Here is a 57,671-nt window from a genome sequence, read left to right as displayed (position 1 = left end):
GAAGACCCGAGGACCCGTGCCAGTACCTGTTCTCCTGACCGGGCGCTCCGTGCGCCTGGAGCCGCTGGCGATGCGGCACGCCGAAGCCCTCGCGCGGGCCGGCGGGGCGGACCGATCGGCCTACGCCTTCACCCCCGTACCCGACGGCCTCGAACCGGCCCTCGACTACATCGCCCGCGCCCTCAACGATCAGGCGGCAGGACGCTGCCTGCCCTTCGCCCTGATCAGTACCGCCGACGAACAAGTCATCGGTTCGACCCGCTTCCTCGAACTCGACTACTGGCGCGGACCGCTGGTCTGGCCGCCGGTCTCCGGAATGCCCCACGGCGATCCCCTGACCGCCGTCCCGGACGCCGCCGAGATCGGCAACACCTGGATCTCGGGAGCCGCCCGGGGCACCGGCATCAACACCGAGGCCAAGTACCTCATGTTCCGGCACGCCTTCGAAGCCTGGGGGGTCCGCCGCGTCACCCTCCGCGCCGACGCCCGCAACACCCGCTCCAGAATCGCGATCGAACGCCTCGGGGCCAGCTGCGAAGGCGTCCGCCGCGCCCACTCACGGGGGCTCGACGGAGCGGTCCGCGACACGGCCTTCTACTCGGTCCTCGACGAGGAATGGCCCACCGTCCGGGACATCATCGAACTCCGCATGTCCACCCCCCGCCAGGTGCGCGTCCCGCAGGACCTGCTCCCGGCCTGACCCTCCCCGCCACCGCTCCGACGGGCGCTCGCGCCCTCCGACGGGCGCTCGCGCCCCCACCGGAGCGGTGGTTCCATGGAAGGGACGGGAAGGACCCGACAGCGAGGACACGGAGTAGCGGCCCTCACCGGCCGCGCACCGTGCAATCAGGATCCGCGAGAAGCGGATGGGTCCTTCCCGTCCCTCCGCACGCCCCCCGTTCACCTCCGCGCACTCCGGGAGGCCCGCCGGAACCCGACCGGTACCGTGGCCGATACACCGAACAGCGCCACGCGAAGGGACCGAGCCATCGTGCCGAGCGGAACCGCCGACATAGCCCTCCGTACGGAGGGACGGGCCGGAATCATCACCCTGAACCGCCCCCGCGCCATCAACGCGCTCACCCACGCCATGGTCCTCGCCGTCGACACCGCCCTGACGGCATGGGAACACGACCCCGCCGTCCACACCGTCGTGATCGAGGGCGCCGGGGAACGCGGACTGTGCGCGGGCGGAGACATCCGCGCCATCCACGACGCCGCCCGCGCCGGAGGCTCCGCCGCCCAGGCGTTCTGGCGCGACGAGTACCGGCTCAACGCCCGTATCGCCCGCTACCCCAAGCCCTACGTCGCCCTCATGGACGGCATCGTCATGGGCGGCGGCGTCGGCGTCTCCGCCCACGGCTCCGTCCGTGTCGTCACCGAACGCTCCCGCGTCGCCATGCCCGAGACCGGCATCGGCTTCGTCCCCGACGTCGGCGGCACCCGCCTCCTCGGCCGCGCCCCCGGCGAACTCGGCACCCACCTCGCCCTCACCGGCACCCCCGTCGGCGCCGCCGACGCCCTCCTCACCGGTCTCGCCGACCACTTCGTCCCCGCCGCCGGACTCCCCGCCCTCGTCCGGGACCTGGCCGTGCTGCCCGCCGCCGAGGCCGTCGCCCGCCACACCGGCACCGCGCCGCCCGGCGTCCTCGCCGAGCAGCGCGCGTGGATCGACGCCTGCTATCCGGCCGACACCGTCGAGACCGTCGTCGAACGGCTCCTCGACAGCGGGGTGCCCGCGGCCAAGGAAGCGGCCACCACGCTCCTCGCCAAGTCGCCGACCGCCCTCAAGGCGACCCTGGCCACCCTGCGCCGCTCCCGCGCCCTCGCCACCCTCGAAGAAGTCCTCGACCTGGAGTTCCGGGTCTCCAGCGCCGCCCTCGCCACCCCCGACCTCGTCGAGGGCATCCGCGCCCAGGTCGTCGACAAGGACCGCGACCCCCGCTGGACCCCGGCCACCCTGCCCGAGGTCACGGACGCGGACGTCGCCCGCTTCTTCGCCCCGCCGCCCGGCGGCGACCTCGGCCTCGCCGTGCCCCTCCGCACCGGGACGGCTCCCGGCTCCGGGGACGCGGCCTCAGGACCCCCGCCCGGCGCCCCGGCCCGAGCCCCCCGGCCCGGCGGCGAGGTCTCCGGCCTCCGGGGCGGCGCGTGAGCACCAACACCTCCTTCGAGCCCGTCCTCGACCGCATCGCCGAGGAGATCGCCGCCCTGGCCGACCGGGGCACCCCCGCCGACTACATCCCGGCCCTCGCCGCCGCCGACCCCAACGACTTCGGCATGGCCGTCGCGGAACTCGACGGAACCGTCTACGGGGTGGGCGACTGGCGGCGCCCCTTCTCCACCCAGTCCGTCACCAAGGTCTTCACCCTCGCGCTCGCCCTCGCCGGAGAGGGCGAGTCGCTCTGGGCCCACGTCGGCAGGGAGCCCTCGGGCGACCCGTTCAACTCCCTGGTCCAGCTGGAGTACGAACAGGGCATCCCCCGCAACCCCTTCATCAACGCCGGGGCCCTCGTCGTCACCGACCACCTGCACCTGCTCACCGGTGACGCCTCCGGCACCCTGCTGGACTTCCTCCGTACCGAGAGCGGCAACCCGGACCTGGCCTTCGACACCGCCGTGGCCGCCTCGGAAGCCGCCAACGGCGACCGCAACGCGGCCCTCGCCCACTTCATGGCCTCCTACGGCAACATCCTGGGATCCGTCCCCGTGCTGCTCCGCGAGTACTTCCGGCAGTGCTCCCTCGAAGCGTCCTGCGCCGACCTCGCCCTCGCCACCGGCTTCCTCGCCCGGCACGGCCTGCGCGCCGACGGGAGCCGCCTGCTCACCCGCAGCGAGGCCAAACAGGTCAACGCCGTCATGCTCACCTGCGGCACCTACGACGCGGCGGGCGACTTCGCCTACCGGGTCGGACTCCCCGGCAAGAGCGGGGTCGGCGGAGCCGTCGTCGCCGTCGTCCCCGGCCGCTGCACCCTCTGCGTCTGGAGTCCCGGACTCGACCACCGGGGCAACTCCGTCGCGGGCGTGACCGCCCTGGACCGCTTCACCACCATCACGGGCCTCTCGGTCTTCTGACTCCGACCGGCCCGCGGCCCCCCGCCCCGGCGTCCGTCCGTACGGGATTCACCCGCCGTACGGCCCGGGGCGGACGGCCGCCGGTTCACCGAGGGCCCCGGCGGCCGTCCGCCACGCCTCGGTGACCGCCCCGTGGGCCAGCTCGGTCGCGGCGGCCACGTCGTCCGGCAGCCGGATCGCGCTCCCGATGTGCACATGCAGCCCCGGTCTGCGGACCGGCGCCGTGAGCAGCCCAGCGAGCTGCTTCGTCCGGCCGCCCGAGACGATCCGCCGGGCCCCGGCCTGACCGATCGGCACGACCGGCGCCCCGGTGGCCCCGGCGAGCCGCGCCAGCCCGGTGCGGAACGACTCCGGACCCCGCTCGGCGGAGTCCGGGCGCGGCGGGATGCGCCCCTCCGCGTACATCATCACGTGCCGTCCCGAGGCCAGCGCGACCGCGGCCCGGTCGAGCGCGACGGCCGCCCGCGCCGTGTTCCGGTGCACCGGCACGTGCCCCTCCCGGGTCAGCGCCCGGCCCAGCAGCGGAATCCGCCAGAGCCCGGCGGTGGCGAGCACCACCGGTTCCACGGCCAGCCGGACGCGGAGCGCGGCGAGCACGAGCGCCGGGTCGGCCGTCGACGTGTGGTTCACGACCAGGATGCTGCCCGGTTCGACCCGGGCGCCGGGGTCGGCGGTGACGGTCAGCCGGCCGAAGAACGGGACGACACGGGCGGCGATGCGACTGAGCACGTACGGGCTCCCTGATGGCGACGGGTGTGCTGACCCGCCCATCGTGCGGGGCGGTGCGGGAACCCGGCATGAGCACGCGTACTCACTCCGCCGCGCCCGGCGACTCAGCCCGGGAGGGGACTCGGTGGCGGGACGCCCCACCACCCCGTCTACGCTGATCCCGACCGACGGGCACGACAGGGGGAGGACGAGGTGACGGGACGCTCCGCGCGACGGTTCGCGGCCCTCCTTCCGGCGCTGCTCTGTCTGCTCTGGGCGGTCCTGCCGCTCCCCACCGCACAGGCGCGGTGCGCCACGACGACGGCCACGGCGGTCACCGCCGCCGAGAGCCCGCACCCGACCGGCTCGACAGCCGTGTCTCCGCACGCCCCCGCCGCGCCCCCGCCCACCGGGCCGGGCCGGTCCCTTCCGCCCGCCACCGGCGGCCCCTCGGGCCCCGGTGCGGTCTCCACCCCGGCTGCCCAGCACCTGGTACTCCCGGAACCGCACCTCGCGCCCACCGCCGTCGTACGCCTTCCGGCGGCCGTCGAGAACCCCGTACGGCTGCCGGGAACGCCGGTGGCCACGGCCGACGTTCCCGCCGACCACACCCTTCCCGCGCGGGGGCTCCTGGCCGGTGACCCGCGCCGCGAGCGCGCTCCGCCCGGCGGAACCCCCACCCCGCGCGCCCCGCGCGGCCCTCCCGCCACCCGGCACAGCTGACGTTCCCCCGCGTCACCGTCCGGGCCCTCGGTATGCCATCGGCAGCCCCGGGCCGGAACGGTCCACGACGCGTGTCCGCCCGTACGTCCGGCACGGCGGCCGAGCGCCCCCACGCTCCGCGTGGGCGCCGCGCCGCCGCCGTGCGCTGCCCGTGGAGTAGTCCGTGTCCTCACGTTCCCCGCGCCCGCCCACCCCGCGCCCGTCCACCGAGCGCCCGTCCCTCCCGCATCCGGCCAAGCCGCGCCCCTCCGCCCCCCGGCCGCGCCCCTCCCGTGCCGTTCTCTGGCGCGCGCTGCTCGCCCTCGGGGTCGTCGCCCTCTCCCTCTGGATCACCCTGACCACCCCGCCGCGCCTCGGCCTCGACCTGCGCGGCGGCACCCGCATCGTCCTCCAGACCGAGGACGGACCCACCACCCGCGCCGACGCGGCGGCCACCGACCGCGCCCTTGAGGTGCTCCGCAAGCGGGTCGACGGCCTCGGTGTCGCCGAACCGTCCCTCGCCCGCTCCGGCGAGCGGCGCATCGTCGTCGAACTCCCCGGACTGAGCGACCCGCGCGAGGCCGCCGAGGTCATCGGCCGTACCGCGCAGCTCACCTTCCACGCCGTCACCGGAGCCCCCGAGGGCCCGGCGGAACCGGCGGCGAAGGACGGCTCGCGCGTCCTCCCCGACCCCGACGCGCCCGGCGCCCTCCTCGCCCTGGCACCGCCCGCCCTGACCGGCGACGGCGTCGAGAACGCGGAGGCCGCCCTCGACACGACGGGCGCCCGGGGCTGGACGGTGGACCTCTCCTTCAGGGACCGCGCCGCGAACACCTGGGCGCGGCTCACCGGCGACGCGGCCTGCGCGGCCCCCGGCGACCCGGCCCGCCGGGTCGCGATCGTCCTCGACGACCGCGTCGTCTCCGCCCCCGGCATGGAGACCGGCGTGGCGTGCGGCTCGGGCATCGGCGGCGGGTCCGCGCAGATCACCGGCGGCTTCTCCGGCCAGGAGGCCCGCGACCTCGCGGCGCTCGTACGGGGCGGCGCGCTGCCCGTGCCGGTGACGACGGTCGAGCAGAGCACCGTCGGCCCCACGCTCGGCGCCGAGGCGATCAGGGCCAGCGCCCTGGCCGCCGTCATCGGCCTCGCCTGCACCGGGCTCTTCGTCATGGTCGTCTACCGCCTCCTCGGCGTGCTCGCGACCGTCGCGCTGCTGCTGTACGGACTGATCTCGTACGCCGCCGTGGTCGCCCTGGGCGCCACGCTCACGCTGCCCGGCCTCGCCGGGTTCGTCCTCGCCATCGGCATCGCCGTCGACGCCAACGTCCTCGTCTTCGAACGGGCCAGGGAGGAGTACGCCGCTCTGGGCCGGGTCGCGGCACACGATCCGCGAAGGCCCCTCGGAACGGCCTTCGGCAAGGTGTGGAGCGCGGTCGCGGACTCCCACGTCACCACCCTCCTCGCGGCCGGGCTGCTGTTCGTCTTCGCCACCGGCCCGGTCAAGGGCTTCGGCGTGACCCTCGCGATCGGCGTGCTGACCTCGCTGCTCACCGCGATGGTGATCACCCGGCTCCTCGCGGACCTGACGCTCCGGCTGCCCGCCGTGCGCCGCCGCCCCTCGGTCACCGGCATCGCCGGGCTCGGCAGGCTCCGCACCCGGCTGACCCGCCGCGTCCCGCGCCTGATGGTCCACCGGCGCCGCTGGCTGCTCTCCTGCGCGGGTCTCCTGATGGTGGCGCTCGCCGGAGTCGGGGTGAGGGGCCTGGAGTTCGGCGTCGAGTTCACCGGTGGCCGGGTGGTCCAGTACACCGCCGAGCGACCGGTGGACGCCGACGCGGCGCGCGCCGCGGTCGCCGACGCGGGCTTCCCCGACGCGGTCGTGCAGACCACGGACGGCGGAACCGTCGGGGACGGCTCCGCGCGGGGCGACGTGTCCGTACGGGTACGGGAGACCGCCGACGACGCGCAGCGGGAGATCGAGGCCGCCCTCACCCGGGTCGCCGGGCCCGTTGAGGTCGAGCGCGACGACCTGATCGGCCCCAGTCTGGGCGGTGAGCTGCGCACCCACGCGGTGATCGCCCTCGGCCTCGCGGTGGCGGCGCAACTCCTCTATCTGACGCTGCGGTTCCGGTGGACGTACGCGACGGCGGCGGTGGCGGCGATGACCCAGGACGTGCTGCTCGTGGTGGGCCTGTTCGCCTGGCTCGGCAAGCCCGTGGACAGCGTCTTCCTCGCCGCGCTCCTGACGGTCGTCGGCTACTCGGTCAACGACTCGGTCGTCGTCCTGGACCGGCTGCGGGAGCTGCGCCGCCGGGGCGGGGGAGTGCCGCTGGCGGACCTCGCCGACCGGGCGGTGGCGCAGACGCTGCCCCGGACGGTCAACACGGGCATGGGCGCGCTCTTCGTCCTGGTCGCGCTGGCCTTCCTGGGCGGTGACTCGCTCACGGACTTCTCCGTCGCGCTGCTCGCGGGTGTGGTCCTGGGCATGGCGTCGACCGTGTTCACGGCGATGCCGCTGGCCGTCTCCCTGGACACCCGTCACCCGGCGCCGCCCCCGCGCCCGGCCCGGGCAGGCGCGTCCCGCGCGAGGGCGGGAGCGGTGGTCTGACCGGACGCCCACCGCTGACGGCGCTCGCCACGCGGCCTGCGGGCAGGAGCCCCCCGCACACAGGCAGCGGGCAGGGCCTCCGCGCGTCGAGGGGCCCTGCCCATCGGAGGCGGACCGGGGCCGGGGCCGGGGCGTCCACGAGGCGGGGCGGGCCGGGTCCCGGCCCGCCCGGCTCTTTTGTTCCGGCTCTTTCGTCCCTGGTCCCTGGTCCCTCGGGCAGGGTTCCCCGGGCCGGTCCCGCCGCCCGAGCCCGGGGGCGTGGGCGAACACGGGGGCGGATCAGCTCAGTTCCGCCTCGATCAGGTCGGCCGCGCGGAGCGTCCCGCCCTCGCGGCGCATCGACTCCTGGACCTCCCGCGCGCGGCGCGCCACCCCGGGGTCGGCGACGAGGCCGAGCACCGCCTCGCGCAGCCGCTCCGGGGTGACCTCCTCCAGCGGCAGACGGCGGGCCACGCCGAGGGACCGCAGCATGTCGGCGTTGCCGAACTGGTCGGTGGCCAGCGGGACGGCGACCATGGGCGTGGCCGTCGCCAGGCCCTCCTGGCTGCCGCCCGCGCCCGCGTGGGTGATGAAGGCGTCGGCCTTCCGGAGGACTGCCAACTGCGGCACCCAGGAGTGCACTTCGACGTTGGAGGGCAGCGGGCCCAGCTCGGCCGGTTCGACGTGCTTCCCGATCTGGAGGACGACGTGCCAGTCGGGCAGTTCCGCGAACGCCGCGACGCAGTCCCGGTAGAAGCCGGGCATCTTGGTGAAGGCGGAGCCCAGCGAGACGAGGACGACCTTCCCCGCCCCCTCGGGCCGCTGCCAGTCGCCCTGCTCGGCGCGGTCGCCCTGGCAGGCGCCGACGAAGGTGTAGACGGACTCGTCGACCCGGTCGGCGTGCGGCTGGAGCGCCCGGGGGATCAGGACGAGGGCCCGGCGGGGGCGGGCGACGAACCGGTCAGGGTCGGTCTCGACGCCGTGCCCCGCGAGCCAGTTCCCGAAGCGCTCGTAGTAGGCCCGGCCGCGCGGCGAGGCCTTCAGCCCGGCGTACATCGGGGCGGCGACCTCCTCCTCGTACCCCTCCCACGGCACGAGGTTGGGCCAGAGGGAGACCGCGGGGACGCCCCAGAGGCGGGCGAGGACGGGGGCGGGGTAGGAGGTGATGTCGTGGAGGACGAGGTCGGGCCGGTCGCCCTCGAAGGCCTCGGCGAGCTGCGGCAGTGCCTGGATCGCGTCGGCGAGGAACGGCTCGACGTGGTCGATGAGTTCCGTTCCCCAGGCGTCGGGGTCCTCGTCGGTCGGGAGGGTGGAGCGGTAGACGACGGGGGTGGCGCCGGTCTCCGCGACCTTCGCGGCGAAGGAGGCGGGAACGGCGTAGCTGACGCGGTGGCCCCGGGCGACGAGCTCGCGGACGACCTCCAGGCTGGGGTTCACATGGCCGTGGGCGGCGATGGAGAACATGGCGATGTGGGCGGGGGACGGGGTGGCGGTCATGACGACACCCTAAGCGAGACGATACGTATCGTCTAATCAATTCCGTCGAGCGCTTCCGGCGGTCCGCTCTCAAGGGGGGCGATGTCATGGAGGCCGAAGTGACTCCCGCGGGGTCGATCTCGGAGGTGCGGCCCTGTGTGCGGCGCTCCGTCGGTACCGTGCGGGGAATCCCTCGGGAATCGTTCCGGCACCGCTGGCCGGGCGTCGAGGTCCCTCGTATGCGCTCCCGCAAACGCGACCGGGGGCCGGGGTCGCCTTCGGATGCCCTTGTTTCCGGCCGTGTTCGATGCGTGGCCCCGAGCCCCGGCTCTCCCCGTCGCCCTGAAAAGATCTTCACGAATGCGGCACATGTGCCATGGAATCTTCGGTTCATGATCGGCGAACCCTGACGCGCAGTGAGATCGGGGTCGGGCGCGCCCGGTGTGGCCTGCGTAAACGTGTCCGTATGACAGCCAACCGAACGCACGATGCTTCTGTGGCGGCCCCCGTCCGGGTTTAGATGATCACGGCGGCCCGTTGACCAGCCTGGGGGGCCGCCTCAGTCATGTTCAGGGGGGTTCATTCGCCATGTCCGGATTCACCCGTCGGCAGGCCATCGGAGCCGTGACCGGCGTAGCCGTGGGCACCGCACTCGTCGGTGTCGCTACCGCAACCGCTGACAACGCACGGCCCGGGGCCGGCGCGCAGGGAGCCGAGCCCGCAGGGCCCGCGTCCTTCGACGAGGTCTACAAGGGGCGCCGCATCCAGGGCCTGCCCGTCGAAGGCGGTCACCACGCCCATGCCCGCGCCGGGCACGGGACCACCTACCGCGTCCTGATCGACGGCCGCGAGCTTCATGTCATGCACCACGGAAAGACCGGTTGGAGCAGCGCGATCAACCACTACGAGAGGTTCGAGACCCCTCTCGACGCCGCGCGCACCGCGGTCATCGCGCTCAAGGGCGCCCACGTCGTCCCCTTCACCCCCACCGCCTGAGCCGGGAGCAGTCAGTCATGACCGTACGGAAGAACCAGGCGAATCTCACCGCCGCGGAGAAGAAGGCGTTCGTCGACGCCGTACTGGAGGTCAAGCGCAGGGGCATCTACGACGAGTTCGTCGCCGCCCACCGCCTCCGGTTCGCGCTGGACATGAACACCGGGATATACGTGGGCCACTTCGGCCCGTCGTTCCTCCCCTGGCACCGCAAGTACCTCATCGAATTCGAGCGGGAACTCAAGAAGATCGACCCGAACGTGTCGATCCCCTACTGGGACTGGACCGCCGACAACACCGTCGGCTCCTCCCTCTGGGCCCCGGACTTCCTCGGGGGCACCGGACGCCCCCTGGACGACCAGGTCATGGACGGGCCCTTCGCCTACTCCGCAGGCAACTGGAACATCAACATCCAGGTCGACAGCCGCCCCTTCCTCGCCCGTAACCTCGGCTACCGCGTCCCCAACCTGCCGCCCCGCTCCGAGGTCGACGCCGCCCTCGCCATCCCCACCTACGACTCCGCCCCCTTCAGCAGCGGCTCACCCGGCTTCCGTTCCCGGCTGGAGGGCTCGGACGGCTATATGAGTATGCACAACCGGGTGCACACCTGGATCTGGGGCCAGATGGAGACCAGCGTCTCCCCGAACGACCCCGTGTTCTGGCTCCATCACGCCTTCGTCGACAAGCTCTGGGCGGACTGGCACGCCCTCCACCCCACCAGCGCCGAGTACCTCCCGGCCGCCGCCACCCCCGATGTGATCGACCTGAACGAGACCATGCCGCCCTGGACCGACACCTCCCCCCAGAGCGTGCTGTACCACACCCAGTGGTACATCTACGTCTGACCAGCACCGGGCCACCGCCTCAGCCAGAGGCGGTGGCCGTCCAGGGAAGCCCGGGGAGGTTCAGTCCCGCACGGGGGTCGTCCGCCGGGGAAGCACCAGCGTCGCGACCGCCCCGCGGACCGTTCCGGCCGGGCCCGGGGCGGTCGCGTTCGTGAGGGTGAGGCGCGCTCCGATCACCTCGGACTGGCCCGTCGCGATGGTGAGGCCGAGGCCGTGGCCGCGTCCCCGTTCGGCCGCTCCGGTACGGAAGCGCTGCGGGCCGTGCGCGAGCAGATCGGCGGGGAAACCGGGACCGTGGTCCCGTACGACCAGTGTCGTCGTTCCGCCGCCGGTCGCCGTGACGGTCACCTCGACCGTGCCGGTGCCGTGCCGGGAGGCGTTGACCAGCAGGTTCGTCACCACCCGGTCCAGGCGCCGGGGATCGGTCACCGCGATCGGGTCGCCCGCCACCGTCACCCGGGCGTCGAGCCCGGCCCGTTCCACGGACTCCGCCACCAGTTCCCCGACCGGCACCGGACGCAGATCGGCCTCCTCGGTGCCCGCGTCGAGCCGGGAGATCTCCAGGAGGTCGTCGACCAGGCCCTGCAGCACGTGCACCCGGTCCCGGACCAGACCGGTCGCCTCGCACTCCGGCAGCAGCGACGCCGACGCGACCAGCCCGGCGAGCGGGGTCCGCAGCTCATGGGCGACGTCGGCGGTGAACCGCTGCTCCCCGAGCAGCCGGTCCCGCAGCGCGTCGGCCATCAGGTCCACCGCCGAGGAGATCTCGGCGATCTCGTCGCCGCCCCGGCCGTACGTCCTGGCGTCCAGGTCACCGCCCTTGATCCGGCGGGCCGTCCCGGCCACCCGCCGCAGCCTGCGCAGCACCAGCTCGGCCGCGAGGAGCGTCAGCGGCACGACCACGGCGAGCGTGGCGAAGGCCGCGTACCGCACGTGCCGGTCGAGGGCCTCGATGCTCCGCAGCTGACTGCCCATGTGCACGTTGGTCGAGAGCACCTGCCCGTCGACCCGCTGCGCCGCCCACATCCAGGGCCCCTGCCGCGTCCCCGTCTCGTACCAGGTCACGGGCGTGTCCTCGGGGACCTCGTCGAGCTGCTCCAGGAGCCCCTCGGGCAGGCTCTCGCCGCTGTCGAAGCCGGGCAGCGCTGCCGGGTCCGGGTCCGGGTCCGCCGGTGGCTGGGGACGCCGGTCGGTCGCCACGAGGGCCATCTCCAGCTCCCGCAGGACGTACCCCTTGCTGACGTGCATCGACCGGTCCTCGGTGGCCTTGTGGACGAGGACACCGATGCCGAGCGCCATGGCGCACGCGGCGGCGGCCACCACGGCGGAGATCTTCCAGCGCAGGGACCGGGGGTCGGCCAGGCGGAGCAGCGCGCCGGAACCGCTCGCCCCGGACGCCGGGCCGCGGTTGGTGCGGGAGGACGCGGGAGTCGTCGTCATCTCAGCGCCTGAACCGGTAGCCGAAACCGCGCACGGTCTCGACGTGGTCCGCGCCGATCTTCCTGCGCAGCCGCTGCACCGCGAGGTCGACCACCCGGATGTCCCCGTCCCAGCCGTAGTCCCACACGTTCCGCAGCAGGGTCTGGCGTTCCATGGCGATGCCCGGGGCGGCCACGAACTCCAGGAGCAGCCGCAGCTCGGTCGGGGTGAGCGCCAGGGGCCGCCCGGCCACCCGGACCTCCAGCCCCCGGGTGTCGACGCTGAGGTCCCGGAAGACCAGCACCCCGTCGTCCACGTCGTCCCCGCCGGGGTCCGTGCCGGGCGCGGTGAAGGCGGCCCGGCGCAGCAGCGTACGGATACGGGCGACCAGGACGGCGGTGTCCACGGGCTTCACGACGTAGTCGTCGGCGCCCGCTTCGAGACCCGCCACCACGTCGAGGGCGTCGCCCCGGGCCGACATCATCAGGACGGGGGCCTGACTCGTCTCCCGGATCCTCCGGCACAGTCCGATGCCGTCGAGGTGCGGCAGCATCACGTCGAGGAGCAGCAGGTCGTGCGTCCCGTCCCGGAACATCTCCAGACCCGTCAGCCCGTCGGGCGCGGCCGACACCCGGTAGCCGTAGCGCTCCAGGGCCATGCCGACGGACCGGCGGATCGTCTCGTCGTCCTCGACGAGCAGCACGCGCACCTCGCCGGGGGCGTCGTCCTGTCCGCTCGTGGCGTCGTGGGGCTGCTGCATCGGGTCACCTGGGGTCGGGTCGGGGTGGGGCGGGGGCCGGTCCGAAGGCCGGATCGGGCCGGGTCGTGCGGGAGGGGGACAACCATGAGATCACAGGTCACGGGGGTCACCCGCCTCACAGCCGGAGGGCGGCGGCCACCGGCAGATGGTCGCTGCCGGTGCGCGGCAGGGTCCGCGCGGAGACCGGGGTGACGCCCTTCACGAGGATCTGGTCGATCCGCGCGACCGGGAAGGAGGCGGGCCAGCTGAAGCCGAAGCCGTCACCTGCCTCCTCGTGCGCCGAACGCAGCCCCGCCGTCACCGGCCGCAGGGCGCGGTCCTCCGTGGTCCCGTTGAGGTCACCGGCCACGACGACGCGGGGGAGCGCCTCGGCCCGGAGGACGGCGGCCAGGTTCCCTGCGGCCTCGTTCCGGCGGTCCGTTGTGAACCCGGCGAGCGGGTGGACGCGGACGGACGCGAGATGGACGGCGTACACGGCGAGGGGTCCCTCGCGGGTCTCGACGACCGCCCGCATCGCACGGGTCCACGGCATGATCGGCAGCGCCTCGACGTCCCTCAGCGGGTACGTGCTCCACAGCCCGACCGTGCCCTGGACGGAGTGGTACGGGTACGAGGCGGCCAGCACCCGCTCGTACCCCGGCGCCGTGGCGGCGGACAGCTCCTCCAGGGCCACCACCTGTGCTCCGGTGGCGGCCAGGGCGCGGGCGGTTCCGGCCGGGTCCGTGTTCGCGGCGCCGACGTTGTGGCTCACCACCGTGAGGTCGCCGCCGGATGCCTCTCCGCCGCCCGGGGCCCCGGCTCTGTCGCCCAGGGTCCCGCCGAACAGCGCGGACCACACGACGGCCGGGAGCAGTACGGCGATCCCGGCGACGGCACTGCGCCGTATCAGGGCGAGGACCGCGAGCAGCGGTACGGCCACGCCCAGCCAGGGCAGGAACGTCTCCAGGAGACTGCCGAGCCGGAGACCGGCGTTCGGCACGAGGGAGTGCCCGGCGAGGCAGAGCGCGACGAGCACCGCCCCGGCGGCGACGACCCGGCCGCGCCGCCAGGGCCCGTGCGGGGCGGGACCGTCGCGCCCCGCGCGAGCGGCCGTCCGGCCGTCCCCGCCGCGTCCTCCCGGGCGTCGGCCCGTCCGGCTCGCGGTACCGGCCGAGTCCTTGGAATCGGTGGTGTCGGTGATGTCTGAGATATCTGTGCTGCCTGCAGTGGCGGTGATGCCTGTGGTATCTGTGGCGGCTGTGGTGTCCGTGATGCCTGCGGTGCTTTTGATAGCTGCGGTGCCTTTGATGTCCGAGATGCTCTTGATGTCTGTGGCGCCGGAGGGATCCGTGACATCCGTGGTGCCCGTGCCACCCGTGATGTCCCTGATCCGTCCAGCGGCCGGGTCGGCGGCGGCGCTCATGCCCCCGCCCGCCGGTCGCCGAGGACGGAGAGGGCCGGGGGGAGGTCGCGGAGGACGGCGTCGACGAGCCGTCCGCTGCTCTCCAGCGCGGCCCGCAGGCCCTCGGCGGGGGTGGTGCGGGCGCGCTGCCCGAGCACCACGCCCAGGACGAGGTGCCGGGCCGCCCCCGACCCGACCTCGGCGGCCCACAGGAGGTTGCCGCCCGCCGGAGTGCTCGAACCGGTCTTGAGACCGATCACCCCGGGCTTCTCCAGGAGCAGATTGGTGTTGGCGACGGTGCCGGGCACCCCGGGGACGGTGGTGCGGCGCAGGGCGACCACCTCCCGGAGGACGGGGTCCCGCATGGCCCGGCGGGCCAGCTTGAGCTGGTCCTCGGCGGTGCTGCGGGTGGTGGCCTCAAGGCCGCTGGCGCCCGTGTACCGGGTCCGGTCCATGCCGAGCGCCGCCGCCTCCCGGTTCATCTTCACGACGAAGGCCTCCTGGCTGCCGGAGTCCCAGCGGGCCAGGAGCCGGGCGATGTTGTTCCCGGAGGGCAGGAGCAGCAGTTCGAGCAGCTTGCGCTGGGAGAGCCGCTGGCCGGTGCGGACGGGGACGGTGGACTCGCTCAGGGTGAACGACTCCTGGGCGGCGGTCTCGTCGACCTCGATCACGGGCCCGTCCTCTCCGGGCTTCAGCGGGTGCTCGCGGAGGATCACGTACGCCGTCATCACCTTGGTGACGCTCGCGATCGGCAGGGGCTCCCGTCCGCCCCTGCTGCCGAGACTGCCGACACCCTCGACCATGACGCTCGCCTGGCCCTCCTCGGGCCACGGCAGGTCGAGCCGGGCAGCGACGGCCGGGCCGGGGGCGCCGGGCGCGAGGGGCGCGGCCGGCGCCCCGCCCGGCCCGGGGGCGCAGGCCACCCAGCCGCCCGTGCCGATCAGGAGGAGCGCGGCGGCGGCCCCGCACACCAGCCTCCGCCCGCCGCCCGCTGCGCCCCAGTGCTTCCGACCGGCGTCCATCGGCGTTCCCCTCGTCCTCGGTGCGTACGCGGGGTTCCGCGCACACCCCGAAGCCTGGAAGGCGACCACGTCCACGGGATCAGGGCCGTACGTCCACGGGCGCGCGAAATTGTGTCGGTCACGTATCGGGGCCGGTGGCGGAGCCGCGCTCACCGGGGCGACCGGATCTCCCCGGTTCCAGGTCTTCCCTCGGGAGGGAGGCCCCGGTCGCGCGGCGGGGGACGTCAGGGCTCGCCCACCGGCCCGTGCCGTTGCTCGTCCCACGGTGGTCACCGCGCGGGCACACCTCGCCGCCACCCGCGCACGGCCTCCGGTGGCTGTGCGCGGGTGGCGGGTTCGGTACGGAGCCGAGCGGGCCGGGGTGTCGCGTGTGCGTGTGCGTGTCGTCGCGGCGCGGCCGCGCCAGCCGCACCGAGCCGGGTCCGGCCCTCGACGGGGTCCGGGTGACGCCCGCCTCGCGGCGCACCCGGTGGCGGCGGGAGACCGTCGTCCGGCGGACTTCCAGACCGCCGCCGACGGGTCCGTGCCGGTCTCCTGCGGTGGAGGTCCGGACCGCCGCCCACGGCCGCGCGGTTCGCCGCGCCGGTCCGCGGCGAGCCGTCGGACGGTCTCCGGCCGCACCGGGCCGGCCGACCCACGAGGCGCCCGCACCGTACGGAGGATCGCCTCGGTCGCGGACCGAGACACCTCGCGCACCGCCTCCCGCCCGGTGCGGTGGCGCCGCCTACCGCGCGGCTGCCGTGGTTCCGGAGCGCGGGTCGATCGGTGTGAGCACGCCGAGGCGGTCCTCGACCTCCTGGGCGGCGGCCAGGCACAGGTCCTCCCGGAACGCGCGCCCGATGATCTGCACGCCCGACGGCAGCCCGTCGCTCACCCCGGTCGGCACGGCGACCCCGGGCACGCCCACGAAGCTGGTCACCGTACACAGGCGCATGGCGGTGCCGACCCGTTCGTGTCCCGCCCTGTCGCGTGACTCCAGCCCCGGCTCGACGGGCGGCTCGGTGAACACCGGCCCGAGCAGCAGCGGGTACTCGTCGAGGAACTCCGCCCAGGAACGGCGGATGCCCAGCCAGGTTCCCATCAGCTTCATGAACTCCGCGGCGGTCGCGGGCGGAGTCCTCTCCATCGCCATCTGGATGTAGCGGTCCCCGCCCTCGCCGAGCAGTGTCCGCACCACCGGCCAGGCCGGGGCGAACTCGGTCGCGGTGATCCTGCCGTACGCGTCGAGCGCCTCGTCCAGCCGAGGCACGTCCGCCACCTCCCGTACGTCGTACCCGGCGTCGCGCAGCGCGTCGGCCGCGCGCGTGACGGCCGCGCGGACGGTGGGGTGGACTCCGTGGCCGCCGGGGTCGGTGACGACCGCGACCTTCATCCGCCCCGGCAGCGGTTCGCCGTCGACGGGCACCGGTACGGCCCGCGGGTCCCGGGGGTCGGTCCCGGCCAGTGCCTCGTACGCCAGCCGCAGGTCGGCGACCCGGCGGGCCAGGGGCCCGTCGGTGACCAGTATCTGCGAGGCCGGTCCTGGGTCGTCCGGACCGAAGACGCGATGGTCGGCGGGGAAGCGTCCGGCGGTCGGCTTCAGCCCCGCCACGCCACAGAACGAGGCCGGTATCCGTACGGAGCCACCGGAGTCGTTGCCGAGCCCGAGCGCGGCCATGCCGGTGGCCACGGCCACCCCGTCGCCGCCGCTGGTGCCCCCGGGAGTCCGGCTCGGGTCCCAGGGGTTGACGGTGTCGCCGAACAGTTCGCTGCGGGTGTGCATCCCCGCCAGGATCAGGGTGGGCATGTTGCTGTGCCCGACGGGTATGGCTCCGGCCGCGCGGAGCCGGGCCACCGGCGGGGCGTCGGCCGGTGCCACCAGATCACGGAAGCGCGCCGCCCCGAACGTGGTCGGCACGCCTTCGACGGGGGTGGACTCCTTCACCGTGAACGGCACTCCGGCCAGAGGTCCGAGCTCTTCGCCCGAGGCCCGCCGCCGGTCCGTCCGCGCGGCGGCCTCACGGGCGCGCTCGGCCAACAGCTGGGTGACCGCGTTGACCCGGGGGTTGACCTCGGCGATGCGTTCGAGGTGGCTGTCGACCAGTTCGGCAGCCGATACCTCTCCCCCTCGGACCGCCGCCGCCTGGGCGGTGGCCGACAACTCCCACAGAGCGTTTCGCATGATCCTTGTGCTCCCGTCCACATGTCGATGTGCTGGTGCGGGGACCATACCCCGGAAGCGATACGATCGTATCGGAATAAGGAGAGGGGCCGATCATGCCCAAGCAGGTGAACTACGAGGGCCGACGCCGCCAGATCGCCGAGGCCGTCTGTCTCCTCGCCGACGAGCACGGGCCGGAAGGGGTGACCATGCGGGACGTCGCCGCCCGTGCGCAGGTCTCCGTGGGCGCCGTTCAGCGCTGCTTCCGCAACAAGGAGGAGATGCTCCTGTTCGCCGTCGACCATGTCGGCGAGCGCGTCACCGAACGCGCGCGGGCCCGACTGGCCCGGAGTCCGGCCCAGTCGGCGGGCACCAGCCTGGGGCACGTGGCCACCGAGATCGCCCTGCTCCGCGAGGAACACCGCGCCGAAGCGCGGGTCTGGCTCGCGTTCGTCGCCAAGGCGGCCGTCAGCGAGACGCTCGCCGGACCGCTGAGAACCAGTTACGCGGCCCTCCATGACCTCCTCGCCCGGCTCATCACGGAGGCCGCCGACAGCGCCCCGGCCGAGGAAGGCGCCCCGGCCGAGGAAGGCGCCCCGGCCGAGGAAGGTGCCGCGCCGCCCGACCCGGGGTGTGAGGCCCGCACCCTGCTCGCGCTCACGGACGGCCTCACCAGCCATGTGCTCATCGGCCACCTGACCACGGAGGAGGCGGAGGACGTCCTGCACGCACATCTGGTCGGCCTCTGGGAACGCCTCGCCCGTCCTTGACGGGCCGTCCGGCGCTCATGACGCCGATCGCGCGGCCCGTGCCGCGTCGGCCGCGGCGGCCTCCCGGGGGAAACGGCCAGGGGAGCCTGGTCGAGCCGGTCGTCCGTGTCGAGTCCGTGAAGGCCGCCGGAGCCGGGGGAGCCGCCGGAGCCGGGGGAGGGCACCCCGAGCCCTGGCGGCCCGGATGTCACGTCGAACCACCGTGACGGCACGGGATGTCGAGCCATCGTGACGGTACGGACGGATCGTCAGAGCACCGTGACGGGACGGAGCACCGTCAGGGAGTCCTCTCGGCGGGCCGGCATCGCGAAGGGGAACCTGTCGATCTCCAGGCAGAGGTCGACATCGTCCGGGTGGCATCCGCTCCGCAGCCCGGCCGCGAGATCCGCCGCCGCACCGGACGTCCTCGCGCGATGCAGGTAGGGGGCCGCCTCGACATCGCCCCCGTCCACCCTCCGGCCGATGTACTCGGCGCAGGCCAGGTCCTCGTCGGCCCGCCCTTCCTCGCCGGTGACGACGAACGTGACCGGACCGGAGTCCCGGGCGCGCAGGAACCGCGCGGTCGGCCCGGCCACCACGAAACTCGCGCACAGGACCAGCGGCGCGTCCGCGACGGCCAGCGCGCCCACGGTGCCCGCCGTCGTCTTCTGCACCAGTGTGCGACCGGTGAGATCGCGTGACCTGAGCAGGCCGGGTGAGTTCACCGCGTCGAAGCCCGCCGCCGGAGCCCCGTCCTTCAGGGCAAGCCACCCCGGATTGCTGTCCTTCAGGGCGAGCGCCTCGCTCTCCGTCGAGGCCAGGACGATCCTCTCCGCGCCACGGGAGAAGGCCCAGGCGGCCACGGTGAAGGCGCGCATGACATCGATGACGACCGCGACACGGGGAACGCCGGTCAACTCGGGGATGCCTGCGAAGCGATGATCCATCGCGCCATTCTGATGCCCCCGGACACCCCGAGAGGAACGATTTTCCGACTGCGTCCGGCGAAACGGTCCCGGTGCGGGCCGGACTCCGCCGGAACGGGCGCCGAAACGCGCACCGCCCGGAGAGCGGGTTTCACGTGCCCGGTCGCCGCGCCGGTCCGGTCCGGAGCAGCCGGTCCGGAGCGGACCGGCTGAGGCGCACGGGCGGGCAGGGCGGGGGTCGGCGGCGGGAGCGCGTGTGCCCCGACCGGCGGGCCGGTGCGGCCGGGACCGTCATCCTCCGGAGGAGGGCCGTGCGTCCCGCCCGCTCTCGCGGGACGGGCTCACGACTCCTCGGGAACGGTGCCGCCGGAGGGCGGCGCCGCCCTCCTCCTGCGGTACACGACCACCCCGCACACCGCGAGGAGGAGGACGGCCACGGCGGACACCCCGAGGGCCGTCCGCTCGGCGAAGAGCCTTCCCAGCACTTCGAACAGACCGAGGCCGACGGTCGCGTAGATCAGCGCCCAGGCGGCTCCGCCCAGGAACAGGGCGGGGAGGTAGCGCGGCAGCGGCATCCTCATGCTGCCCGCGAGGAAGTTGGCGACGGTCTGGAAACCGAAGGTGAGGAAGGAGACGGCCACCACCGGCGCGCCCCAGCGCTGGATCGCCCGCTCGGCGCGCAGGAACTTCGCCGAGGAGATCCGTCCGGCGAACCTGCTGCGCCGGGCACCGGCACCGGTGAGCCACCCGAGGGCGAACGTCCCTCCGGCGCGGAGCAGGACGATGACGTACAGGGTTCCCGCGGTGAGCGCGATCTTATCCACGGCGCCTCGTCCCGGGCGCCGTACCGGAACCCGCGCATCCCGTCACCCGCATGGGCGGTCCGCTCCGGCGGGCGTACGACACGCACGGTCCCGGTCACCGTCTCTCACCTGCGCCCGCCTCTGTCTCGTTGCCGTCCTCCGGGTGCCCGCGCACGACGCCGGGACCCGAACCTGCCCGCCCGTATGCCAGGCAAGGCCAGCCTAACCGAACGCGCATACGGCCGATGCGGGGCACCGGGCTGCCGGAGGGTGGCGGGCGTGCTGCGGCGGCTCGTCGACAGCGTAGGCCCCGGCGGTGTGGCGGAGGTCTCGCTCCGGCGACTCCCCTCCCGGGCGTGTCCGTCCGGACCGGCCGGGAACGCCGGTCCGCGTGTGCCGTACGCCGTGCGATCATGCTGACGCCCGCGAGGGCGAATGACTGTTCGGCAGGGGAGGTTCGGGGTGCGAGTGGGCGGGGGGACGGACGGTTCGTCCGTGCCGGACGACGAATGGGACCGGTTCCTGAAGGAGTCCGTCGCCGGTGTGCGGGGCGCGCCCGAGGAACCGTCGGCGCGGGCGAGGGAGGCGGCGGGACGGCTCCGCGACCGGCCCGGGGACACGGGCGGCCGGACCCCCACCCCGCCGCCGCGACGACGGGGCAAGGGCCGGTACGCGGTGGGGCTCGCCGCGGCCCTGGCCCTCATGGTGGTGGCGTTCGACCCCTGGGGGTTCGTCCGGCCGTCCGGTGACGGCGGGCGGGCGGAACGGCCGCTCGCCCAGGAGTCGGAGCGCCCGACCGGGGCTCCGCCCGCCGGGCCGGACGGGCGGCCCACGCGCGCCGAACCGTTCAGGGGCTCACCCGCCGAGCGCTGGGCGGACGGCACCGCCGGGATCACGGTCCCCGCCGCCCGCGCCACCGGCTGGATGGACGAGGCACAGGTCGAGAAGGCCCTGCGGCGCTCCCTGGACTTCCTCGCCGCGTCGAACCTGGACCCGGGCGTGCTGCGCGGCGGGCACCCCGCGAAGGCGATCGCCCTGGTCAACCCGCACCAGCGGGACGTCCAGGAGTTCCTGGCGACCTCGCTCCGGACGCCAGGCAAGGAGAAGGACCCCCTGCGTCTCTTCAGCCGCCTCGATCCGGCCTCCGCCCAGCTGGTCGGTGACGTGGTCAGGACCCGGGGCCGCATCACGTACGAGGAGGGGGAGCGGGGCGCCCTCCGGGTCGCCGCCGATGTCACCTATGTCTATCCGGTCGCCCGGGGGAGCGGCGCCGACGACGAGGTCGTACGGATCATCGTGCGCCGTGAGACCGTCCTGAGCTGGGACGACCCGGCGAAGGTCGTCACCGAGCCGGGGACCTTGAGTCTCGTCTCGTATCTGACGGACATGACGAACACCGCCTGCGACCGGCACACGGGCTACTTCGTCCCGGTGTTCGCGTCCGACCGGCCCACCACCGGACCGGCGAACGGTGTCACCGTCGACCCGTACGACCGCAGCGGCTCGCTGGCGGAGACGACCGGCGCCGGGGACCGCGGCTGCGGGACGGCGACGCGTTCCTGAACCGGTCCCGGAAGGTCCCGCCGGGCCGTGGTCAGGAGCGGGCGGGGCGGGCACGATGGGGGCCACCTCCGCCGGGGTGACCGGGCGGGTGCCGAGCGAACCGGAAGGACGAGCCTCCCCATGGCCCAGAAGTACGGCGACTACCAGCACGAGATCTATTTCGACGGGCTCTTCGGCGTCCTGCCCGAACTGCCGATGACGTTCGCCGGACTGGAGGAGCGGGCGGAGGCGGCGCTCCCGCCGTCGCTGTGGTCGTACGTGGCCGGGGGCGCGGGCGCCGAGTCCACCCAGGAGGCCAACGTCCGGGCCTTCCGTCAGTGGGGGCTCGTCCCGCGCATGATGGTCGGCGCCGCCGAGCGCGACCTGTCGGTGGACCTCTTCGGACTCACCCTCCCGTCGCCGCTGTTCATGGCACCGGTCGGGGTGATCGGGCTGTGCGCCCAGGACGGGCACGGTGATCTGGCCACCGCCCGTGCCGCGGCCCGTACCGGCGTCCCGATGGTCGCCTCCACGCTCAGCGTCGATCCGCTGGAGGCGGTGGCGGCCGGATCCGGTGGCACCCCCGGCTTCTTCCAGCTCTACACGCCCACCGACCGGGCCCTCGCGGAGAGCCTGGTGCGCCGCGCCGAAGCGGCCGGATTCCGGGGGATCGTCGTCACCCTCGACACCTGGATCACGGGGTGGCGGCCACGTGACCTGGCCACCTCCAACTTTCCGCAGCTGCGCGGCCACGCGCTGGCCAACTACTTCTCCGACCCCGTGTTCCGGGCCAGGCTCGCCAAGCCCCCCGAGGAGGATCCGCGCGCCGCCGTCCTGGAATGGGTGGGCGTCTTCGGCAAGCCCCTGGTCTGGGAGGACCTGGCGTGGCTCCGTGGGCTCACCGACCTGCCGATCCTCCTCAAGGGGATCTGCCACCCGGAGGACGTCCGGCGCGCCAGGGACGGCGGGGTGGACGGCGTGTACTGCTCCAACCACGGCGGGCGCCAGGCCGACGGCGGGCTGCCCGCCCTGGACGCCCTGCCGGAGGTGGTCGCCGCGGCCGAGGGGCTCCCCGTGCTCTTCGACTCCGGGGTGCGTACGGGCGCGGACGTCGTGAAGGCCCTCGCGCTGGGGGCCACGGCGGTCGGCGTGGGCCGTCCGTACGCCTACGGGCTCGCCCTGGGCGGTACGGACGGCATCGTCCACGTCCTGCGTTCGCTCCTGGCCGAGGCGGACCTGATCATGGCGGTGGACGGCTACCCCACCCTCGCCTCGCTCCGCGCCGAGGGAGCCCTGCGGGCCGTCCGGGTGTAGACGGCACCCTGCGTACGGATACGGGGCCGCGCCCGGACGGACCGCACGACCGGGGTCCCGGGCGCGGCCCCCGGTGCTCGCGGCCGGGCGAGCGCTCGCGGAGGGGGCACGGGACCCGCGCGGCGGCCACCGGGCCCCGCCCGGCGGCGAGGGCGCGCACGGAGGGAGACGGGTCATGCAGGCGGTCCCCGAGGCGGGTCCTCCAGCGGCGCCCTCCGGGAGCGGCGCCCGCCCCGGGAGCCGCCCTCCCCGCGCGTGAAGGGCGGCTCCCCCTGTCGGTCTGTCCGCCGGAGCCGGGGCGTCCGTACGGGTCCGCCGCACGAACCCCTGTCGACATGGCCCGGCTTGTGATCAATTGTGATGGACCCGAGGATCACATGTGGCCAGGACGTGACTAATATGCACGCGTTGGAGATCGGTACATGTCAGATGACGGGCATGGGCCGCACTCCGCAGCATCAGAGCACCCGAGCAGTCGTCAGACTGCTCCACCTCAAGGAGTATGCCCTGCGCACGCGCGCGTCTCGGCGGACCCGTACGACATCGTCCATGTCGTTGAGAACCGCCCTGCTCATCCTCGCCTTCGTCCCTGGCATCGCTCTGATCGTCCTGTGGGGCGTCACCAGCGGCCAGACCTTCCTCGACTTCCAACGGCAGGCGGGTCAGGGGCTGTTGGCCGAGAAGGCCGGTCAGCCGTCCAACGTCGTGTACTTCAACCTCCAGGAGGAGCGGCGGCTCAGCGCCGAGACCCTCGCCCGTACCCCCGGGGCCGCCGAGGCCCTGACCACCCAGCGGGTACGGACCGACGAGGCCGTCGAACGCTTCCGGGAACTCTCCGACGTCGCCGCCGACAGTGACGCCCCCACCGAGGTCAGGGACGCCGTCGCCGCCGCGCGCGCGGCCATCGGCCAACTCCCCGTGCAACGGTCCCTCGTGGACGGCGGCGACGCCGACCAGCAGAAGGCCGTGTACGACTACTACACCGACCTGATCGCCGTCGACCTCGAACTCTTCTCCGCCCTCAGCCGCGTCGACAACGGTCACATCACCGCCCTCTCCCAGCCCCTCGTGGACCTCTTCTGGGTCAAGGAGATGGTGTCCCGGTCCGACGCCCTCCTCACCCGGGGCTGGCCCGACCGGAAGCTGAACCCCGAGGAACTGAAGGAGTTCCGCCAGGCCGTGGCCGGGCAGACCTTCCTGTCCGACAGCCATGTCCTGCCGGTCCTGCCCGCCGCCGAGAAGGACATGTGGCGGGCGATCGTCGGCAGTCCCGCCTGGAAGACCAAGACCGAGCTGGAGAACACGGTCCTGCGCCCCGCCGCGCCGACCGCCGACGGCTCGGTCGCCCTCCCCGACGGGGAGAAGCGCTGGCGCGACGCCATGGACGCCCTCAGCCCCGAGGTCCAGAAGCTCCTCCAGCACCGCACCGCCTACGTCGTCGAGGAGGGCAAGAGCAGCGTCATCTCACTGCTCACCCACATGGCCCTCACCACGCTCGTCGGCCTGCTCGCCGTCGTCGTCGTGATCTGGACCACCTGGCGCCTCACCCGCACCCTGCGCCTGCGCATCGGCAGGCTCCAGGAGCAGGCCGAGGCCCTGGAGAAGGCCCTCCCGGACGTCGTCGAGCGGCTCGGCCAGGGCGAACGCATCGACGCCGAGGCCGAGGCGCGCGCCCTCGCGCAGGACACCGGCGACCGCGCCTCCGACGAGCTGACCCGCCTCGCCGAGGCCATCAACCTCGCCCGCGCCAGCGCCATCCAGGCCGCCGTCCGCCAGGCCGACCAGCACCGGGGCTTCGAACGCCTCCTCCAGCGCATCGCGCGCCGCACCCAGCAGCTCATCGGCCAGCAGCTGAAGAAGCTCGACGAACTGGAACGCCGCCACGAGGACCCCGAGATCCTCGACGGCCTCTTCGACCTCGACCACCTGACCGCACGCCTGCGCCGTTACGAGGAGAACCTCGTCGTCCTCGCGGGCGGCTCCCCGCACCGCCGCTGGCGCAAGCCCGTCCCGGTGCTCGACGTACTGCGCTCCGCCCAGGGCGAGGTGCAGGACTACCGGCGCGTCGTGCTCGACCTCGACGGCAGCCCCTGGCTCGCCGCCCGAGTGATCGGCCCCGTCACCCACATCCTCGCCGAACTCACCGAGAACGCCCTCGCCTTCTCCCGCCCCCCGAGCCCCGTCGAGATCCGGGTCGCGCAGGTCAGCCACGGCCTCGCCATCGAGGTCGAGGACCGGGGCCTGGGCATGGAACCCGAGCAGCTGGCCGAGGCCAACGAGCTGATGCTCCGACCGCCCCGGATGGACCTGCTCGCCCACAGCGACGACATCCGCCTCGGACTGCACGTCATCTCCCGCCTCGCCAACCAGTACGGGCTGCGCGTCGAGTTCCGGACCTCGGCCTACGGCGGCACCCGGGCGGTCGTGCTCGTCCCCCAGGAGCACGTCGTCACCGGCCCCGTGCCGGGACCCGGCTCCGGACCCGTGGCGGTCCCCTCGCCCTCGCCCTCGCCCTCGTCCGAGACCGAGCCGACCGGGCCCGAATCCGGCCCCCGTCCCGTGCCCGTCCCGGACGCCGTACCCGGACACGGCCCCGATCTGGACCTGCTCTCCGGATACGGCCCCGAGTCCGTACCCGGACACGGCCAGGACCCGGTCCCCGGACACGCGCCCGCCCCGTCGGGGTTCACGTTCCCGCCCGGGACGTCCGACGCGGCCGGGCACGGCTTCCCGGAGACGCCCGAGCACGCCCCCGCCCCCGTCATCACCCCCCTGCTGCCCGCGCGGCAGGACGCCGGACGGACCGAGCCCGGACCGGACGGCGCCCTGCCCACCCGCGTCCAGGGGCGGGCGCTCGCCGACGTGACGGCGCTGAACAGTCCGCACCGGCCCCGCCACGCGGCCCCGGACCAGACGCGGCCGCCCGTGCCGCCCGCGTACGCGGAGCACCCCGGGCACGCCGTACGGCCCGCGTACCCGGCCCCCACACCTCCCGCGTACCCCGCCACCCCCGGGAACCACCCCTACGGGCAGCCCGGACCCGCCTGGGCCGAGCAGCCGCCGCCGGTCCCGCCGACCGGCCCGGTCACCGACCCGCCGCTGCCCCGCCGGGTGCGCCAGGCCAGCCTGGTCGACGAACTCCGCGTCACCCCGGCCCCCGCCGCACCCGCCCCGGCCGCACCGCTGAACTGGCAGCACGACCCGCTGCTCCGGCCCGTCCCGCGCCGCGCCAGTGCGACCATCGGCGCCTTCCAGCGCCGGTCACGGGCCATCCGTACCCAGGCGGACCAGGACACCGGACAGCACCCGGTGCCCGGCACCGGGCCCGAACCCGCCGCACCCACCCACCCCACGAGAGAAGAACGGTCATGACACGCACAACCGCAACCCACCAGGACCTGGACTGGCTGCTCGACGGCCTGGTGGACTCCGTGGCCGAGACCCGCAACGCCGTCCTCCTCTCCGACGACGGCCTGGTCGTCAGCCACTCGCGGACCGTCGCCCGCGCCGACGCCGAACGCCTCGCCGCGATCTGCACCGGCCAGCAGAGCCTCGCCCGCGGTGTCGGCCAGCTCTTCGACGGCGGCGTGGTCCACCAGGTGATCGTGGAACTCGCCGACCTCTGGCTCTTCATCATCTCGGCGGGCCAGGGCACCCACCTGGCCGTCGTCGCCTCCCAGGAGGTCGACGCCGAGGTCATGTCCCTCGCCATGCACAACCTGGTCCAGCAGGTCGGCCAGAAGCTCGGCACCCCCGTGCGCTCCGAGTTCGACGCCTTCGGCACCGGGGCCGGGCAGGGCGCGTGAACACCGGCTGGGACCACGAGGACCCCGAAGAGGACAGCGCGGACACGATGGTGCGCCCGTACACCATCACCCGGGGCCGCACCGCCCCCGACCGCGACGACCTCACGCTCATCACGGTCCTCACGGCGGTGGAGCACCCCCTCGACGAGCGCGGCCGGCCGTCGCGTCCGGGACGCCTCCAGCCGGAACACCGGCTGATCCTCGAACTCTGCCGCCGACCCGCCGCGGTCGCCGAGGTCGCGGCCGGTCTCGGCCTGCCCGTGTCGGTGACCAAGATCCTGCTGGCCGACCTCGTCGGCCAGGGCCTGCTGACCGCTCGGGCGCCACTCCTCGTGGCGCGGGCGGCGGGGGGCGCCGACGGCGGCCTGCTGGCCGCCGTCCGTGACGGACTCCGGAGACTCTGAACCACATGATCAGCACCCAGGCGGCCCCTGCCGCCGTCAAGATCCTCGTCGCCGGTGGATTCGGCGTCGGCAAGACGACCCTGGTCGGCGCGGTCAGCGAGGTCGCGCCGCTGCGCACCGAGGAGTACCTCACGCGCGCCAGCATCGGCGTGGACGACCTGGCCGGCATCGGAGCCAAGGAGACGACCACCGTCGCCCTGGACTTCGGCCGCATCACGGTCAGCGACGAACTCGTCGTGTACCTCTTCGGCACGCCCGGCCAGGAACGTTTCTGGTTCATGTGGAACGACCTGGTCAACGGCGCCCTCGGCGGAGTCGTCATCGCCGACACCCGACGCCTGGAGACCAGCTTCGCGTCCATCGACTTCTTCGAGAGCCGCGAGATCCCCTTCGTGGTCGCCATCAACTGCTTCGACGGCCACAACTCCCGTACGGCGGAGGAGATCAGGGCCGCGCTCGACCTCGACCCGCACGTCCCGCTCCTCATCGGCGACGTCCGGCAGCGCGGCTTCGACAAGGACGTCCTGCTGGCCCTGGTCGACCACCTGATGCGGCTCCCGGCCCCGGCCTGAGCCCCCTTCCGGGAGCACCGGACCGGCCCACGGTCCGGCGCTCCCGGGCCGCCGCGTCCCGCCCCACCCCGTCACGTTCCTGGAGACACCCGAGATGGCATCACCCCTGCGCGTCCTGATCCACGGCGGCGGCATCGGCGGCCTCGCACTCGCCACCGCCCTCGCCCGGCGCGGCCACACCGTCGAGGTCGCCGAACTCCGCGACGCGCTCGACGCGCTCGGCGTCGGCATCATCCAGCCGTCGAACGCCCTCCACGTCATGCGGGAGATCGGCGTCCTCGACGCCTGCCTGGACGCCGGGTTCGAGTGGGAGGTCCTGACGATCGCGGACCCCACGGGCAAGGCCCTCGCCCGCATCCCGCAGCCGCGCGCGGGCGACGTCCCCGCGAGCAACGGCATCCCCCGGCCCGCCCTCGCCGCGGTGCTCGGCGACGCCGCCGTCACCGCCGGGGCCAGGATCAGGTTCGCCACCACGATCAGCGCGCTCGACGACGACGGCACCGGCGTCACCGTGACCCTCTCCGACGGGTCCACCGGCCGCTGGGACCTCGTCGTCGGCTTCGACGGCATCGGCTCGCCGCTCCGCACCCGCCTGTACGGCGACCGGTACGCCCCCGAGTACACCGGCTTCGCCAACTGGCGGGTCACCGTGCCCCGGCAGCCCGACGTCCGGGGCGTCGTGATGGCCACCGCCGGGCAGGAGGCCAAGGCCCTCCTCACCCCGATCACCGACGAACTCATGTACCTCGGCGCGGTGTTCGCCGAGGAGCCCGGCTTCCGCCCGGACCCGGAGCGGGCCCACGAGCAACTGGCCGCCCGTCTGCCCATGTTCTCCGGTCCCGTCGCGGAGGCGCTCGCCGCCGTCACCGACCCGTCGGCCGTCGTCTACTCCCGCATCTCCCAGGTGACGGTCGAGGAGCCCTGGCACGTGGGCCGGGTGGTCCTCGCGGGCGACGCCGCCCACGCCTCCACCCCGCACCTCGCGCAGGGCGCGGCCATGGCCGTCGAGGACGCCCTCGTCCTCGCCGAGTCCCTGGACGCCGCGGACTCCGTGCCCGCCGCCCTGGAAGCCTGGGAGGCCCGCCGCCGCCCCCGCGCGATGTGGGTGCAGGCCATGTCCCGCGCGATCCTCAAGCAGGAGATGGGCGCGCCGACCACCCCGGAGGAGGACGCCCTCCTGGAGATCGGCATCCCGGGCGCCGCCCACGTCCTCGCGAAGCCCTGCTAGGGACCTGATCCGGGCGATCACTCGACTGTCTGTGCCCGGGTCGTCGGTGCGGGCATTCGGCGGGGACGCGGGGCGGGGTGATCCGACTGACGCGGAGCGGGAACGCTGCTCCGGCAGGCCCAGGCCGCCGCTGACGTCGCTGGGGAGACCGACCGGGGACATCCCGGTCGGTTCCACCGTCGTCCCGGCTCATCGGCACGCGGCTGGCGCCCGCGCCGGTCCGCCTCCGGCACCCGGCTCAGAGGGGGCCCAAGCGCTGGAACACCGGGGCGAAACGGCGGGGCGGAGCCTCGTCGCCCGCCCGCCTGGTGGGGGTGGAGGGGAGGGCCTGGGCCGTTCGCGCGGCGGGTTCACCACCGGGCTCCACCTGAGTTCCGCCTGAGTTCCCCTGAGCGCCGCCGCCTGCCGCCGCCCGTTGTCCCCGGCCGTCACCCCAGGTCAGCGTCGCAGGCCGCGGTCCAGTGCGGCGATCAGCGAGCCCTGCGCGTCGTCCCCGTCCAGCGACCAGACCATGACACCGCCGAGACCGTTGCGGCGCGTGTAGCGGGCCTTCTGGGCGGCCACCTCGGGGGTGTCGAAGGTCCAGAACTCGGTGCCGTCGTACTTCCAGCTGCCGCCGTGCCGGAAGTCGTTGTGGACGGTTCCGGGCAGGTCCTTGATCGCCTTGTAGGGCAACTGGCTGCCGCGGGGCGACATGCCCGTGGCGGGCTGGTAGAGGCCGTTCTCGGGTCCCGCGGGGACGCCCGTCCAGCCGTAGCCCCAGGACGGCACGCCGAGCACCGCCTTGTGGGCCGGCAGGCCGCGGTCCAGGTAGTGCCGGACGATCCGGTCGGCGCTGTAGCCGTTGTTGACGCCGGACGGGTCGGCCTTGTCCGTGTAGAGGTTGGCCTGGTGGTTGGTCGGCCCCTGCGGCTCCCAGGCGCCGTGCAGGTCGTACGCCATCAGGTTGAGGAAGTCGACGTGCCGGGCGATCTTCGGCAGCTCCAGCCGGTCCACGATGGTGGTGTTGGCGGCGACCGCGGCGGTCAGCAGGTAGCGCTGGCCGCGCTTCTTGCCGCTCAGCGCGTCCAGCTGGCGCCGGAACTCCGCCATCAGCAGGGTGTAGTTGCGGCCGTCCTCGGGGCGCACCGCGTTGTCCGGCAAACCGCCGCCGCCCGGGTGCTCCCAGTCGAGGTCGATGCCGTCGAAGACGCCCGCACCGGTGCCCGGACCGCCCTCCAGGGAGCCCAGTTGCGGCAGGTTGCCCTTGATGTAGAGGTCGATGCAGGAGGAGACGAACTTCTTGCGGGCCTCGTCGGTGGCGGCGACGTCCGAGAAGTACTTGGACCAGGACCAGCCGCCGATCGAGATGACCGTCTTGAGCTGCGGGTTCTTCGCCTTCAGCTTGCGCAGCTGATTGAAGCTGCCCTTCAGCGGCTGGTCCCAGGTGTCGGCCACGCCGTCGACCGAGTCGGCGGCGCCGACCGGGCGCTGGTAGTCGGCCCAGGCGTCGCCCTGGCCGGCCTGGTTGGCCTCGAAGCAGGTGCCCTCGGGGGAGATGTTGCCGAAGGCGTAGTTGAGCACGGTGAGCTTGGCGGCCTGGCCCGAGTCCTGGACCTTCTTCGCCGAGAAGCCGCTGTAGACGCTCCACTGGGTGAAGTAGGCGACCCGCTGACCGGTCAGCCGACGACTGCCGTCGTCATCGGCCTGTGCGGTGGCGGGGGCCGCGACCAGGGAGGCGAGCAGAGCCGTGGCAAGGAGCGTGGAGGTACGTCTGAACATGCGGGTGGCCTTGTCTGAGTGGGGTCGGATGGTCTGTACCAATCGTGAGAAGAGATCTAGTGCATCCGCGGGGACCCGCACAAGGGGGGGCAGGCCGCATGAAGTTGCCTGACTTGATTGGGAGTTGCCGGATCGTCGGTCGACCCGACACGCGCAGCACGTCCTCCAGGACGCCGCCGTCGCGGTAGCGGCCCGCTTCATCGGGGGTGCCGATGCGGGACTGCGGCGTATGGCCGGGCCCGTGGGGGCGTGATGTTCCCGGCCGACGGGCCGGGTCCGACCGGTCCGGGGAGGCCCGGGGGCGGTCCGGAGCGTCGGGGGTGGGAAGCCCGCAGACGCGCCCGACTCGTACAAGACCCCACAAGGCCCTCCACGAAGCCAGAAAGGCTTCCCGATGACCCTCCGCAGCCGCAGCCGCAGCCGCAGCCGCAGCCGCAGCCGCAGCCGCAGCCGCAGCCGCAGCCGCAGCCGTGCCCCGGACCCGAGCCGGACGCGTCCGGACGGCGGTGATGGCGATGCCGAGCGCGGGCAGGTCCGGCGCTCGGCCCGGTGACGTTCCCGTTTCCCCGAGTTGCCCGCCCGGCCCGTGCCGTCCCCGGCGGGCCGGGGGAGAGCGCGGTGGACGCGGTCCGTCCGCTCCCCACGGGCTCGGGACCCGGTGTCGGACCTCGGGCCTAGCATCCGTGCGTGATCTCAGAACTCGACGCGCTCCTCGACGCACCGCGGCCGCCCGGCCGGATCGTCCCCGCCGGGCCGGACGGCCCCGCCCTCTGGCTGAGTGACGGTCCCGCATCCCCGGGGCTGTGGGCCCGGACACGGGCGGAGCACGCCCGCACCGGGCTGTGGCCGCTCCTGCTCGACTCCGGGGACCCCGGCGACGGCGAGTTCCGGCCCTGGGCCTCGGGCGAGCTGTCCCCCGGACGCATGACCTCGCCCGGTGAGCACGACCCGGCCGCGCTCCTCGCGGGGTGGTGGCGCGAGCACACCCATGCGGACGAGGACGACGACCCGCTTCCGCCCGGTGGGCGGGCGGCCGTCACCGCCCCCTTCGGGCAGCGATGGCCGGGCCTCGCCCCCGCCCGCCCGGCGGGACCCGATCCCGACAAGGAGGCCGCCGAGTACGCGGAGTTCTTCGCCTCCCTGCGGCCCCACGTCCGGCTCGGCCTCGTCCCCGCGGAGTGCGGCGCGGACGCGCTCACCGTCGCGGGATGGGAAGGGCCCGTCAACCAGGACAACGACACCGCGAAGTTCTCCGCCGTCCTGCGCACCTGGGAACAGCGCTTCGGGGCCCGCGTCGTCGCCCTCGGGCTCGACACCCTCCACCTGAGCGTCGCCACACCCCCGGAACGGCCGGAGGACGCCCTCCTCGTCGCCGCCGAGCACTTCGCGTTCTGCCCGGACAACATCTGGCAGGGCGCCCGCCCCCACACCCTGGCGTCCTACGCCGAACGGCTCGTCGACGCCTACACCTGGCAGTTCTGGTGGGACTGAGGGGACACCGGCGGGGAGGCCGGGGAGGAGGGGCGGCGGGCCGCGCCGGGGCGCCCGGCCGTGTCGTCCCGCACGGTGGACGGTCCCGCCGTCCGGTCGGCGGGACCCGCGCTCCGCGCCCCTTCAGGCCCCGCTCGGGCGGGTCGGTTCCGGGCGGTCGCGGTGAGGGGGCGTCCGCCGCGCCGCCGGTGGGGGCGGCGGGGCCGCGCGGCCGAGGAGTTCCGCCAGGCCCGCGCGGGTGGCCGCGACGACCACCCGGTCCTCGGGATGCAGGAGGTGACCCGGGTGCAGTTCCCACAGCAGCCGGGACGGCTCCGGCATGGCCGGGGGCGCGTCCGCGGCCGGTGCGTCCCGGACGCCCGTGTCGAGGGCGAGCACCCGCCACGCGCCGGGCCGGAAGGCCTCCGACACCGTCCTGCCCACGAACTGGGAGTGCTCCGCGACATCGAGCGCGGCGAAGACCAGCACCCGTCGTTCGACGGCGATCGCCCCGAGGATGCGACGGCCCATCATCGCGGTGGCGAAGGCGGGCGCCGCGAGCGTCGACACGCTCCGGCTGCGGGTGAGCGCCCCGGGGTGCGCGGCGCGCAGGGTGCGGTAGACGGTCGACGCGAAGTCGTCGTCGTACAGCCGCAGCGCGACGAGCAGTTCGGCGCTGAGGGTCCGTGCGTACAGGGCCGCTTCCAGGTTGGTGGTGTCGGCGCTGGTCAGAGCGAGCAGGGCCCGCGCCCGGTGGATCTTGGCGGCCTCCAGGACGCCCGCCTGGGTGACGTCGCCCAGCACGACCGGGACCCGCAGCCGCCGGGCGTACGCCACGCCCCGGGCCTCCGGGTCGTCCTCCACGCACACCACGGGGACGCCGAGTTCATGGAGCTGGACCAGGACCCGGGTGCCGACGCGGCCCAGTCCGAGGAGCACGACGTGCCCGGCCAGTCGCCGGGGCGGGCGGCGCAGCGCGGCGGCGCTGCGGTACGCGCCGAACGCCTCCAGGGACCCGGCGATCAGCAGCGGCAGCAGGACGAGCCCGAGCAGTCCGGCGAGGAGCTGGAGGACCTGGCGCGCGGTCGGCTCCCCGACGGCGGGATCCCCGATCGCGAACAGGTCGAGCAGCGTGAGGTACGCGGCGTGCAGGGGGTGGTCCCCGGTGGTGGCCCAGGAGGCCACGGCGAGGGCGACGACGGCGGCGCAGACCCCGGCGAGCGCCCAGCGGACCCGGGGGGAGAGGAGCTCGCGGGGCGAGGCGCCCCGGCTCTCCCGGCGCGGCGGGCGGACCGGCTCGTGGCTGACGGTCTCCAGGACGAGGGTGCCGTGCCCGGCGGCGGCCCGGACCTCGGTGTCGTCGGGGAGCAGCCGGGGCGCCCGCCGTCCGCTGCGGTCGGAGCCGTCCGCGCCCGCCGGGTCGCTGCTCGTCGAGGAGAGGAGGGCGAGGGTGACGAGACCGGGCCCCGGGGTGTCCCCGGGGCCGGTGGGCACGTGCTCGGCGGCGCGCAGCAGCAGCCCGTCGGCCTGGACGATCTTGCGGGTGCCGACGACGGCGGTGGCCGCGAGGGCGGGCGCGGCGGTGTCCGCGTCGGACAGGACGATGGTGGTGGCGTCATGGCCGTCGTCGTCCTCCGGCGGCAGGTCCGGGCCGGTCCGGTCGCGGGCCTGGTCGAGGAGTTCGGCCATGCGGAGGCCGAGGTTGCGGTTGTACATCCGCAGGACCAGACGGATGTGCGGGTTGAGGCGGCGGGCGAGGAACGCGGCCCGCATGTTCACCTCGTCGTCCTCGTGGAGCAGGGCCAGCGCCTGGGCGCGCCGTACCCCCGCCTCGACCAGGGTCGGCTCGTCGGGCGGCACACTGCCGAGGAGATGGGCCCGTACGCCGGGCCGGGAGGTGTCCGGGCCACCGCCGGTGGGCGTGACCAGGACGACGGTCTGCCGGTACACCTCGGCGAGTTCGGCGGCGATGCGGTGGGCGAGGGCGTCGTCCCCGCACACCACCATGTGGCCCTCCGGCGGCGCGGGGAGGGGGGCTCGGCGACGTGTGACCCGCCGCGGTACGACGGACATGGCCGCTGACTCCTTCGCGCCGCAGAGGTGAGGACCCACCGTCCCAGGTTCCGGGACGGTCCGGCATGGGTGCTGACACCCAACTTCCGTCGTGCGTGTGCCCGGTGGGCGGCCGGGGCGCCCGCTCGGCGGGGCACGGCTCCGGTCCGGTCCGAGCCGTACGACCGCCCCGGTGCGGGGGCCGGGAACGCGTACGACCCGTGGGCCTTGGTCCCGTCCGCTCGAGTTCGGACGGGAGCCGGCCGGATCAGCCGGCGGCCCACGGGTCGGGTGACTGCGTGGTTTTCGGCAGAGGACCTGCCGAGGTGCACAGAGTGCGACGGCAGGCCGTTAGCCCGCAGTCACCTCACGAATCCGAAAAGAAACCATGTTCTCGGATCACCTCCTTTCAGCGTGTGCCCACAGCTTAGGAAAGGCCCGGGGCGACGCTCAACCCATTTATTCGCGGGATTTTCCGGCCGCCGCCCCCCAGTCCCTCCGGCCGCCGTCCTCCGGTCTCTCCGGAGGCCGTCAGCGCAGTTCGGCGGCGACCAGGGCGCCCGCCTCGGCCACCAGCGGGTCCACCACCGGAGCGTCCCTCCCGGACCGGGTGGTGAGCACCGCGATCAGGACGGGGCCGCCGTCCGGCGGCCAGGTGACGCCGACGTCGTTGTTGGTGCCGTACCAGCCGCCGCCGGTCTTGTCGGCGAGGGCCCAGTCGGCGGGCAGCCCCTTGCGGAGCCGTTCGCCGCTCGTGGTGTTGCCGAGCATCCAGGCGGTGAGCCGTTCCCGGTCGGGGCGGGGGAGGGCGTCGCCGAGCAGCAGACGACCGTAGGTGCGGGCGATGGCACGGGGTGTGGTGGTGTCGGTGAGGCGGCCGGGCTCCGCCGAGTTCAGCTCGGGCTCCCAGCGGTCGAGGCGGGTCGTGGGATCCCCGATCGACCGTACGAAGCGGGTGACGGTGGTCGGCCCGTCCAGCTCGCTCAGGAGCAGGTTGGCGGCGGTGTTGTCGCTGAAGCGGAGCGTGGCGTCGCACAGCTCGGCGACCGTCATGCCCTGGGCGAGGTTCTCGGCGAGCCCGGTCTTCGGGGACCAGCCCGCCCGCCGCACATCGGCCTCGGTGTAGTGGATCCGCCGGGCCAGGAACGTGCCGTCGTGGTCGAGGTCGCGCAGTACGGCGGCGACGGCGAGCGTCTTGAAGACGGAGCACATCGGGAAGCGTTCGCCCGCGCGGTAGGCGAGGGTACGGCCGTCGCGCACGTCGTGGGCGTAGACCCCGAGGCGCGCGGAGTGCCGCAGCTCCAGCTCCCGCAGCCGGGCCGTGATGTCTTCGCTCCCGGGGCCCGAGGCGTACGCGCTGCCGCCCCCGAGGGGCAGGGCGAGGGTCAGGGCCGCACCGGCGCCGAGGGCGAGCGCGGTACGACGGGACGGGTCGAATCCTGTGCCGGTCACAGTGGTTCCTTCCGCAGTGATCACTGCACGGAACCACGCCAGGAGGACCCCTGCCGGTTTCGGCACCTCACCCTTACGAAGGGTTTCGGCCATGGATCGAGCCATGCCGAGTCAGGCCATGCCGAGCCATGCCGGGCCATGCCATGCCATGCCATGCCATGCCATGCAGGGCCACCTCGTCCCCGCCCCCTCCGCACGGCTTCAGTGCCCGCCGAAGCCCCAGGACTCGATGTCGCGGTACCGGATGGGCCCCGGGCCGCGTCCGAAGTCGCTGCCGACCAGATGCAGCCGCTCGGTCCGCCAGGGGCGGCCCTCGAACCCGGTGAGCCCGGCGGCGATCTCCGCCGCGCCGGTCGGGTCGTCCCGCCGGGCGCGCGCCAGCGTCAGATGGGGGCGCAGCGGCCGTTCCTCGAAGGGGACACCGCACTCCCCGATCACCGTACGGACGTCCCGGGCGAGCCGGTGCAGTCCGTCCAGGTCGCCGTCGATCCCGCTCCACACCACCCGCTCGTCGAAGTGTCCGCCGCCCCGCAGCGCCAGGACGACGGGCGGGCGCGCGGCGGCCAGCTCCGCGAGGGGGCGCCGCAGCGCCGGGACCGTACCGGCCGGGAGCTCGCCGAGGAACGCCAGGGTGACGTGCCAGTCCTCGATCCGGTTCCACCGCATACGGGGGTGGGTCCCGTACGCGGGTCCGAGGGCGCGGGCCAGCTCGTCCTTCGCCGCGTCGGGCGGGGCGAGGGCGACGAACACGCGGACGGTCGCGGTCCTGTCCCGCTCCCGCCCGTCCGTCTCCGTCCGTCGCCCGTCCGGTCCTGTCATCGTCGTTCCCCGCTCGCCCCGCGTCCGGTCTTCCGGCTTCCGTGCTCCGGCCGGACCCGTGGTCCTCTCCGGGCCCGCCGTCACCCGCAGGGCCCGGAGGCCGTTCGAGAGCGAGGGTACGCGGCCCGGGGCGGGCCGGGGGTCCTGGTGCCATCCGGCGGGTTCGATGCCGGGGGCGGGCGGTGCCCGCCCCCGGAAGGCGACCGTCCACCCGAGCCCGCCCGGCCCAGGAGACAGCGGGGGCCACCCCCACTCGAAGGGCGGGCCCGGCCCCCCGGCCTCAGCCCGTCGCACCCGCCGCCGTCAGCCATGTCTCCGCGAGTACGCGGTGGCCGAGCGGGCTCGGGTGGACGCCGTCCGGGGCGAGGGCCGCCGCTCCGTGTTCCCGGGCGGCGCGCCGCAGCGCCAGATCCGTGCGCACCGGCGTCGCCCCGTGCGCGTCCGCCGCCCGCAGGACGGCCTCCGCCCGGGGGCCGAGGTCCTCGAACCAGGCCTCCTGGCCGGGGTCGGCCGGGAGCAGGAAGGGGACCATGACGAACAGCCGGGCGCCGCACTTCTCCCCGGCGTCGGCGAGGAGCCGGCCGAGGGTCGCCTCGAAGTCCGGGACCGGGCTGGGCAGCCCCTGGTCGTAGCGGCGCCAGGTGTCGTTGATGCCGATCAGGACGGTGACGGCGGTGGGGCCGTGCGCGAGGACGTCGTCGGTCCACCGCGCCTCCAGGTCCCGGACGCGATGACCGTTGATCCCCTTGTTGAGGACCGTCACCGAAGGGGGCAGGGAATCGGCGACCAGCCGTACGTAGCCGTCGCCGAGGGACGCGGGGTCCTCGCGGTCGCGTCCGCAGTCGGTGACGGAGTCCCCGACGAACAGCAGCCGGTCCTCCCGGGTGAACCGCATGGGAGTGCTCCTCTCAGGCCTGTCGGAACGAGTGCCGCATGGTGCCGAGGCCGTCGATGCCGCACTCGACGACGTCTCCGTGCCGCAGATAGGGCCGGGGCTCGGGGCGGCCGAGGGCGACACCCGCAGGGGTCCCGGTGTTGATGACGTCACCCGGGTGGAGCACCATGAAACGGCTCAGATAACGGATGACCTCCGCGACCGGGAAGACCATGTCGGCGGTGGTGCCGTGCTGGCGCTCCACCCCGTTCACGGAGAGCCGCAGCGCGAGCTTCTGCGGGTCGGGGACCTCGTCGGGGGTCACGAGCCACGGGCCGAGCGGGTTGAACGTCTCGCAGCTCTTGCCCTTGTCCCACTGGCCGCCGCGCTCCAGCTGGAAGGCGCGTTCGGAGACGTCGTGGGAGACGGCGTACCCGGCGACGCAGGCGAGCGCGTCCGCGTCGTCGTCGAGGTACCGGGCGGTCCTGCCGATGACCACCGCCAGCTCGACCTCGTAGTCGGTCTTGACGCTGTCACGGGGGACCAGCACCTCGTCGTACGGCCCGGAGACCGTCCACGGGTCCTTCATGAAGACGACCGGCTCCCCGGGGATCGCGGCGCCCGTCTCCTCGGCGTGGTCGCGGTAGTTGAGGCCGATGCACACCACCTTCCCCGGGCGGGCCACCGGCGCCCCGATCCGTACGCCGTCCGCCGGGAGCCCCAGCGGGGGCAGGGTCCCCCCGGCCACGGCACGGGCGAGACGGTCGAGCCCGCCGTCGGCGAGGGAGCGGTGGTCGATGTCGTCGAGGACGCCCGACGCGTCGAGGAGTTCGCCCGAGGCGTCCAGGACGGCGGGGCGCTCGGCGCCCGCCCCGCCGACTCTCAGCACACGCATGTCAGCCACCCTTTACATCATTCATCGGATGTATCAACGCGGGTATGCAACCAATCGACGCCTCTTTTGTCCAGAGGGAGGGGCGAGTTGGGCATGTTTGACCCATCGCTCAGAGATGTCATCCGATGTATCGTGTGCCGCGCCGCAACCGCACGCCCCCGGGAGGCCCCGCCGATGGCAGATACGACAAGGATGCTCAACGCGCTGCTGGTCATGGAGGAGGGACGCAGGGCGGATGTCTACCCGGCGCCCGTCCTGGACGGCATCGCCCGCCTGGTGAACCTGCGGACCCCCGCGCTCACCCGGGACGAACTCCACCGCGACCCCCGCGTCCTGGCGGACGTGGACGTGCTGCTCACCGGATGGGGAGCCCCGGTCCTCGGCGCGGAACTCCTCGCGCACGCGCCGGAGCTGAAGGCGGTGATGGTGGCGGCCGGTTCGGTGCGCCATCTGGTCAGCCCGGAGTTCTGGGCGAGGGACGTCCCGATCGTCTCCGCCGCCGCCGCGAACGCCGTGCCCGTCGCGGAGTTCAGCCTCGCCCAGATCCTGCTCGGCCTCAAACAGGCCCACCGGCTGGGCCGCCAGGTCACCGCCTACCGCCGCTTCCCGCACGACCCCCCGGTCGCCGGGGCGTACGGCTCGCGGGTCGGCCTGCTGGGCCTCGGCGAGATCGGACGGCTCGTCGCGGAGCACCTGCGCGGCTTCGGGGTCGAGGTGCTCGCCCACGACCCCGTCATCGATCCGGCCGACGCCCGCGCGCTCGGCGTCCGCCCGGTGGGGATCGAGGAACTGTTCGCGGTGTCCGACGTGGTGAGCGTCCACGCCCCGCTGCTGCCCGAGACCGAGGGGCTGGTCGGCGAACGGCTGATGTCCCTGCTCCCCGAGGGCGCCACCCTCGTCAACACGGCCCGCGGCGCCGTCCTGAACGAGCCCGAGGTGATCGGGGTCCTCTGGGAGCGGCCGGACCTCACCGCCGTCCTCGACGTCACCTGGCCCGAACCTCCCGAGCCCGACTCGGCGCTGTACGCCCTGCCGAACGTGCTGCTCACCCCGCACCTCGCCGGAGCCATGGGCCGGGAGCGCGCCCGGCTGGGCGAACTCGTCCGCGACGAACTGCGGCGCCTGGTCCGCGGCGAGCCCCTGCGGCACGCGGTGGAACCGTCCCGGGCGGCGACCCGGGCGTAGGGACCCGGGGCGCCCCGCGCCTCTCCGACGCACGTCGTGGCTGGATTTCCGGTACCCGGGAATCCAGCCACACGTCATTCATCGGACCTTTGATCGACCCCTGCAGGTCTGGACCCCGAGGTCATCCCGCCGTCGAGAGTGGGTACTTCACCCTCCGCGTCCGCTCCCTGACTGCTCAAGCGGGTGGAGGACCCTTCTCGGGGCCGTATGCGGGTGCGCGGATTCACGCTCTCAACTCTTTTCAGTCATCGGACTATTGACCCCCGTTCGGCCGCGCGTTAGCGTCCCCGGCAAGCGCTTACAGGCCAGCTGCCGAGGGCGGCGAACAGGAGTGGTGATGCAGAGAACGCGATGGATCGGTGCGGGTTTTCTCGCCTCGGCGTTGGCCCTCACGAGCTGTACGACCGGCCCCGCCGGCACGGACGCCAAGCAGGACTCCAAGGCCGAGCTCGAACTGTGGACCCGGACCACACCGGGCGGACCGGGCGAGAAGGCCACGCTGCGGCTCGTCGCCGGATTCGAGAAGGCCACCGGCCACAAGGTCAAGGTCACGGCGATCTTCGACGACTTCGAGACGAAGCTCCAGCAGCGGGCCGCCCAGCGGAACCTGCCCGACATCGTCATGAACGACGTCACCCAGCTCGGCGCCATGCACAGCCAGGGACTCCTCCGGGAGATCGACCTGAGCAAGATCAAGAGCAGCCAGGACCTCGTCGAGCAGGGGCTGAACTCCGGCAAGAGCGTCGACGGCAAGCAGTACGGCATCCCGTACTCCGCCCAGGCGGGCGCCCTCCTCATCCGCAAGGACTGGCGCGAGAAGCTCAAGCTCGGCACCCCGGAGAACTGGGACGACCTCGCCGCCCTGGCCGAGGCGTTCACCGACCGGGACCCCGACGGCAACGGCAAGGCCGACACCTACGGCCTCGCCGCCCCGCTCTCCACCAAGCGCGGCTACGCCTCCTGGTACTTCTCCAACTTCCTCTGGGCCGCGGGCGGCGACTTCGTCACCGAGACCGGCAAGGGCACCTACAAGCCCGCGATGACCGGCAAGGAGTCCACCGAGGCCGTCCGCTGGTTCCGCTCCCTCGGCTGCGACAGCAAGGTCATCCAGCCGGGCGCCGTCACCATGGACACCCCGCCCACCAACGAGACCTTCGAAGCGGGCAGGACCGGCATGTTCGTCGTCGGCCCCTACCTGATGCCCCGCTTCGACAAGTCCCTCGGCAAGGACAAGTACGAGGTCGTCCCCATGCCCAAGGGACCCAAGGACGCCACCGTGCTCGCCGAGGGCGGCTCCGTCTATCTGATGGCGGGCTCCGAGAACCGCACGGGCCAGGACGCCTTCGCCGGATACGCCATCTCCCCCGAGGGCCAGAAGCTCGGCATGGAGGGCACGGACGGCTCCACCGTCCAGCTCCCCGTCAACAAGACCGTCGACGTCACCGAGGTCCGCCCCGACCCGCGCTGGAAGACGTACGCCGACGTCTACCGCACCTCCGGCCGCTACGCCCCCTCCCTCCCCAACTGGACCCCGGTCCGCCAGGCCACCGCCGACACCGTCAACGCGCTCATGGCCGACTGCTCCCTGGACGCCGGGGAGAAGCTGCGCGAACTCGACAAGAAGCTCGCCGACATCCTCCAGGAGCAGGGAATCGCCGGATGACCGGCGTCGGCCGGACGGGACCGGCCACCCGCGCGGCGGCCGGTCCCACCCTCCGCACGGCGGGACCGCCGGAGAAGGAGCCCGCCGCGGCACCGGCCGCCGGACCGGCCGTCCCCCGCCGCGTACGCGACCGGCGCGGCGGCCGCTGGTGGACCCCGTGGCTCTTCCTCGCCCCGGCCCTGATCCTCTTCCTCTACTTCAAGTTCATCCCCATGGCCAGCGCGCTGACGATGTCCTTCCAGGACGTCCAGCCCTACCTGGGCAGCCGCTGGGTCGGCGGCGAGAACTACGCCACCGTGCTGACCTCCGACGGCTTCCGCGAGGCCGCCTGGCACACCGTCGTCCTCGCCGTCGGCCAGACCCTCGGCTCGCTGCTGCTCGGCCTCGGCCTCGCCCTCCTCATGGAGGGCCAGGGACGCAGACTCGGCTTCGTCCGCTCGGCCGCCTTCCTCCCGGTCGTCGTGCCCATGGCGGTCGTCGCCGAACTGTGGCGGATCATGTACCACCCCACCTCCGACGGCATGATCAACTCCCTGCTCGGCCTCGTGGGATTCGGCCCCTCGGGCTTCATCAACGACCCCGACAGCTCGATGGCCTCCCTCATCGTCACCGGCATCTGGCGCGGCGCCCCCTACGACATGATGATCTTCCTCGCCGGTCTCGCCGGAGTGGACCGGGGCCTGTACGAGGCCGCCAAGGTCGACGGCGCGTCGAGGTTCCAGCGCATCCGCCACGTCACCGTCCCCGGACTGCGGGCCGTCCTGACGATCCTCTGCATCCTCGCGGCCATCCGCGGCCTGCGCGTCTTCACCGAGGTCTTCCTGCTCACCAACGGCGGCCCCGACGGCTCGACCGAGGTCGTCATGACCCTGATCTACAAGCTGGGACTCGAACAGAACCGGCTCGGCGTCGGCGCCGCCGGAGCGGTCCTGCTCTTCCTGGCGACGCTCGTCCTCACGATCGGCGTCCACCTGTTCCGACGGAGGGATGAAGAATGACCGCGCCGACCGAGACCGCGCTGGGTCTCACCGAGAGCCGGAGCACTGGCGGCCGCGTCCTCAGGGCCGTCACGTACCTCCTCGTCCTGCTGGTGTTCGCGGGCCCCCTCCTGGCCCTCCTGGTCAGCGCCTTCAACCACGTCAAGGATCCGACACAGCTCAGCGTCGTCCCCTCCGACCCCACCCTCGACAACTTCACCGTCGCCTTCGACCAGGGCGTCCTGAAGTACCTGCTCAACTCGTTCTTCGTCGTCGGGTTCGGCCTGCTCCTCCAGGTCGCCGTCTCCGTCCTCGCCGGATACGCCCTCGCCAGGAAACGCTTCCGGGGCATGAGCCTCGCGTTCGTCGCGATCCTGGCGACCCTGATGCTCCCCGAAGAGATCCTGGCCATCCCGCTCTCCGTGATCCTCGCCGACCTGCCGGTCGTCCACATCAACCTCATCGGCTCCCTCGCGGGCATGATCGTCCCCCTCGGCGCCTGGGCGTTCTCCATCCTCGTCATGACCGAGTTCATGAAGGAGGTCCCCCGGGAACTGGAGGAGGCCGCCCGCATCGACGGCGCCGGAGACCTGCGGATCTTCGCCCAGATCATCCTCCCCATGTGCAAGCCCGCACTCGGCGTCATCGGCGTCTTCGGCTTCACCATGATCTGGGACCAGTACCTGCTGCCGCTGCTCGTGGCCACCGACTCCGGCTCCTACACCCTGCCGCTCGCCCTGCGCACCCTGCGCGTCGACCCCCTCGTCACCCCCGGCGTCGTGATGGCCGCCTCCCTGCTCGCCCTGCTGCCGTCCGTCATCGTCTTCCTCTTCTTCCAGCGCTCCTTCGTCCACGGCCTGTCCAGCGGCGCCCTCAAGGGCTGACCCCCGGCACCCGGCCCGCACCCCGAAAGGACCACCTCCCGTGATCCCGTCCGGACTGATGTCCTTCCCCCTCACGCCGTTCACCCCGGCCGACGAGGTGGACACCGCCGTGTTCACCGACCACATCGAGGACCAGCTCGCCCACGGACCCGCCGCGCTCTTCGTCGCCTGCGGCACGGGAGAGTACGCCTCGCTCAGCACGACCGAGTACGCCCGGGTCGTCCGGCACGCCGTCCAGGTCGTCGCCGGACGCGTCCCCGTCCTCGCCGGAGCGGGCGGCGGCCTCGGCCACGCACGGGCCGCCGCCACCGCCGCCGCCGAAGCGGGCGCCGACGGCCTCCTCCTGCTCCCCCCGTACCTCGTCGGCGGCACCGAGGACGGCTACCTCGGCTACGTCGAGTCCGTCGCCCGCACCGGCCGGCTGCCCCTCGTCGTCTACCGCAGGGGCCTGGCCTCCTTCGGCGTCTCCACCGCCCTGCGCCTCCTCTCCGTCCCCCACGTCGAAGGCATCAAGGACGGCAGGGGCGACCTGGACGTCCTGGCCCGCATGGTCACCGCCGTACGCACCGCCGACCACCCCCGCGCCGGGACCTTCGCCTTCCTCAACGGACTGCCCACCGCCGAGATCAGCGCCACCGCCTGCCGCGCCATCGGCGTCCACGACTACTCCTCCGCCGTCCTCTGCTTCGCCCCCGACCTCGCCCGCGCCTTCCACACCGCCCTGACCGACGGCGACACCGCCACCACCGACCGCCTCCTCGCCGAGTTCTACCTGCCGCTCACCGAACTCCGCGACCGCGTCCCCGGCTACGCCGTCTCCCTCGTCAAGGCGGGCGCCCGGCTCCGCTCCCTCGACGTCGGCCATGTCCGCGCCCCCCTCGTGGACGCCGCCCCCGAGCACGTCGAACTCCTCCGCGACCTGCTCGACCGAGGGCGACGCGCCCTCGCCGGGACCCCGGCCGCGCCCGTGGCGGTGGCCCGATGAAGGTCACCTCCGTCGTCATCACCCCCGTCGCCTTCGCCGACCCGCCGCTCCTCAACGCCGTCGGCGTCCACGAGCCGTACGCCCTGCGGGCCGTCGTCGAGGTCAGGACCGACACCGGCGCCTACGGACTCGGCGAGAGCTACGGTGATGCCGCCCACCTGGAACTGCTGCGGCACGTCGCCGACGAACTCACCGGCCTCGACCCCTTCGACCTCAACGACCTGTCCCGCCGGGCCGAGGGCGCCGTCGGCGGCCGGACCGCGGCCGACGCCCACGGACTGATCGGCGCGGGCGGCGCCGCCAAGACCGTCGCGAGCGTCACCTCGCCGTTCGAGGTCGCCTGCCACGACCTCCAGGGCAAACACCTCGGCAGGCCCGTCTCCGACCTCCTCGGCGGAGCCACCCGCGACCGCGTCGACTTCTGCGGCTACCTCTTCGCCAAATGGGCCGCCCACCCCGGTCACGCCCCGGACGCGTGGGGCCCCGCCCTCGACGCCGCCGGACTCGTCGCCCAGGCCCGCCTCATGGCCGACCGCTTCGGCTTCCGCTCCTTCAAACTGAAGGGCGGTGTCCTCCCCCCGGACGAGGAGGTCGCCGCCGTCCGGGCACTGCGCGAGGCCTTCCCCGGCCACCCCCTGCGCCTCGACCCCAACGCGAGCTGGGACCCGGCGACCGCCACCCGGGTCGCCGAAGAACTCGCGGGCGTACTGGAGTACCTGGAGGACCCCGTCGCGGGCATCCCCGCCATGGCCGACGTCGCCCGCGCCGCCCCCATGCCCCTCGCCACCAACATGTGCGTCGTCACCTGGGAGGACCTGACCCGGGCCGTCCCCGCCGGAGCCGTCGGCGTCCTCCTCGGCGACCACCACTTCTGGGGCGGACTGCGCGCCTCCCAGCACCTCGCCACCTGCTGCCGCCACTTCGGCATCGGCATGTCCATGCACTCCAACTCGCACCTGGGGATCAGCCTGGCCGCGATGGTGCACCTCGCCGCCGCCACCCCCGCCATCGGCCACGACCTCGACACCCACTGGCCGTGGAAGCGCCCCGAGGACGACGTCGTCACCGTCCCCTGGCGCTTCGAGAACGGCGCGCTCACCGTCCCGCGCACCCCCGGCCTCGGCGTGGAACTCGACCGCGAGGCCCTGGCCCGGCTGCACGAGCAGTACCTCGCCTGCGGCCTGACCCACCGCGACGACACCGGCTACCTGGCCCGCGCCGCCCCCACCGTACGGCTCCGCGAGGACGTCCACGAGCCCGCCCGGCCGTCGCGCCCCGCCCGCCTCCGACCGCACAGGAACGATGCCCCGTGACCACCACCAGCGCCGGTCCCGCAGCTGCCGGGGACCCCGCCCCCGACACCGCCTGGTTCACCCACGACCGCTTCGGCATGTTCGTCCACTGGGGCCTGTACTCCCTCGCCGCCCGCCACGAGTGGGTCAAGAACCGGGAGCGGCTGACGGACGAGCAGTACCAGGTGTACTTCGACCACTTCGACCCCGACCGCTACGACCCGCGCCGCTGGGCCAGGTCCGCCAGGGCCGCCGGAATGCGCTACGTCGTCCTCACCACCAAGCACCACGACGGCTTCTGCCTCTGGGACAGCGCCCTCACCGACTACAAGGTGACGAACACGCCGTACGGCCGCGACCTGATCGGACCGTTCGTCGAGGCGTGCCGGGCCGAGGGCCTCAAGGTCGGCTTCTACCACTCCCTCATCGACTGGCACCACCCCTCCTTCCCCGTCGACGGCACCCACCCGCAGCGGGACGACGAGGAGTTCAAGGCCGCCGAAGCCGACCGCGACATCCGCGACTACCAGCGCCATCTGCACGGGCAGGTCCGCGAACTCCTCACGGAGTACGGCCGGATCGACTACCTCTTCTTCGACTTCTCCTACGAGGGCCGCGAATGGTGGGGCGGCAAGGGCCCCGACGACTGGGACGCCCCCCGGCTCCTGGACACGGTCCGCGCCCTCCAGCCGCACATCCTCGTCAACGACCGCGCCGGACTCCCCGGGGACTTCGCCACCCCCGAGCAGTACCAGCCCTCCGCCCCGATGACCACGCCCGACGGCGCCCCCGTCCTGTGGGAGGCCTGCCAGACGCTCAACGGCAGCTGGGGCTACGACCGCGACAACCTCGACCACAAGAGCCCCGACCTCCTCATCCGGATGCTCGTCGACGGAGTCTCCAAGGGCGGCAACCTCCTCCTGAACGTCGGACCCACCGGCCGGGGCGACCTCGACCCCCGCGACACCGCCACGCTCGACGAGATCGGCCGCTGGATGGACCTCCACGAACGGTCCGTGCGCGGCTGCGGACCCGCCGGGTTCACCGCGCCCGCCGACTGCCGGTACACCCGGCGCGGCGACCGCCTCTACGTCCACCTCCTGGCCTGGCCCCTGCGCCATCTGCACCTGCCAGGACTCCAGGGACGGGTGCGCTACGCCCAACTCCTGCACGACGCCTCCGAGATCATCAGGCTGCCGCCCGCCCCGGAGCGCCGGGCCATGAACACCCAGATGGGCGGGCAGCCGCACGGCACCCTGACCCTCCAGCTCCCCGTACGGCGCCCCGACACCCCCGTACCCGTCATCGAGCTGTTCCTGACGGACCCCGCGTGACCGCGCGGCGGGACCGCACGGGCCCCGCCGCACCCGACCTCCCCAGCACCACCCCGACCGAGAGCACGGAGGCACCATGCAACGACGCACGTTCCTCACCGGCACCGCGGTGGGAGCGGCCGCCGCCGCCCTGCCGCTGACCGGCACGGCGTACGCGCACCCCGGCCACGCCCGGCGCGGGCGCCGCACCACCGTCGACGTCCACACCCTGGACGAACTCCGGGCGGCGCTGGAAACGGCCGGTCCCGGCACCCACATCGTCCTCGCCGACGGCGACTACACCGTCCCCGCCGACAAGCCCCTCACCGTCCGGGGCCGCCACGGCACCCGCACCGCCCCCGTCACCGTCTCCGCCGCGTCCCGCGGCGGTGCCGTCCTGCGCGGCGAACGGAGCTTCGTCTTCGACGACTCCAGCGACATCACCGTCAGCGGCTTCTCCTTCCGCCAGAGCACCACCCTGGACATCCCCCCGAACTGCCACCACATCCGGCTGACCCGCAACGACTTCCAGCTCGCCGACATCGAGGGCCTGCACTGGCTCATGGTCCGCGCCGACGACACCGTCATCGACCGCAACCACTTCCACGGCAAGAGCACCCTCGGCATCTACCTCGGCATCGAGGGCGCCGGAAGCGACGCGATGGCCCAGCGCGTCCACGTCCACCGCAACCACTTCTCCGACCACACCTTCCCCGGCTCCAACGGCGGCGAACCGATCCGCCTCGGCGTCAGCCCCCGCGCCCTGTCCAGCGCCCACGCCCTCGTCGAGCACAACCTGTTCGAGCGGACGAACGGCGACCCCGAGGCGATCTCGGTGAAGAGCTCCGACAACGTCATCCGGCACAACACCATCCGCGACAGCCTCGGCGGGATCGTGCTGCGCCACGGCAACGGCACCCGCGTCGACAGCAACTACCTGATCGGCGGGGAGGAGGGGATACGGATCTACGGCGACGACCACGTCGTCGTCAACAACTACCTCGCCGGACTCTCCGGCCGGGCCGTGGTCGTCGGCAGCGGCACGGCCCGCGACCACGTCCCCGGCGAGTCGGCCGCGGACCGCCGGGGCAACGACGCCCCCGACCGCGTCCTCATCGCCCACAACACGCTCCTCGACAACGCGGGCGGACTCTCCGGCGAGAGCCACCGCCCGCACGAGCCCCGGGACGTCACCGTCGCCGACAACCTCCTTGTCGGCCAGACCGGGAACCTCGTCGAGATGGCGAACACGGTCCGTTTCGTCTGGCAGGGCAACATCCTGTTCGGCGCCGCGGCCGACGGGAACATCCCCGCCGGCGGCTTCCTGCGGGCCGACCCCCGGCTCGTCGCCGGCTCCGACGGGGTGCACCGCCTCTCCCGTACGAGCCGGGCGATCGGCGCGGCCACACTGCGGCCCGCGCCCGTCACCCACGACATCGACGGCGACCCGCGCGGCAGCTGCCGGGACGTCGGCGCCGACGAGTACACGACCGCGCCCCCGAGGCACCGGCCGCTGACCCCGGCGGACGTCGGCCCGCACGCCCCGTGACCCCGGCCCGCTGACCGGCGGGCGACCGGGGACGCACCCCCGACCGCCCACCGCCCACCGCCGTCGGCCGCTCCGCTCGGGCCGTCGGCCGCCCGTGAGCCCGCTCTCCCCGTGCCTCCGTCCGCTCCGGAGCGCACGGGGAGAGCGCCCGCACCGGACTCAGTTCCCCCGGGGCCCTGTCGACCCGGATTCCCGGAGTACGGGAGTACGGGAGTACGGGCATCCGCCCTCCCCGCCCCCCCGCACCCTCCCCACCGGAAGGCCCGTACGTGTCCGAGGACCCGCCGCACCACCGTCCCCACGGGCCGGGCACCCTCCACGGTCCGCCCCGGCCCGGCATCTGCTCCGTCACCTTCCGGCGGCTGCCCGTCGAGGAACTCGCCCGCCGGGCCGCGCGGGCGGGCCTCACGGCGGTCGAATGGGGCGCGGACGTCCACGCCCCGCCGGACGACCCCGCCGCCCTGGCCGCGGCCCGTGCCGCCGCCGACCGGCACGGGCTCGTCCGCTGCTCGTACGGCTCCTACTTCCACGGCCTCCCGGACGAACTGCCCGGATTCCCCGGCGTCGCCCGCGCGGCCGTCACGCTCGGCGCCCCGCGCGTCCGGGTCTGGGCCGGGACGACCGGATCGGCCGCCACCACCGAGGAGGAACGCGCCCGCACCACCGAAGGGCTGCGGAGGGCCGCGCTCGTCGCCCGCGACCACGGACTCGAACTCGCCCTGGAGTTCCACGGGAGGACCCTGACGGACTCCGTCCCCTCCACGGTCCGCCTCCTCGAAGAACTGGAGCGACCCTCCCGCACCGGGGGCGCGGCGGCCGACAACGTCACCGCCTACTGGCAGCCGCCGCAGGACGCCCCGGACGACGAGGCGCTCACCGGTCTCGCCGCCCTCGCCGACCGGGTCAGCGCCGTGCACGTCTTCTCCTGGTGGCCGGGCAACCGGCGGCTGCCCCTGACCGCCAGGGACGGGCTCTGGGGAAGGGCCTTCGCCCTCCTCGCGGCCCACCCCCGGCCGAGGGACGCGCTCCTGGAGTTCGTACCCGACGACGACCCCGCCGTCCTGGACCGGGAGGCGGCGGCGCTCCGCCGCGCGGCGTCCCCGGACCCCGCGCCCACGGCCCCCGGCCCCGGCGCACCGGACCGGCCCCGCGTCACCCTGGAGTAGGGTGTCCGCCAACACACACATCCGATGTATTTTGCCGCGCACAGGAGGATGCCTTGGCAGTGACCGACGAGGCGATCGGGAAGATCAAGGAGATGATCGTCTCCGGTGCGCTGCGGCCGGGGGACCGGCTGCCCAAGGAGGCGGACCTCGCCGCGGAACTGGGGCTCTCCCGCAACTCCCTGCGGGAGGCGGTGAAGGCACTGTCCCTGCTGAACATCCTGGACGTGCGGCAGGGCGACGGCACCTACGTCTCCAGCCTGGAGCCGCCGCTGCTGCTCGAAGCGGTCTCGTTCGTCCTGGACTTCCACCAGGACGACCAGGCGCTCCAGGCGCTGAAGGTGCGGGGCATCCTGGAACCTGCGGCGACGGCGCTGGCGGCGGACCGCATCCCCGAGGACGAGATCAGACAGCTGTCCGAGCTGCTCGACGGGCTCGGCGAGAGCCCCAGCCTGGAGGAACTCGTCGCCAGCGACCTGGAGTTCCACCGGCGCATCGCCGCCGCCTCGGGCAACCCCCTGCTGTGCTCGCTCCTGGACAGCATCTCCGGGGCGACCGTACGGGCCCGGCTGTGGCGGGGCATCACCGAGGAGACGGCCGTGGCCAGGACGGTCGCGGAGCACCGGGCGATCCTGGACGCGCTCGCCGCGCGCGACGCGCGTACGGCCGAGGCGTGGGCGACGATCCACATCTCCAACGTGGTGAGGTGGCTCGACAGCGTGCTGTGAGACGCGGCGGCGGGCCCGAGGGGTCCGTCGCCGCGGCCGTCTCCCGCGCCGTACGGGTGGCGTCCGGCGGCCCCCTGCGGCTTCGAGCGGCTTCGAGCGGTGATGTACGGGCGTCCGCCCCGAGCGGCGGACGCCCCTTCGGCGTGCCCGGATCCGGCGCCCGCTGTCACCGGCCTCCGATCCCAAGAAACATCCGATGTCTACTTGCCCCGCCTCTCGCGAGCGCCGTATCGTTCTCGCTCAACAGGCCAATCACCCGATCTGTGCTGATGGTTGGGGCCGCTCCGTATCGCCCGGCCGGACGAGCCGCGCACGGAGCCAGGCAGCCCAGGTGTGAAAGGAACCCCGTTGTCCACTGACATCACACGGGTCATCGCGATGGACACCTACGACATCCGTTTCCCGACCTCCCGCGAACTCGACGGGTCCGACGCGATGAACCCGGACCCCGACTACTCCGCGGCCTACCTCGTCCTGCGCACGGACGAGCCCGGCGGCCTCGCGGGCCACGGTTTCACCTTCACCATCGGACGGGGCAACGACGTCCAGGTCGCGGCCATCGAGGCCCTGCGCCCGCACGTCATCGGCCGCTCCGTCGAAGAACTCTGCGCCGACCCGGGCCTGGTCAGCCGCGCGCTGACCGGTGACAGCCAGCTGCGCTGGCTCGGCCCCGAGAAGGGCGTCATGCACATGGCCGTGGGCGCCGTCGTCAACGCCGTGTGGGACCTGGCGGCCAAGCGGCGGCGCAAGCCGCTGTGGAAGCTGCTCGCCGACGCCGAACCCGAGTGGCTCGTCTCCCAGGTGGACTTCCGGTACATCGCCGACGCGCTCACCCCGGAGGAGGCCCTCGGCCTGCTGCGACACGGCAGGGAGGGACGGGCCGAGCGCGAGAGGACCCTGCTCGCCCGGGGCTACCCCGCCTACACCACCTCGCCCGGCTGGCTCGGCTACTCCGACGAGAAGCTGACCCGGCTGGCCCAGGAGGCCGTCGCCGCCGGATTCACCCAGATCAAACTGAAGGTGGGCGCCGACCTCGCCGACGACGTCCGCCGCTGCCGTGCCGCCCGCGCGGCCGTCGGCCCGGACGTACGCCTCGCCGTCGACGCCAACCAGCGCTGGAACGTGCCCGAGGCGATCGAATGGACCCGCGCCCTCGCCGAGTTCGACCCGTACTGGATCGAGGAGCCGACCAGTCCCGACGACATCCTGGGCCACGCCCGGGTACGCGCCGCCGTCGCCCCGGTGAAGGTGGCGACGGGCGAGCACGCCCAGAACCGCATCGTGTTCAAGCAGCTCCTCCAGGCCGGCGCCGTGGACATCGTCCAGCTGGACGCGGCCCGGGTCGGCGGGGTCAACGAGAACCTCGCCATCCTGCTCCTCGCGGCCAAGTTCGGCGTCCCGGTCTGCCCGCACGCGGGCGGCGTCGGGCTCTGCGAACTCGTCCAGCACCTCGCCATGTTCGACTACCTGGCGCTCAGCGGCACCACCGAGGACCGGGTCATCGAGTTCGTCGACCACCTCCACGAGCACTTCGCGCACCCCGCCGTCATCCGCGACGGCCACTACACCGCCCCCCTGGCACCCGGGTTCTCCGCCGACATGCGCCCGGACTCGCTGGCCACCTTCGCCTACCCCGACGGTCCCTTCTGGGCCGCCGACCTCGCGGAACAGGCCGCCATCAGGACCGGGGCCGGAGCCCCGGCCGGGAACACCCTGGAGGTGACGGCATGACGACCCCCACCCCGTTCGCCGGACTGCGTGCCGTCGTCACCGGCGGCGCCTCGGGCATCGGCCTCGCCGTCGCCCGGCTGCTCCACGCGCAGGGCGCCGCCGTCGCCGTCCTCGACCTGAACCCGGACGCCGTACCCGGCGCGTTCACCGCCCTGCGCGCGGACGTCTCCGACGACGCCTCCGTCCGTACGGCCGTCGGCGCGGCGGCCACCGCGCTCGGCGGGATCGACGTCCTCGTCAACAACGCGGGCATCGGCGCCGCCGGGACCGTCGAGGACAACCCCGACGAACAGTGGCACGCCGTACTGGACGTCAACGTCCTCGGCGTCGTCCGTACGACCCGGGCCGCACTGCCCCATCTGCGGCGCTCCGCGCACCCGGCCGTCGTCAACGTCTGCTCCATCGCCGCCACCGCCGGACTGCCCCAGCGGGCGCTGTACTCGGCCAGCAAGGGCGCGGTGCTCTCCCTGACGCTGGCCATGGCCGCCGACCACGTCCGCGAGGGCGTCCGGGTGAACTGCGTCAACCCCGGCACGGTCGACACCCCGTGGGTCGCCCGCCTCCTCGACGCGGCCGACGACCCGGCCGCCGAACGCGCCGCGCTCAGTGCCCGCCAGCCCACCGGACGGCTCGTGAGCGCCGAGGAGGTCGCGGCGGCCGTCGCCTACCTCGCCTCCCCGGCCGCCGCGTCCGTCACGGGCACCTCCCTCGCCGTGGACGGCGGCATGGCGGGCCTCCGGCTGCGGCAGGCGACCACATGAGCCCCACCGACCCCATGGACGACGGAGCCCGCCCCGCCACCCCGGCCGCCCGTGACACCGGGCCCGGCACCTCCGAGGACCGTCCGGCCGACACCACCCGCCCCGCCCGTGACACCGGGCCCGGCAAGGCCCCCGCCCTCCTCGCCGCCCGCGTCCCCCTCGGGAGGTCCACCGCCTGGACGACCCGGGTGGCGTTCGGCGCCGCCGGGCTCGGGAACCTCTACCGGCCCGTCACCGACGAGGACGCGGCCCTCGCCCTCGCCACCGCCTGGGACCGTGGCCTCCGCTCCTTCGACACCGCGCCCCACTACGGCCTCGGACTCTCCGAACGGCGTCTGGGCGCCTTCCTCCGGGACCGCCGCAGAGACGCGTACACCGTCTCCACCAAGGTCGGCCGCCTCCTCGTGCCCGCCCCCGGCGGCACCGGCGACGACCTCGCCAACGGCTTCGCCGTACCCGCCACGCACCGCAGGGCCTGGGACTTCACCGCGGACGGCGTCCGGCGCTCCCTCGAACAGAGCCTGGAACGGCTCGGCCTCGACCGCGTCGACACCGTCTACCTCCACGACCCCGACCACCACGCCGACCAGGCCCTGCGCGAGGCCTACCCGGCCCTCGAACGACTGCGGTCCGAGGGCGTCGTGCGGGCCATCGGCATCGGCATGAACCAGACGGCGGTGCCCGCCCGCTTCGTCACCGACACCGACATCGACGTCGTCCTGCTCGCCGGGCGCTACACCCTGCTCGACCAGAGCGGTCTGGACGTCCTCCTGCCCGCCGCCCGCCGCCGGGGCGTGTCCGTCGTCGCGGGCGGGGTGTTCAACTCGGGCCTCCTCGCGGACCCGCGTCCGGGCGCCCCGTACGACTACGCCACCGCCCCGGCGGACACCCTCGCGCGCGCCCTCCGCCTGCGGGAGGTCTGCGCCCGCCACGGCGTGCCGCTCAGGGCCGCCGCCGCCCGCTTCCCGCTCGGCCACCCGGCCGTGGCGGGCGTCCTCCTGGGACTCCGCAGCGCCGAGGAGGTCACCGACGCCGCCGACCTGCTGGACACCCCCGTGCCCGACGCGCTCTGGGACGAACTGCGGACCGCCCGCCACCTGTCCGCCGACGTCCCCGTACCGGGACCGGGGGTGAGCCGCCCATGAGGATCGCGCTCTTCGTCACCTGCCTCAACGACACCCTGTTCCCCGGCACCGGCAAGGCGGTCGTGACCCTCCTCGAACGGCTCGGCCACGCCGTCGAGTTCCCCCTTGAGCAGAGCTGCTGCGCCCAGATGCACTTCAACACCGGATACCGCCCGGAGTCCCTGCCCCTGGTGGAGCGGTTCGCCCGCGCCTTCGCCGGTCACGACGCGATCGTGACGCCCTCCGCCTCCTGCGCGGCCATGGTCCGGCACCAGTACCCGGTGCTCGCCGCCCAGCTCGGCGACGACGCCCTCAGGGAAGCGGTGGCGGCCGTCGTGCCCGCCGTCCACGAACTGACCGAGTTCCTCGTCGACGTGCTCGGCGTGACCGACGTCGGCGCCGTCTTCCCGCACCGCGTGACCTACCACCCCACCTGCCACTCCCTGCGCGGACTGCGCCTGGCGGACCGGCCGCTGCGCCTGCTGCGCGCCGTCCGGGGCATCGAGCTCGCCGACCTGCCCGGGGCGGACTCCTGCTGCGGCTTCGGCGGCACCTTCGCCGTCAAGAACGCCGACACCTCCACCACCATGCTCGCCGACAAGATGACCCGGGTCCTGGGCACCGGCGCCGAAGTGCTGTGCGCGGCCGACAACTCCTGTCTGATGCACCTCGGTGGTGGCCTCGACCGGCTGAACAGCGGAGTCCGCGTGATGCACCTGGCGGAGATCCTCGCGGCCACCGGAGGAGAGCGGTGAAGCGGCGCGACAGCGGAAACCTGACCGGCGGAGACCGGACCGGCGGAAGCCGGGCGGGCGGCGGTACGGAGCACGACGGCCGCGTCTGGCTCGGCACCCCCGCCTTCCCCGAGGCGGCCCGCACCGCCCTCGCGGACACCCGGCTGCGCCACAACCTCCGGCACGCCACCACCACCATCCGCGCCAAACGCCTCGACGCCACCGGCGAGGTGCCGCACTGGGAGGAACTGCGCGAGGCGGGCGCCGCGATCAAACGGCACACCGCACGCCACCTCGCCCACTACCTCGAACGACTGGAACGGAGCGTCACCGGGGCGGGCGGCACCGTCCACTGGGCCGCCGACGCGGCCGAGGCCAACGCGATCGTCGAACACCTGGTCCGCGCCACCGGCAGCCGCGAGGTCGTCAAGGTCAAGTCGATGGCCACCCAGGAGACCGGACTCAACGAGTCCCTGGCCGCCGCCGGGATCACCGCGTACGAGACCGACCTCGCGGAACTCATCGTGCAGCTCGGCGAGGACCGGCCCTCGCACATCCTCGTACCCGCCATCCACCGCAACCGGGCCGAGATCCGCGACCTCTTCGCCGCCCGCATGGGGGAGTGGGGCCGGGCCGCCCCGGACGACCTGTCCGACGACCCCCGGGCGCTCGCCGAGGCCGCGCGGCTCCATCTGCGGGAGAAGTTCCTCACCGCCGAGGTCGCGGTCTCGGGAGCCAACTTCGCCGCCGCCGACACCGGCACGGTCGCCGTCGTCGAGTCCGAGGGCAACGGCCGCATGTGCCTGACCCTGCCCCGGACCCTGATCACCGTCATGGGTATCGAGAAGGTCGTCCCGCGCTTCCAGGACCTGGAGGTGTTCCTGCAACTGCTGCCCCGCAGCTCCACCGGCGAGCGCATGAACCCCTACACCTCCCTCTGGACGGGCGTCACCCCCGGCGACGGCCCCCAGGACTTCCACCTCGTCCTCCTGGACAACGGCCGCACCGACGTCCTCAAGGACACCGTCGGCCGCCAGACCCTCGCCTGCATCCGCTGCTCCGCCTGCCTCAACGTCTGCCCCGTGTACGAACGCACCGGCGGCCACGCCTACGGCTCCGTCTACCCCGGCCCGATCGGCGCGGTGCTCACCCCGCAGCTCGTGGGCGTCGAACGGGCCGCGTCACTGCCGTTCGCCTCCACCCTCTGCGGCGCCTGCTACGACGCCTGCCCGGTGAAGATCGACATCCCGGAGGTCCTGGTGCACCTGCGGGCGAAGGCCGTCGAAGCCCGCCGTGACAGCCGTACGGCCCCGACGCCGGAGGCCCTGGTCATGAAGGCGGCCTCGGCCGTCCTCGACTCGCCCGCGCTCCTGGGCCTCGCCCAGCGCGCCGCCTCGGCCGGCGGGCGTCTCTGGGGCCGGGGCGGACCCCTCAGACACCTGCCGGGCCCGCTCGGCGGCTGGTCGGCCGCCCGGGACACCGCGCCACCGCCCCGGGAGTCCTTCCGGACCTGGTGGCGAGAGAACCGAGAGAACGAGCGGAACCAAGAGGAACGGGAGGAACGATGAACGAGGACCCCGCGCCCGGCTCGTCCCCCGCGCCCGGCTCGTCCGGCGCCCCCCACGCGTCCGGCGCCCGCCGCGCCTCCGACTCCCGCCCCGCCCCCGGCCATCGCGCGAACGGCTCGCGCGCCACCGTGCTCGCCCGCGTCCGGGCCGCCCTCGGGGACGTCCCCGAGGGCGAGTCGCCCGACGACGTCCCCGCCCTCCCCGGCCCCCGCCGCCCCACCGCGCCCGACGACGCCGTCGCGCTCTTCGCCGAACGCGTCGCCGACTACCGCGCCACCGTGGTGCGCTGCGCCCCCGACGAGGTCGCGGGCGCCGTGGCCGCCCTCCTCGCTCGCCGGGGAGCCCGGCGGGTCGTCGTCCCCGACGGCTTCCCGCCCGCCTATCTGACCGGCGTCGACGCGGACCTGGTCCGCGACGCCCCGCCCCTCACCGTCCGGGAGCTCGACCTCGTCGACAGCGCCCTGACGACGGCCGCGCTCGCCGTCGCGGAGACCGGGACCCTGGTGCTCGACGCCGGACCGGGCCAGGGCCGCCGGGCGCTGACCCTGATCCCCGACCACCACCTGTGCGTGGTCCGCGCCGAGCAGGTCGTCCCCGACGTGCCGGAGGCCCTGGCGGGGCTCGACCCCCGCAGACCCCTGACCTTCGTCTCGGGGCCCTCGGCGACCAGCGACATCGAACTGGACCGCGTCGAGGGCGTGCACGGGCCCCGCACCCTCGACGTCGTCCTGGTCGCCCCGGAAGGGCCCGTGCCCAAGCCCTCGGACCCGCCCGCACCCGACACCCCTGGAGTCCCCCGATGAGAATCGCCCTGCACACCCGGGTCCGCGCGGACCGGGTCGCCGCCTACGAGGAGGCGCACCGCGAGGTTCCCGCCGAACTCACCGGAGCGATCCGGGCGGTGGGCTGCACGTCCTGGACGATCTGGCGCAGCGGCACGGAGCTCTTCCATCTGATCGACTGCGAGGACTACGCCGTTCTCCTGGCCGAACTGGAGAAGCTGCCGGTCAACGTGGTCTGGCAGGCGCGGATGGCCGAACTCCTCGACGTCGTGCACGACTACTCCGACGAGGGCGCCGCTGCCGGGCTCCCGGTGGTGTGGGAACTGTGACCTCCCCGCCGCTGGTCGACGCCCACCACCACCTCTGGGACCTCGCCGTACGCGACCAGGAGTGGATCACCGGCCCCGCGCTCGCTCCGCTGCGCCGCACCTTCACCGAGCGCGACCTGAGGGCCGAGGCCGAGGCGGCGGGCGTGACGGCCACCGTGCTGGTGCAGACGGTGACCGTGGCCGAGGAGACCCCCGAGATGCTGAGGGTGGCCCGCGACAGCGACCTGGTCGCGGGGGTGGTGGGCTGGACCGATCTGACGGCGCCCGGTGTCGCGGACGTGCTGGCCGCGCTGCGGGAGGGGCCCGGTGGCCGTCGGCTGGTGGGCGTCCGTCACCAGGTCCAGTCGGAGCCGGACCCGGAGTGGCTGCTGCGTCCGGACGTCCTGCGCGGACTGCGGGCGGTGGCCGGTGCCGGTCTCGCGTACGACCTGGTGATCCTGCCGCACCAGCTGCCCGCCGCGGCCGGGGCGGCGGCGGAGCTGCCGGAGCTGACGTTCGTCCTCGACCACGGGGCCAAGCCGCCGGTCGCGGGCGGGGAGACCGCCCCCTGGGCGGCCGGGCTGCGGGAGTTCGCGGCCCGCCCGAACACCGTGTGCAAACTGTCGGGCCTGGTCACCGAGGCCGACTGGCACACCTGGTCGCTCCGGGACCTGCGGCCGTACGCCGACGTCCTCCTCGACGCCTTCGGTCCGGCGCGGCTGATGTTCGGCTCGGACTGGCCGGTGTGCACCCTGGCGGCCTCGTACGGCCGGACGCTGGCGGTGGCGGAACGGCTCACGGACGCGCTGAGCCGTACGGAGCGGGCGGCGGTGTTCGGCGGCACGGCGACGCGGGCGTACCGGCTGGACACGCTCACGGACTGAGCGCCGGTCCCGGTACGGGGACGGCCACGAGGACCGGCGACCGCACCGGTCCCGTCGGCGCGTCCCGCCGTCCCCGTCGCGCGGACGCGTGTCCGGAAGGCCGTACGCGCGTCGCGTGGAACGTTCCGGGGCCGTCCCCGCCCGGCCCGGTCAGGGCGCGACCGTCGCCGCCGGGGGTGTCCAGCGCCCGGTGCGGGACGGCCCGGTGGGGACCCCGTACTCCTCCCTGAGGTGCTGGGGCACGGCGTAGTGCATGATCCGGCCC

Annotated in this window: 50 protein-coding genes (1 of these 50 cut by a window edge); 34 read left to right on the top strand and 16 right to left on the bottom strand. The window is 73.9% G+C overall.

The genetic code is table 11. The annotated features are described in order from the left end of the window. Positions 1–16: 16 nt before the first annotated feature. From ACIO92_RS18300 to ACIO92_RS18290, 3 genes are all read left to right on the top strand, one after another. A complete protein-coding gene (locus ACIO92_RS18300; protein WP_401237202.1) occupies positions 17–700 on the top strand; it encodes a GNAT family N-acetyltransferase in 684 nt (227 codons plus the stop codon). Positions 701–991: 291 nt separating this feature from the next. Then, a complete protein-coding gene (locus tag ACIO92_RS18295; RefSeq protein WP_402282084.1) occupies positions 992–2,155 on the top strand; it encodes an enoyl-CoA hydratase/isomerase family protein in 1,164 nt (387 codons plus the stop codon). Then, on the top strand, positions 2,152–3,075 hold the full coding sequence (locus ACIO92_RS18290; protein WP_366441801.1) for a glutaminase: 924 nt from the start codon (positions 2,152–2,154) through the stop codon (positions 3,073–3,075). Before ACIO92_RS18295 ends, ACIO92_RS18290 begins: the two co-directional genes overlap by 4 nt. Before the next feature lie 48 nt (positions 3,076–3,123). On the opposite strand, the gene ACIO92_RS18285 is transcribed toward ACIO92_RS18290, so the two are convergent. Then, the gene (locus tag ACIO92_RS18285) at positions 3,124–3,804 is read right to left on the bottom strand and encodes a lysophospholipid acyltransferase family protein (RefSeq protein WP_402282086.1); all 681 of its coding nucleotides are present in this window, start codon (positions 3,802–3,804) and stop codon (positions 3,124–3,126) included. Between the two features lie 192 nt (positions 3,805–3,996). On the opposite strand from ACIO92_RS18285, the gene ACIO92_RS18280 reads away from it, so the two are divergent. Beyond that, positions 3,997–4,506 (top strand): hypothetical protein, encoded by a 510-nt coding sequence (locus tag ACIO92_RS18280; RefSeq protein WP_366441799.1) that lies wholly within the window; start codon positions 3,997–3,999, stop codon positions 4,504–4,506. A gap of 163 nt (positions 4,507–4,669) precedes the next feature. Next, on the top strand, positions 4,670–7,093 hold the full coding sequence (gene secD, locus ACIO92_RS18275; protein ID WP_402282088.1) for a protein translocase subunit SecD: 2,424 nt from the start codon (positions 4,670–4,672) through the stop codon (positions 7,091–7,093). A 279-nt stretch (positions 7,094–7,372) separates the two neighbouring features. On the opposite strand, the gene mgt is transcribed toward secD, so the two are convergent. Then, positions 7,373–8,569 carry a macrolide-inactivating glycosyltransferase gene (gene mgt / locus ACIO92_RS18270; RefSeq protein WP_402282090.1) on the bottom strand — a complete coding sequence of 399 codons (1,197 nt, stop codon included), beginning with the start codon at positions 8,567–8,569 and terminating at the stop codon, positions 7,373–7,375. 567 nt (positions 8,570–9,136) lie between these two features. On the opposite strand from mgt, the gene ACIO92_RS18265 reads away from it, so the two are divergent. Beyond that, positions 9,137–9,544 (top strand): tyrosinase cofactor, encoded by a 408-nt coding sequence (locus ACIO92_RS18265; RefSeq protein ID WP_366441796.1) that lies wholly within the window; start codon positions 9,137–9,139, stop codon positions 9,542–9,544. 17 nt (positions 9,545–9,561) lie between these two features. After that, a complete protein-coding gene (locus tag ACIO92_RS18260; RefSeq protein ID WP_402282092.1) occupies positions 9,562–10,386 on the top strand; it encodes a tyrosinase family protein in 825 nt (274 codons plus the stop codon). Positions 10,387–10,446: 60 nt separating this feature from the next. On the opposite strand, the gene ACIO92_RS18255 is transcribed toward ACIO92_RS18260, so the two are convergent. The 5 genes from ACIO92_RS18255 to ACIO92_RS18235 all read right to left on the bottom strand — a co-directional run bounded on the left by ACIO92_RS18255 (position 10,447) and on the right by ACIO92_RS18235 (position 17,129). Continuing rightward, positions 10,447–11,826 carry an ATP-binding protein gene (locus tag ACIO92_RS18255; protein WP_402282094.1) on the bottom strand — a complete coding sequence of 460 codons (1,380 nt, stop codon included), beginning with the start codon at positions 11,824–11,826 and terminating at the stop codon, positions 10,447–10,449. Between the two features lies 1 nt (position 11,827). Continuing rightward, positions 11,828–12,565 carry a two-component system response regulator CseB gene (cseB, locus tag ACIO92_RS18250; protein ID WP_366441793.1) on the bottom strand — a complete coding sequence of 246 codons (738 nt, stop codon included), beginning with the start codon at positions 12,563–12,565 and terminating at the stop codon, positions 11,828–11,830. 115 nt (positions 12,566–12,680) lie between these two features. After that, positions 12,681–13,580 (bottom strand): endonuclease/exonuclease/phosphatase family protein, encoded by a 900-nt coding sequence (locus tag ACIO92_RS18245; protein ID WP_366441894.1) that lies wholly within the window; start codon positions 13,578–13,580, stop codon positions 12,681–12,683. A gap of 383 nt (positions 13,581–13,963) precedes the next feature. Further along, positions 13,964–14,968 carry a D-alanyl-D-alanine carboxypeptidase family protein gene (locus tag ACIO92_RS18240; protein ID WP_402057347.1) on the bottom strand — a complete coding sequence of 335 codons (1,005 nt, stop codon included), beginning with the start codon at positions 14,966–14,968 and terminating at the stop codon, positions 13,964–13,966. A gap of 724 nt (positions 14,969–15,692) precedes the next feature. Next, complete coding sequence (locus ACIO92_RS18235; protein ID WP_366441791.1) at positions 15,693–17,129, bottom strand: amidase; 1,437 nt, start codon at positions 17,127–17,129, stop codon at positions 15,693–15,695. A gap of 95 nt (positions 17,130–17,224) precedes the next feature. Here ACIO92_RS18235 and ACIO92_RS18230 point away from each other — a divergent pair, with 95 nt between their 5' ends. Further along, complete coding sequence (locus ACIO92_RS18230) at positions 17,225–17,878, top strand: TetR/AcrR family transcriptional regulator (RefSeq protein ID WP_402282098.1); 654 nt, start codon at positions 17,225–17,227, stop codon at positions 17,876–17,878. A 248-nt stretch (positions 17,879–18,126) separates the two neighbouring features. Here the strand turns inward: ACIO92_RS18230 and ACIO92_RS18225 are convergent, their stop codons facing one another. Together ACIO92_RS18225 and ACIO92_RS18220 are read right to left on the bottom strand one after the other, a co-directional pair. After that, a complete protein-coding gene (locus ACIO92_RS18225) occupies positions 18,127–18,804 on the bottom strand; it encodes a 2-phosphosulfolactate phosphatase (protein ID WP_366441789.1) in 678 nt (225 codons plus the stop codon). Positions 18,805–19,124: 320 nt separating this feature from the next. After that, a complete protein-coding gene (locus ACIO92_RS18220) occupies positions 19,125–19,607 on the bottom strand; it encodes a DedA family protein (RefSeq protein WP_401237210.1) in 483 nt (160 codons plus the stop codon). A gap of 414 nt (positions 19,608–20,021) precedes the next feature. Between ACIO92_RS18220 and ACIO92_RS18215 the strand changes: the two genes are divergently transcribed. From ACIO92_RS18215 to ACIO92_RS18185, 7 genes are all read left to right on the top strand, one after another. Continuing rightward, positions 20,022–21,149: a hypothetical protein gene (locus ACIO92_RS18215; RefSeq protein ID WP_401237211.1), complete on the top strand. Its 1,128-nt coding sequence runs from the start codon at positions 20,022–20,024 to the stop codon at positions 21,147–21,149. Between the two features lie 120 nt (positions 21,150–21,269). After that, entirely contained in the window at positions 21,270–22,442 is a 1,173-nt protein-coding gene (locus tag ACIO92_RS18210; RefSeq protein WP_366441786.1) for an alpha-hydroxy-acid oxidizing protein, read from the top strand. A gap of 549 nt (positions 22,443–22,991) precedes the next feature. Then, positions 22,992–25,814: a nitrate- and nitrite sensing domain-containing protein gene (locus ACIO92_RS18205; RefSeq protein WP_402282101.1), complete on the top strand. Its 2,823-nt coding sequence runs from the start codon at positions 22,992–22,994 to the stop codon at positions 25,812–25,814. After that, on the top strand, positions 25,811–26,248 hold the full coding sequence (locus tag ACIO92_RS18200) for a roadblock/LC7 domain-containing protein (RefSeq protein WP_351784973.1): 438 nt from the start codon (positions 25,811–25,813) through the stop codon (positions 26,246–26,248). Before ACIO92_RS18205 ends, ACIO92_RS18200 begins: the two co-directional genes overlap by 4 nt. Then, the gene (locus tag ACIO92_RS18195; protein ID WP_401237213.1) at positions 26,245–26,652 is read left to right on the top strand and encodes a DUF742 domain-containing protein; all 408 of its coding nucleotides are present in this window, start codon (positions 26,245–26,247) and stop codon (positions 26,650–26,652) included. The genes ACIO92_RS18200 and ACIO92_RS18195 overlap by 4 nt, the downstream gene beginning before the upstream one ends. A 5-nt stretch (positions 26,653–26,657) precedes the next feature. Then, a complete protein-coding gene (locus ACIO92_RS18190; protein WP_366441784.1) occupies positions 26,658–27,224 on the top strand; it encodes an ATP/GTP-binding protein in 567 nt (188 codons plus the stop codon). A 94-nt stretch (positions 27,225–27,318) separates the two neighbouring features. Next, positions 27,319–28,452, top strand: coding sequence for an FAD-dependent monooxygenase (locus ACIO92_RS18185; RefSeq protein WP_401237214.1), 1,134 nt, complete (start codon positions 27,319–27,321; stop codon positions 28,450–28,452). Between the two features lie 438 nt (positions 28,453–28,890). Here ACIO92_RS18185 and ACIO92_RS18180 read toward each other — a convergent pair whose 3' ends face one another. After that, a complete protein-coding gene (locus ACIO92_RS18180; RefSeq protein ID WP_366441782.1) occupies positions 28,891–30,213 on the bottom strand; it encodes a glycoside hydrolase family 18 protein in 1,323 nt (440 codons plus the stop codon). Between the two features lie 687 nt (positions 30,214–30,900). On the opposite strand from ACIO92_RS18180, the gene ACIO92_RS18175 reads away from it, so the two are divergent. Further along, entirely contained in the window at positions 30,901–31,704 is an 804-nt protein-coding gene (locus ACIO92_RS18175; protein WP_402282105.1) for a DUF4253 domain-containing protein, read from the top strand. Between the two features lie 123 nt (positions 31,705–31,827). Here ACIO92_RS18175 and ACIO92_RS18170 read toward each other — a convergent pair whose 3' ends face one another. The 5 genes from ACIO92_RS18170 to ACIO92_RS18150 all read right to left on the bottom strand — a co-directional run bounded on the left by ACIO92_RS18170 (position 31,828) and on the right by ACIO92_RS18150 (position 37,775). Next, positions 31,828–33,690, bottom strand: a complete 1,863-nt coding sequence (locus ACIO92_RS18170; RefSeq protein ID WP_366441893.1) for an NAD-binding protein — start codon at positions 33,688–33,690, stop codon at positions 31,828–31,830. 576 nt (positions 33,691–34,266) lie between these two features. Continuing rightward, positions 34,267–35,187 (bottom strand): class A beta-lactamase, encoded by a 921-nt coding sequence (gene bla / locus ACIO92_RS18165; protein ID WP_402057368.1) that lies wholly within the window; start codon positions 35,185–35,187, stop codon positions 34,267–34,269. A gap of 201 nt (positions 35,188–35,388) precedes the next feature. Then, positions 35,389–36,006 carry an RNA 2',3'-cyclic phosphodiesterase gene (thpR, locus tag ACIO92_RS18160; protein ID WP_401237216.1) on the bottom strand — a complete coding sequence of 206 codons (618 nt, stop codon included), beginning with the start codon at positions 36,004–36,006 and terminating at the stop codon, positions 35,389–35,391. Positions 36,007–36,286: 280 nt separating this feature from the next. Then, positions 36,287–36,901 (bottom strand): SGNH/GDSL hydrolase family protein, encoded by a 615-nt coding sequence (locus ACIO92_RS18155; protein WP_402282108.1) that lies wholly within the window; start codon positions 36,899–36,901, stop codon positions 36,287–36,289. A 13-nt stretch (positions 36,902–36,914) separates the two neighbouring features. Beyond that, complete coding sequence (locus ACIO92_RS18150; RefSeq protein ID WP_366441777.1) at positions 36,915–37,775, bottom strand: fumarylacetoacetate hydrolase family protein; 861 nt, start codon at positions 37,773–37,775, stop codon at positions 36,915–36,917. A gap of 174 nt (positions 37,776–37,949) precedes the next feature. Between ACIO92_RS18150 and ACIO92_RS18145 the strand changes: the two genes are divergently transcribed. The 18 genes from ACIO92_RS18145 (at position 37,950) to ACIO92_RS18060 (ending at position 57,406) form a co-directional block, all read left to right on the top strand. Then, a complete protein-coding gene (locus tag ACIO92_RS18145; protein WP_402282110.1) occupies positions 37,950–38,960 on the top strand; it encodes a hydroxyacid dehydrogenase in 1,011 nt (336 codons plus the stop codon). Between the two features lie 337 nt (positions 38,961–39,297). Further along, entirely contained in the window at positions 39,298–40,623 is a 1,326-nt protein-coding gene (locus tag ACIO92_RS18140) for a sugar ABC transporter substrate-binding protein (protein ID WP_366441775.1), read from the top strand. Beyond that, on the top strand, positions 40,620–41,621 hold the full coding sequence (locus ACIO92_RS18135) for a carbohydrate ABC transporter permease (RefSeq protein WP_402282112.1): 1,002 nt from the start codon (positions 40,620–40,622) through the stop codon (positions 41,619–41,621). Before ACIO92_RS18140 ends, ACIO92_RS18135 begins: the two co-directional genes overlap by 4 nt. Next, the gene (locus ACIO92_RS18130) at positions 41,618–42,484 is read left to right on the top strand and encodes a carbohydrate ABC transporter permease (RefSeq protein WP_366441773.1); all 867 of its coding nucleotides are present in this window, start codon (positions 41,618–41,620) and stop codon (positions 42,482–42,484) included. Before ACIO92_RS18135 ends, ACIO92_RS18130 begins: the two co-directional genes overlap by 4 nt. A 40-nt stretch (positions 42,485–42,524) precedes the next feature. After that, the gene (locus ACIO92_RS18125) at positions 42,525–43,469 is read left to right on the top strand and encodes a 5-dehydro-4-deoxyglucarate dehydratase (protein WP_366441772.1); all 945 of its coding nucleotides are present in this window, start codon (positions 42,525–42,527) and stop codon (positions 43,467–43,469) included. Continuing rightward, positions 43,466–44,782, top strand: coding sequence for an enolase C-terminal domain-like protein (locus ACIO92_RS18120; RefSeq protein WP_366441771.1), 1,317 nt, complete (start codon positions 43,466–43,468; stop codon positions 44,780–44,782). The genes ACIO92_RS18125 and ACIO92_RS18120 overlap by 4 nt, the downstream gene beginning before the upstream one ends. Next, positions 44,779–46,095, top strand: coding sequence for an alpha-L-fucosidase (locus tag ACIO92_RS18115; protein ID WP_366441770.1), 1,317 nt, complete (start codon positions 44,779–44,781; stop codon positions 46,093–46,095). The genes ACIO92_RS18120 and ACIO92_RS18115 overlap by 4 nt, the downstream gene beginning before the upstream one ends. Before the next feature lie 76 nt (positions 46,096–46,171). After that, entirely contained in the window at positions 46,172–47,623 is a 1,452-nt protein-coding gene (locus ACIO92_RS18110) for a polysaccharide lyase 6 family protein (RefSeq protein WP_402282116.1), read from the top strand. Between the two features lie 269 nt (positions 47,624–47,892). Then, entirely contained in the window at positions 47,893–48,789 is an 897-nt protein-coding gene (locus ACIO92_RS18105) for a TIM barrel protein (RefSeq protein WP_366441768.1), read from the top strand. A gap of 53 nt (positions 48,790–48,842) precedes the next feature. Continuing rightward, on the top strand, positions 48,843–49,514 hold the full coding sequence (locus ACIO92_RS18100; RefSeq protein ID WP_366441767.1) for a FadR/GntR family transcriptional regulator: 672 nt from the start codon (positions 48,843–48,845) through the stop codon (positions 49,512–49,514). A 378-nt stretch (positions 49,515–49,892) separates the two neighbouring features. Then, the gene (locus ACIO92_RS18095) at positions 49,893–51,245 is read left to right on the top strand and encodes an enolase C-terminal domain-like protein (RefSeq protein WP_366441892.1); all 1,353 of its coding nucleotides are present in this window, start codon (positions 49,893–49,895) and stop codon (positions 51,243–51,245) included. After that, the gene (locus ACIO92_RS18090) at positions 51,242–52,006 is read left to right on the top strand and encodes an SDR family oxidoreductase (protein ID WP_366441766.1); all 765 of its coding nucleotides are present in this window, start codon (positions 51,242–51,244) and stop codon (positions 52,004–52,006) included. The genes ACIO92_RS18095 and ACIO92_RS18090 overlap by 4 nt, the downstream gene beginning before the upstream one ends. Continuing rightward, positions 52,003–53,151 carry an aldo/keto reductase gene (locus ACIO92_RS18085; RefSeq protein WP_366441765.1) on the top strand — a complete coding sequence of 383 codons (1,149 nt, stop codon included), beginning with the start codon at positions 52,003–52,005 and terminating at the stop codon, positions 53,149–53,151. Before ACIO92_RS18090 ends, ACIO92_RS18085 begins: the two co-directional genes overlap by 4 nt. Beyond that, complete coding sequence (locus tag ACIO92_RS18080) at positions 53,148–53,885, top strand: (Fe-S)-binding protein (protein WP_402282119.1); 738 nt, start codon at positions 53,148–53,150, stop codon at positions 53,883–53,885. The genes ACIO92_RS18085 and ACIO92_RS18080 overlap by 4 nt, the downstream gene beginning before the upstream one ends. Before the next feature lie 20 nt (positions 53,886–53,905). Beyond that, entirely contained in the window at positions 53,906–55,432 is a 1,527-nt protein-coding gene (locus ACIO92_RS18075) for a lactate utilization protein B (RefSeq protein ID WP_402282196.1), read from the top strand. Beyond that, positions 55,429–56,235: a lactate utilization protein C gene (locus tag ACIO92_RS18070; RefSeq protein ID WP_402282121.1), complete on the top strand. Its 807-nt coding sequence runs from the start codon at positions 55,429–55,431 to the stop codon at positions 56,233–56,235. The genes ACIO92_RS18075 and ACIO92_RS18070 overlap by 4 nt, the downstream gene beginning before the upstream one ends. After that, a complete protein-coding gene (locus tag ACIO92_RS18065; RefSeq protein WP_402282123.1) occupies positions 56,232–56,543 on the top strand; it encodes an L-rhamnose mutarotase in 312 nt (103 codons plus the stop codon). Before ACIO92_RS18070 ends, ACIO92_RS18065 begins: the two co-directional genes overlap by 4 nt. After that, a complete protein-coding gene (locus tag ACIO92_RS18060) occupies positions 56,540–57,406 on the top strand; it encodes an amidohydrolase family protein (RefSeq protein WP_401237224.1) in 867 nt (288 codons plus the stop codon). Before ACIO92_RS18065 ends, ACIO92_RS18060 begins: the two co-directional genes overlap by 4 nt. A gap of 150 nt (positions 57,407–57,556) precedes the next feature. Here ACIO92_RS18060 and ACIO92_RS18055 read toward each other — a convergent pair whose 3' ends face one another. Beyond that, positions 57,557–57,671, bottom strand: the 3' portion of a protein-coding gene (locus tag ACIO92_RS18055; RefSeq protein WP_402282125.1) for an oxygenase MpaB family protein. Its footprint extends 1,049 nt past the window's final position; the window shows 115 of its 1,164 coding nt (coding positions 1,050–1,164); its start codon lies beyond the right edge, outside the window; the stop codon is at positions 57,557–57,559.

The sequence above is a fragment of the Streptomyces sp. NPDC087215 genome, from assembly GCF_044744885.1.
GTDB lineage: Bacteria > Actinomycetota > Actinomycetes > Streptomycetales > Streptomycetaceae > Streptomyces.
This window is presented reverse-complemented; position numbering and strand designations above follow the sequence as displayed.

Excerpts from the sequence above, each read along its gene's own strand:
- ACIO92_RS18265 (WP_366441796.1), top strand. The coding sequence starts at position 9,137 with ATGTCCGGATTCACCCGTCGGCAGGCCATCGGAGCCGTGACCGGCGTA.
- ACIO92_RS18260 (WP_402282092.1), top strand. The coding sequence starts at position 9,562 with ATGACCGTACGGAAGAACCAGGCGAATCTCACCGCCGCGGAGAAGAAG.
- ACIO92_RS18135 (WP_402282112.1), top strand. The coding sequence starts at position 40,620 with ATGACCGGCGTCGGCCGGACGGGACCGGCCACCCGCGCGGCGGCCGGT.
- ACIO92_RS18130 (WP_366441773.1), top strand. The coding sequence starts at position 41,618 with ATGACCGCGCCGACCGAGACCGCGCTGGGTCTCACCGAGAGCCGGAGC.
- ACIO92_RS18240 (WP_402057347.1), bottom strand. The coding sequence starts at position 14,968 with ATGGACGCCGGTCGGAAGCACTGGGGCGCAGCGGGCGGCGGGCGGAGG.
- ACIO92_RS18215 (WP_401237211.1), top strand. The coding sequence starts at position 20,022 with ATGACTGTTCGGCAGGGGAGGTTCGGGGTGCGAGTGGGCGGGGGGACG.
- ACIO92_RS18110 (WP_402282116.1), top strand. The coding sequence starts at position 46,172 with ATGCAACGACGCACGTTCCTCACCGGCACCGCGGTGGGAGCGGCCGCC.
- ACIO92_RS18200 (WP_351784973.1), top strand. The coding sequence starts at position 25,811 with ATGACACGCACAACCGCAACCCACCAGGACCTGGACTGGCTGCTCGAC.
- ACIO92_RS18230 (WP_402282098.1), top strand. The coding sequence starts at position 17,225 with ATGCCCAAGCAGGTGAACTACGAGGGCCGACGCCGCCAGATCGCCGAG.
- ACIO92_RS18225 (WP_366441789.1), bottom strand. The coding sequence starts at position 18,804 with ATGGATCATCGCTTCGCAGGCATCCCCGAGTTGACCGGCGTTCCCCGT.
- ACIO92_RS18180 (WP_366441782.1), bottom strand. The coding sequence starts at position 30,213 with ATGTTCAGACGTACCTCCACGCTCCTTGCCACGGCTCTGCTCGCCTCC.
- ACIO92_RS18090 (WP_366441766.1), top strand. The coding sequence starts at position 51,242 with ATGACGACCCCCACCCCGTTCGCCGGACTGCGTGCCGTCGTCACCGGC.
- ACIO92_RS18085 (WP_366441765.1), top strand. The coding sequence starts at position 52,003 with ATGAGCCCCACCGACCCCATGGACGACGGAGCCCGCCCCGCCACCCCG.
- ACIO92_RS18235 (WP_366441791.1), bottom strand. The coding sequence starts at position 17,129 with ATGCGAAACGCTCTGTGGGAGTTGTCGGCCACCGCCCAGGCGGCGGCG.
- ACIO92_RS18145 (WP_402282110.1), top strand. The coding sequence starts at position 37,950 with ATGGCAGATACGACAAGGATGCTCAACGCGCTGCTGGTCATGGAGGAG.
- ACIO92_RS18120 (WP_366441771.1), top strand. The coding sequence starts at position 43,466 with ATGAAGGTCACCTCCGTCGTCATCACCCCCGTCGCCTTCGCCGACCCG.
- ACIO92_RS18210 (WP_366441786.1), top strand. The coding sequence starts at position 21,270 with ATGGCCCAGAAGTACGGCGACTACCAGCACGAGATCTATTTCGACGGG.
- ACIO92_RS18140 (WP_366441775.1), top strand. The coding sequence starts at position 39,298 with ATGCAGAGAACGCGATGGATCGGTGCGGGTTTTCTCGCCTCGGCGTTG.
- ACIO92_RS18095 (WP_366441892.1), top strand. The coding sequence starts at position 49,893 with ATGGACACCTACGACATCCGTTTCCCGACCTCCCGCGAACTCGACGGG.
- ACIO92_RS18255 (WP_402282094.1), bottom strand. The coding sequence starts at position 11,826 with ATGACGACGACTCCCGCGTCCTCCCGCACCAACCGCGGCCCGGCGTCC.
- ACIO92_RS18185 (WP_401237214.1), top strand. The coding sequence starts at position 27,319 with ATGGCATCACCCCTGCGCGTCCTGATCCACGGCGGCGGCATCGGCGGC.
- cseB (WP_366441793.1), bottom strand. The coding sequence starts at position 12,565 with ATGCAGCAGCCCCACGACGCCACGAGCGGACAGGACGACGCCCCCGGC.
- ACIO92_RS18065 (WP_402282123.1), top strand. The coding sequence starts at position 56,232 with ATGAGAATCGCCCTGCACACCCGGGTCCGCGCGGACCGGGTCGCCGCC.
- ACIO92_RS18170 (WP_366441893.1), bottom strand. The coding sequence starts at position 33,690 with ATGGTGGTGTGCGGGGACGACGCCCTCGCCCACCGCATCGCCGCCGAA.
- ACIO92_RS18080 (WP_402282119.1), top strand. The coding sequence starts at position 53,148 with ATGAGGATCGCGCTCTTCGTCACCTGCCTCAACGACACCCTGTTCCCC.
- ACIO92_RS18190 (WP_366441784.1), top strand. The coding sequence starts at position 26,658 with ATGATCAGCACCCAGGCGGCCCCTGCCGCCGTCAAGATCCTCGTCGCC.
- ACIO92_RS18150 (WP_366441777.1), bottom strand. The coding sequence starts at position 37,775 with ATGCGTGTGCTGAGAGTCGGCGGGGCGGGCGCCGAGCGCCCCGCCGTC.
- ACIO92_RS18205 (WP_402282101.1), top strand. The coding sequence starts at position 22,992 with ATGTCGTTGAGAACCGCCCTGCTCATCCTCGCCTTCGTCCCTGGCATC.
- ACIO92_RS18155 (WP_402282108.1), bottom strand. The coding sequence starts at position 36,901 with ATGCGGTTCACCCGGGAGGACCGGCTGCTGTTCGTCGGGGACTCCGTC.
- thpR (WP_401237216.1), bottom strand. The coding sequence starts at position 36,006 with ATGACAGGACCGGACGGGCGACGGACGGAGACGGACGGGCGGGAGCGG.
- ACIO92_RS18070 (WP_402282121.1), top strand. The coding sequence starts at position 55,429 with ATGAACGAGGACCCCGCGCCCGGCTCGTCCCCCGCGCCCGGCTCGTCC.
- mgt (WP_402282090.1), bottom strand. The coding sequence starts at position 8,569 with ATGACCGCCACCCCGTCCCCCGCCCACATCGCCATGTTCTCCATCGCC.